We start from the raw sequence: 57,671 nt of genomic DNA on the forward strand, positions 1-57,671 counted from the left end.
AATTAAAAATATTAATTTTTTGAAAAAAGCTTACAGCGTTGCTATAACGGTAACTGTGAGTTTTTTGCTATATATCATTAATTATATAAATTAAAATTAATGGTTGAATATTAAAAAGTGTGGTGCTAGTATAAATGACATCAAAGATAAGGAGGTTACATCGTATGTTTAATAAAGCACAAGTAAATGCCAAACAAAATAAATCTAACAACTCTGTAACCTTCTTTCTAGCCTTGTTGCTCTAGCCAGGACTCTGACAATTTTATGTCGAGTCCTATTTTGCGTTAGACAATGGGGCTCGACGAAGAATGGATTTTTCGACACCTCATTGTAATCAACAATGAGGTGTTTTTTTATTGCCCTATCATTTGCGAAGCAAATAGTAGGGCAACATATTAAATCGGCCACGGCCGATTTAGTAACTGCTTTAAAAAAATAGAAAGAAGACAAATGGAGGATCCAATCATGAGTAAAAAAATTCAATTTTTCGACACAACCTTAAGAGATGGAGAACAAACAATTGGCGTTAACTTCAGCATTGAAGAAAAAGTTGCCATTGCTAAACAATTAGAGAATTGGGGCGTGGATGTAATCGAAGCCGGTTTCCCAGTCGCATCAAAAGGAGATTTCGAAGCAGTTTCAGCCGTCGCCAAAGCAGTTAAGAAAGCTCAAGTAACTGGTTTAGCTAGAGCCCGAAAAGGTGACATCGATGCCTGTGTTGAAGCCACTAAAGATGCAGCTAATAAACAAATTCATGTGTTTATCGCAACTAGTCCGATTCATCGTCACGACAAACTCAACATGAATAAAGAACAAGTGATCGACGCCATCACCGACAGCGTTAGCTACGCACATCAATTTTTTGACATCGTGGAATTTTCACCTGAGGATGCTACCAGAACTGAACCGGATTTCTTAGTTGAATCGATTCAAGCAGCTATTGACGCTGGTGCCACGGTCATCAACATTCCTGATACGGTCGGCTATACCAACCCTGAAGAATTTGCCAAATTATTCGATAACTTACGTGAAAATATTCCAATGTTTGATGAGATCACATTTTCCGTTCACTGCCACGACGACTTAGGTATGGCAGTTGCCAACAGCCTTCAGTCGATAAAGAGTGGTGCTACCAGAATCGAAGGTACCATCAACGGAATCGGAGAACGTGCTGGTAATGCAGCTCTTGAAGAAGTTGCAGCCGCAATGTACGTCAGAAAAGATTACTACGATGCTACTAACGATATCGACATGTCAGAAACTAAGAAAACTAGCGACATGATCAGCCACTTTTCAGAAATGCCGGTTCCTCATAACAAGGCAGTCGTTGGTGCGAACGCTTTTGCTCATGAATCAGGCATCCATCAAGACGGTATGTTAAAGAATCCCCAAACTTACGAAATTTTAACTCCAGAAGTAGTCGGTGCCAACAAGACGACCTTACCTCTAGGCAAGCTTTCAGGTTCACACGCCGTGATGCAAAAACTTAATCAGATGGGATACAAAGTTGATCGTGAAGATATGAAGAGAATCTTCCCAAGATTCAAGAATGTCGCTGACAACACGGCGATCGTATCCGAAGCTCAACTTAGAGAAATTATGAAAAAAGTTAACGAGGTGATTGCCTAATGAGTAGTCAAACTAAGAAAATTGCTGTTTTACAAGGCGATTATATCGGACCAGAAATTATGCATGCCGGACTAAAAGTTTTAGAAGCTGTTAGTCAAAAAAATGATTTTGAATACGAGATTGAATCTGTTCCATTTGGAGGCGAAGCGATCGACAAAACCGGCGATCCATTGCCAGCTGAGACGTTAAAAACTTGCCAACAAAGCGATGCGGTTTTGCTATCTGCTATCGGCGGACCAAAGTGGGACAACGCTAAGAAAAGGCCAGAGGCAGGGTTGCTCGAGATCCGCAAGGAATTGAATCTGTTCAGCAACATTCGCCCGACTGTGATCACAAAAGCAATGAAGCCTTATTCACCAATCAAAGTTAAAGATGACGTCGACTTCGTGATCGTTCGCGAATTGACTAGTGGAATCTATTTTGGAACGCCACGTAATAAGACAGCTGACGAAGCTTATGACACGATGCGTTACACAGCTGATGAAATAAGAAGAGTTGCTAAGGTTGCCTTCGATATGGCAATGAGACGTAAAAAGCACGTCACCATGGTCGACAAGGCCAACGTGTTAGCTACTAGCAAGTTTTGGCGAGAGATCGTGTCTGACGTTGCCAAGGATTATCCAGAGGTCACTTACGACAACAGTTACGTTGATGCCATGGCGATGAAGATCGTCTCCGAACCTGAAAAATTCGACGTCATCTTAACTGAAAATCTTTTTGGCGATATCTTAAGCGACGAATCAGCCGAGATTACTGGTTCATTGGGAACGATTCCTTCAATGAGCATGGGAAATTCTGGTCCAGCCTTATACGAACCGATCCATGGTTCAGCTCCTGACATTGCAGGACTCGGAATCGCAGATCCAATCTCCATGATCAAATCAGTCGCAATGATGCTGGAAAATTCCTTTGATCGTCCTGATATGGCTAAACAGATCAACGATGCAATCGACCAAACGATTGCTGACAAGGTCATGACTCCTGACTTGGGTGGTCACAACTCAACCGATGTCGTGACGGACGAAATTATTAAAACAATTACAGAAAGTAGTGAGACATATGTCACAAACAATGTTCGATAAAATTTGGAACCAACATGTTATTGCCGGAGAACCTGGCGAACCTCAACTAATGTACGTAGATCTACAGCTATTGCACGAAGTTACTTCACCACAGGCGTTTGAAGGCCTCAGAGAAAATAATCGTAAAGTTAGACGTCCTGACCGCAATTTTGCCACGATGGATCACAATGTACCGACAGTTGATATTTTTAACATCAAGGATGCAATTTCCAGAAAACAGATCGAGACATTGCAAGAAAACGCTGATGAATTTGGCGTTCGACTAGCTGGCATGGGTTCAGAAGACCAAGGTATTGTCCACGTTATCGGACCACAACTTGGATTGACTCAACCAGGGATGATCATCGTCTGTGGCGATTCGCACACTGCCACTCACGGAGCCTTTGGTTCGATTGCCTTTGGTATCGGTACTAGTGAAGTTGAACACGTTTTAGCCACTCAAACGATTTGGCAAACCAAACCTAAGACAATGGGAATTCATGTTCACGGAAAACTTCCTAAAGGAGTTTACGCAAAAGACATCATCATGGGTATTATCGCTCGCGAAGGCGTGGCCTTTGGAACAGGTTATTCAGTTGAGTTTTATGGCGACACGATCCGCAATATGAGCATGGAAGAACGGATGACTCTTTGCAACATGGCCATTGAAGGTGGTGCGAAGATGGGTAACGTCCAACCTGATCAGACTACTTTTGATTATGTACAGGGTCGCAAGTACGCTCCGAAAAAATTTGACGAAGCGGTTGAATATTGGAAACAATTTTACACTGACGACGAGTCTGCCTTTGATAAGGTAATTGAATTCGACGCTGCCGAGATGGCTCCATTCGTTTCTTGGGGGACTAATCCCGGAATGGCTGTACCAGTCGACAAGCCATTTCCAGAAATCAAAAATGATGATGATAAAAAAGCTTACGAGTACGTTGGGCTTGAACCTGGTGAAACTGCTCCAGAAATTCCAATCAGATTTGCCTTCTTTGGGTCTTGTACCAACGGCCGTCTATCCGACTTGAAGATTGCCGCAAATGCGATGAAGGGTCACCACATCGCTGATGGCGTCACCGCATTAGTTGTTCCTGGATCTCGACAGATCAAGGAAGCAGCTGAAAAGCTTGGGATAGATAAAATTTTTAAAGATGCGGGTTGTGAATGGCGTGAACCTGGATGCTCAGCTTGTTTGGGTATGAACCCTGATCGAGTTCCTGCTGGCGTTCACTGCGCATCGACTTCTAACCGTAATTTTGAAGGTCGCCAAGGCGCTGGTTCCAGAACTCATTTAGCAAGTCCAGCCATGGTGGCAGCCGCAGCAATCCACGGCCACTTTATCGATATTAGAAAGGAAGCAATTTAAGATGAAAGCAATCACAACGATCACGGACACGACTGTTCCAATTATGAAAGAAAACATTGATACCGACCAACTGATCCCAAAACAATTTTTGAAAAATATTTTAAAAACTGGTTACGGTCGCGACCTCTTTTTCGATTGGCGCTATTTACCAGGTGGCAAGCCCAATCCCGATTTTATTTTGAATGATGCCGATCGAAAGGGTGCCAGCATTTTGATCACTGGCGACAACTTTGGTTGTGGTTCATCTCGTGAACATGCTGTTTGGGCATTGAAAGATTATGGATTCAAGGTCGTCATTGCCGGTGGCTACAGCGATATTTTTTACATGAACAGTACTAAAAATGGCTTGCTCGCCATTATCTTGCCCGAAGATGAACGCAAGATTTTAGCCAACATTCCAGCTGACGAAAAGATCACTGTCGACCTGCCTAATCAACAAGTTAGATACAAAGATTACAGTTTTGACTTTGACATTGATCCACTTTGGAAACACAAATTTATCAACGGTTTGGATGACATTGCCATCACGATGGGATATGAAGACCAGATCAAAGCATTTGAAGAGAAGATGCCTAATTTTAATTAGGCTTTGGGGGTAGTAATCATGGAAGTTCAAGAAGGAAATCAGTTACAAATACGATTAGACAAGACGCACGAGTCGCCGCTTTTTTACAAGGTGTTTGCTCTGGTATCTGGCGGGATGATCTTGGATGCTGCTGACGTCTACATGGCCAGTGCTGTCGCAAGTTCGACTTTGAAAAGCGGTTGGTCGACGATCCAACAAAATTCATACTTTCTATCCAGTGGATTTTTAGGCTTATTCATCGGTTCATTGATTGCCGGATTTATCGGTGACCTAAAGGGTCGGCGTGTCGCTTATCAAATCAATCTACTATTATTTGGCTCTTTTACATTCCTCGGGGCATTCGCTCCCAACATGTACTTCTTGATCTTCTGTCGTTTAATGGCCAGTATCGGCTTAGGATCTGAGATCGTCACTGGATATTCGATGGTCAACGAGTTCGCTCCAGTGCACTCAAGAGGTAAGTGGTGCGCATCTGCATCATTGATCGCAAACTGTGGTGCGCCAATCACGATGCTACTTTGTACCGCTATTATTCCCAGATTCGGCTGGCGTCCGATGTTCTTTGGCATCGGAATTGTTGCTGCTATTCTGTGGTATTTACGACGCGATATCCCAGAATCGCCACGTTGGCTGATTGCTCATGGTCGAGAAAAAGAAGCTCAGACTATTATTGAGAAACTAGAAGTCAACGGCAGTTCAAATGCCAAAGAATTCAAAGCCAGCAACAAGCCACATGAAAAAGTCCATCATTCATTTGCCGTCAGTTTATTCGTTGCTACCGTAGCAGTTTCAGCAACTATAATTTGCCAATATACCTTTACTTCTTGGGTACCAACCTTATTAGTTCAACGCCATATCAACATCGGAAATTCGCTTGGACTATCGACTTTAATGATGTTAGGTGCTCCAGTCGGATGTGCAATTGGTGCTTATCTGATCGACAAGATCGGTCGCAAATTAACGATTGTCCCAGCATTCTTTTTAACGGCCGTTTTCGGAATGATGTATGCCCAACAGTCATCGATGCAAGGTGTAGTCATCATGGGATTCTTACTGACAACATGTTTTTATATCTTAATGGCTAGCGTGGTTGCTGTATACGTGGCAGAATTATTCCCAACCAAGTTCAGATTTAGAGGATCTGGTATTGCCAACGGAATCGCCAAATTATTCACCGTCGCAATGCCGATAGCTGTAGCTTGGCTTTTGTCAGTTACGAGTGCCAATGTGATCTTCTGGATCATCAGTGCAATTGCATTATTCGCCGGTGCAGTCGTTTGGTTCTTAGGAGATGAGACCAATCAGAAAGATATATCTTAAAAAGCAGCCATTAGGCTGCTTTTGTTTTTACGCGGTACAATTACAAATTTATTTTTTGAACAAATTCTTATTTATTTTTCTAAAAATGAGCTAGTATAAAGACAGATATCAAGAAAATTAATTTTTGGAGGTAGCCGTATGGATAATTTAATTAAAATAGGAAATACAGATGTTACTAGTAAAAAAATTGGTCTGGGAACTAACAAAGTTGGCGGACATAATATTTTTAAGAATCTCAAAGATGAAGATGGCTATGCTGTTGTAAAGGAAGCCATCGACAAGGGTATTACAACTTTGGATACTGCATACATGTACGGCGAAGGTCGTTCAGAAGAGATCATTGGCGATGTTATTCAAAACTACGATCGCAGCAAACTAGTCATTGCTACTAAAGCTGCTCAAAATCCTGAGAAGGATAATGCAATCGACAACAGTCCCGAATTTTTGAAGAAGGCTGTTGATGATGCTTTGAAGCGCCTAAAGACTGACTATATTGATATTTTTTATATTCATTTTCCTGACGAGAATACTCCAAAAGACGAAGCTGTCGCAGCTTTAAACGAGTTGAAAAAAGCCGGAAAGATCAAGGCGATTGGTTTATCGAACTTCTCATTAGATCAGATCAAGGAAGCTAACAAAGACGGCTTAGTTGATATTGTTGAAGACAATTACAGTTTGGTTCACCGTGAAGCTGAGACCAAGCTATTTCCTTACTTGAGAAAAAACAAGATCTCGTTTGTACCTTATTTCCCACTGGCATCAGGTTTGTTAACAGGTAAGTACAATTCTGGCGATGCTAAGAAATTCGATCAATTTAGTAAGGAACAATTTTCTGATATCATGGACGCCTTGGGTGTCGTTCATAAGGTTGCTCAAGCAACTAACTCAACTGATGCCCAAGTGGTTTTGGCATGGTATATGAAGAACCCTGATATTTCAATCGTTATTCCTGGAGCAAGAATTCCTGAACAAGTCGACCAAAATGCAAAAGCTTTGGATGTCGAGATTCGAAACAGTTCATACCATGCAATTGATGAAGCATTTTCTGAATTTGCTTAATCACGTGTTTGGAAAGGAAGAATAATATGGCTAAGAAATTTGTTATTTTTGGTGCCAACGGATTTGTTGGCGGTGAGTTTGCAAAACAATTGATTCAAAGAGGCGATTCAGTCGTCAGTATCTCAAGAACTGGTGAACCATTAGGTAATGACTCCTGGATGAATAAGGTCGACTGGAAAGTCGGTAATGCCTTATCAACTGGTTTTTGGACCAATTATTTGAAAGACGCCGATGTCGTTATTGATACGATTGGCGAGTACCAAGAGCAAAGTAACGAAAATCTAACATTTGAAAAAGTTAACTATCAAAGTGCCGTAAATATTGCCAAGGAAGTTGCAAAACAAAAGATTCCGGTCATGGTTTATATTTCAGCTGATGATATTCCTGGAGCTAATCCACGTTATATTCAAACAAAACGTGATGCTGAAGAAGATATCAAAGGACGTAAATTCAGAAGCGTTATCGTTAGACCAGCAACTATGACAACAGATGACGATGCGGTGGACAGTAACGAACCACATCGCAGCTTGCCAGTAAACATGGTCGTTAAATCAGCTTTGGATGCGGTTGATAACGCTAAAGAAAACGTCACATTGAAGATCGATGATATTGATAACGTAAAGTTGAATAATTAATATAATTTTAAAATTAAGAGTCTCGTACTGGTTAGGAAAATACTTAACGATATGAGGCTCTTTTTATTGGGATTCGCAGGGTTTAGTTTGCGGGATGTAAATATAGATTGAAAACATAAATTTGTATTTGACATTTTATTTTGATGGTAGCATAATAGTTTCTAGGCAAACTATTAATGTGCTATGTACGATTTTTGAATCTAATATTCCAATGTTAGTACTTGTTTAAACCGTTGATTCTTGAATCAATTCAAATTACATTTGACAAATTGATTTTTCTATTTCATAATAGTTCGTAGGCAAACTAATATGAAAAGGATAAACAAATGTATAAAGGTTTTAGCAAAAAAACTAAACGACTCGAACAACTGATCAATAAGAAGGTCAGTCAAGTGTTTGCACAAAGTGGCGTCGAAACGATTTCGTATTCGAGCTTCTCAGTATTAGAATATTTGGAAACTCATCAAGACAGCAATGTTTTTCAAAAGGACATTGAACGTGCTTTATCAGTTAATCGAGCAACAGCTTCTAAAATGATCAAGCTTTTAACCAAAAAAGGATATGTTTCTCAAAAGCCTTTTTCTGAAGATGCTCGTTATAAACTTTTGTTCTTAACTGATACGGGAAGAGCTTTATATCAAGCCGATGTAAAGGCAGCTTCAAACCTGGATCAATTTTTTAATGACGTGCTTTCAACTGAAGATTTTGAAGCATTTGATCGAATGTATGAAAAATTAGAAAAGGAACTGTCAAAATAGTTTTTACATATATAGTTTGCCGGCAAACAAAAAGGAGATAATCAATTATGAGTATTAATTTAAATGGATATAACGTTTTAATCACAGGTGGTTCAAGTGGTATGGGATATGAAATGACAAAGACTTTATTGTCTCATGGAGCAACCGTAGTTATTGCAGCCCGGAATAAAGAAAAGTTGGATAAGGCATATGAAACACTCAATTCCGAAGAAAATGATGTTTATGCAATTCAAATGGACGTGACTGATGAAGAATCAATTTCTAAGGCGTCTGATTGGTATCAAGAAAAATTCGATCATCTAGATTTATTGATTAATAACGCCGGCGTTGGTGGCAACATCAAAGGATTGGAGGAATACCGCAAATCTGGTCAATTCTTTGACATACCAACTAGTGCCTTTAACCTGATTTTTGATACTAACGTATTAGGATACTTCTTAGTTTCCAAGGCATTTGCACCGATGATGATCAAGCAAGGTAAGGGACAAATTATTTATACATCTACAAGTACTGAAACGATGACGCGTAAAGGTATGGTTCCTTATGGTCCATCAAAATCTGCTGGAGAAGCAATGAGTGACGTTTTATCTAAAGAATTACAAGATCAAGGCGTGATGGTTAATGTTATCTGTCCCGGTGGATTTACTAGAACACCATTGGCAACACCGGATATGATCGAGTTCTTTAAAAAGAACAACATGCCTATCTTAGAGCCAACAGTTTTGAATAGACCAATTTTATTCTTGGCTTCCAAAGATGCACAAAATATTACCGGCGAGAAAGTTATCGGAAGCAAGTTTGATGAATTTTTAAGTGACCATAATATCAAATTGGATTATTAGGAGGAACTTTTCATGAAATATAGCGAACAAAATAAATATTTTCCTATACCAGACAATGAGAAAAATTTAGATACGGTGACGGCAACAGAATTTGCAACTATTCCTAGCGAGTCAACCGGAATGAATTTTCTTGAAGGACTTTGGTTTAAGGATAAGGACAACTTATTTGTCTGCAACACCTTTCAATCAAAAATATATTTAGTCAATGTTCAAACAAAAGCTGTCAGTTTGTTTGCTACTCTACCTGATCATGCCTTTCCAACTGGCATCAATGTTCATTCAAATGGCAATATCTATGTGGCATGTTCTGGTTCTGATGAAGGTAGCATGGTACTTGTTTTATCAAATGAAGGAACCGTACTAAAGAAACTATTCGTTGGAACGACCAAAAGTATCGACGATCTTGTGTTTGATAAAAAAGGTGGCTTTTTCTTTACGGATCTAGCTGGCACTCACAACAAGAGAACAGCAGGAGTCTTTTATGTTGAACCTGATCTAGAAACAGTTCATTCAGTCGTAGATTCAGGCATGGTCGCCACTAACGGAGTTGCATTGTCTCCAGATGAAAAAATACTTTGGATAACCGATTTTGGCGATGGTAAATTATATCGTTTCAATTTGGCTGAAGATGGTCACAGCATTCAACCATATAATTCATTGACTCCATATACTTTTACCGGAGCAGATGGCCCCGATTCAGCAACTATTGATGCCGATGGAAATTTGTATGTAGCAATGTGTGGCCAAGCAAGATATCTGATTTTTAATCAAAACGGTTTCCCAATCGGACAAGTTCTGATTCCTGGACGTGAACAAGGGAAAATGGCTAAGTCAACGCATATGGCAATTAGACCATTTACTAATCAAGGTTTCTTCTGTGCCTCTGATCCTAATACTGGTGAGTGCAAGATATATGAAACTGATGTCTACGCCAAGGCAAATCTAGGTTTGCAGTTTAGTTAATATTTTTGATTTTCGAAGTATATCTCAGATGTTGAAAATATTGTATTTAAGAATGGAAGGTAAATTAATCGCATGAGCACATTAATGATTATCGCTTCAGGATCAAGCATTGAAGAAGTTCTAATTGAACAAATTTTAAAAAGAACGCAACTAAAATTGATTCTCTATTTAGGCAATAAAAAGATGGTCGAGAAATATCAAGATAATGAACGCATCACCGCGATTGATGGAAATGTATTAAAAACTCAGGCATTGACCAAAGCTATGAAATCAGCAGATATCATTTTCGCCGATATCCACGGTATTGATATGGGTGCGGAAACTAAAAGTATTATTGTGGCAATGGATCAATCCAGAAATAACCGTTTGATACTTCTTAATACTTCCAAAAAAACTGATAGCCTTAATGAATCAATTCATTTATTAAACAGGTTTGGCATCGACCATACTGAAATACAGCCACAACTAACCAGCAATCAAGCTGAAGGGTTAAAGGCAACTTCATCAGATGTGGTTGCTGATCAGGTTATTCAACTTATTTCAGAATAAATCTATTTTGTAAAATAGAATTTTTCTCATGTCTTTAAAATTGCCAATTTGAGTACAATATTTATTGCCGATGAGATGGAAAAGAGACAAAAACGTATGAATATAGTTTTAATGCTATTACCGGCTATTGCTTGGGGAGTATTGCCCCTGGCTGTTGCCCGAATTGACGGAAAACCAATCAATCAGATCTTTGGTACCGCCACTGGAACATTGATTGTCAGCATCATCGTATTTTTAATTATTAGACCCAATATCTCAATTATCAGTTTTATTTTGGCTGCCTTAGCAGGTGGCTTTTGGATCATTGGACAACTTGGACAATATAATGCTTATCAATCAATCGGAGTATCGCAAACAATGCCGATTTCAACTGGATTGCAACTAATTGGTACTGCTCTGATTGGAGTTTTGATTTTCGGAGAGTGGGGCACAGCAAATGCCAAAATTTTCGGTGTGATCGGAATCATTTTACTGATTATTGGAGTTTCACTCACTGCTAAGAAGGACAAAAAAGCATCAGGAAACAAACAAACTGGAACTTTGGTCATGTTGATCTTAACGACAATTGGATTTCTAGTTTATAATTCGATTCCACGAGCCATGACATCATCTGGATTAGCAATCTTTTTACCAGAGTCTATTGGAATGGTGATTGCAGTTTTGATCTACATTATCTTTACGAGACAGCCGAGAGTATTAAAGGAAAAAGCAAGTTGGCAAAGTTTAATAGCGGGATTTATTTTTTCAATTGCAGCCGTCGCATATATTTTGTCCGTTAAAGATAATGGCGTAAATTCAGCCTTTGTAGTTTCTCAATTGTCAGTTGTCATTTCCACAATTGGCGGAATGGTCTTCTTGCACGAATCAAAGAGTAGACATGAACTACGACTAACAATTATTGGATTAATTTTAATAGTTGCTGGAGCAGTAGTTACAACCATTTTTTAAAATAAAGTTTTTGGAGGAATACTAACATGTATGAAGATTTAAATAATAGAGTAGCAGTTATTACAGGTGGTTCAAAAGGAATTGGAACTGCAATTTCAGAGCGCTTTGGCAAAGAACATATGTCAGTCGTTATTAATTACAATAGTGATGACAAGGGTGCCCAAGCAGCTGCTGACAAAGTTAAAAAGAACGGTGGAAAAGCTGTTATCGTCCAGGCCAATGTATCAACAGAAGAAGGAAATTCTGCATTATTAAAGGCCGCCCTTGATAACTTCGGAGACTTAGATGTCTGGGTAAATAATGCTGGTATGGAAACAAAATCACCAACACATGAATTGTCGCTAGAGGATTGGAACAAAGTTATTTCAATTGATCAAACTGGGGTCTTCTTAGGATCTACAACAGCCTTGAAATATTTTAAGAGTCAGAATAAAAAGGGCAATATAATTAACATGTCATCAGTTCACGAGCAAATTCCTTGGCCAACATTCTCAAGTTACGCTGCTGCCAAGGGTGGAGTAAAGATGTTCACTAAGACGATCGCGATGGAATATGCTAAAGATGGCATTCGCGTAAATGCAATTGGACCAGGTGCTATTAACACGCCAATCAACGCCAAGAAATTTGCAGATAAGGAACAATATGATCAAACTGTTTCCGTGGTTCCAATGGATCGAATTGGTAAACCTGAAGAAGTCGCAGCTGGTGCAGCTTGGTTAGCCTCTGATGAATCAAGTTACGTAACTGGTATCACATTGTTCATCGATGGCGGTATGACATTATATCCAGCATTTAAAGACGGTCAAGGTTAAGAAATTTGTGGCATGTAGATTTACTACGCTATTAAAAAACTGAATAGACACTTTTAAAGACTTTATTTCAGACATAAGGCCTTTTTTTTGCTTTTCTGAGAATAATATCAGTTGTCAATGGTACTCGTTTACGTCATAATACATATTAAATATATCTGAATGAGCATTAATATTCGTGAATAAATAAAATGACACCAAAATTAATAATAAAAATAACGATATTATCAACATAATACGAATAATGGAGACCGGGATGACCACTGTTAAATTTTTAAATGGTTCGCATGAAATTCATGGAAATATTGCTTCGATTGAGTCGAAGACTTCGCGGGTGATCATTGATTTTGGCATGGTTGGTGGGTTCAAGTCGGATACTGCTAACAATTTGATCGACTCGCATCTATTGCCGAGATTGCCGGAATTATTTACCGCACAAAAGTCTGCATTTAAATACGAGGCAATAGTTTTAACGCAGGTAAACGTTGAGAATTTAACAGCGGCGGTTTATTTAAAGAATAATATCGAAATTTACGTTTCTGCAGAGGGATTCAAACTTTATCGCAGCTTGGTCCAAAATGGCTTATTTCAACCAATCGATTTAAATATCAAACTGATGCCAACAGATTTAAAAATTGGTGATCTCTTAATTCATGGATATCCGAGTGACTGTGGCGTTGTTGGCAGTCAAGTTTTGTTGATTTCGGACGGAAAACATAAATTCGGATTTGTCGGTGATGTCCGCTTGAATGGACCTCATAAAGAACGCGTCTACCACTGGATCAGAAGATTCCATCAAGCTCAGCTGGACCTCTTAGTATTTGATGCGACCGCGTATAGTTTTTCTGATGAATGTCGACTTTTTGAAACTAGCGAAAGTGGGTTGCAGGTCCAATTTTCTGATTTGTTGAAACAACGTCGAGATTTGGTCGTAGTAAATACTGATTGCTGCAACCCCGAACGTTTAGCGATGATCCACAAGACTGCGGATTCTTTAGGAAGAAAATTAGTCTGTGAACCATCCTACGCAGAAGTTGTTGATCAAATGTATCCAGAAATCAAATTGGCTGTGGTTGAATCAGACCACAAAAAAACAACCTCCAAAAAATTTGAGGTTGTTAAGGTTTCAGATTTGATCGACCATCCACGAAGATACGTACTCCAAAATAGTTATGATCAAATCAAGTTTTTACAAAATTTTAAAGCAGGTATTTATTTACACAGCAACGGCTTTCCAAAAATCAGCGAGAACCGCGACTTCGAATTTTTGCAAGATTCCTTGAAAAAATTAAACTTTTAGTATATTGATTTTTCGGCCTGCTCGCATGCTAATAAGTCAGACGTTTCATTTATTGTCGAAACTATTAAGGCTAAGACCAGCGTTCCTTGGCACTCGTATCATCCAGAACTTGCAGTCAAAAGTTTAAAGCAGATCGAGACGAAATTCTCGTTGCCAAAACGTGACCTGCCATTGGAGTTTGACTAGTGTTCGGCGATTGGTTCGTGGTGATTGATAATGATGCCGGAAACGACTAGCACGACTGATAGTATCGACATGATGATCATTGTGACTGACCAAGAATTGACCAATTCGTGTAAAAAGCCGAATAGGACAGGTCCAAAAGCTGCTAACAAGTAACCAGCGGACTGGGCCATTCCGGATACTTCGGCTGTTTGGTAAGGATTGGTGGTCTTGTTCGTGAAGTAATAGATAGCTTCATTAAAGGCGATACCTGAGCCGAATCCAGTCAAGAATGAAATGATGACGAGAATCCAAGTCGTCTTGATATCGAGTAGGAATAACATTGGTCCTAAGACATAACCGATGATCAAGAACGTGCTCAAGAATCTACGACCATTAACTTTTGAGGCAAACATTGGCACAATGAATGAGCAAGGCAATCCACTCAGTTGCAGCAACGTCAAAATATTACTGGAGACCACAGTTGAAACACCATGACTTTCGATCACTGAAGGTACCCATGTTAGCAGTGAATAATAGACTAGTGACTGAAGTCCAAAGTAAACTGTGATCAGCCAACCGACTGATTGGTTCCAAACTGTTCGATAATTTGGAACTGACTCCTCTTCATCAGAACTCACGGTATCTTTAGTATTAGAACGGAGATTAGGAATCCAAACGATCAAGGCAACGATACTCAATGCTGACAAAATAGCCAGGGTTGAACCAAGGCTGATCTTGGTAATGAAAATTCCTGAAAGGGCTGTTCCAATGGCACCAATGAGCAACATTGAAAGGGTGTATAACCCAGTGCCTAATGGAATCTTAGTTGGTAAGTGATCCTTGATCATAGCTGGAACTAAGACGTTTCCACTGTCGATACCAATGCCGACAAGAGTGGTACCGATGAATAATGCCCAAATACTTGGGATTATTCTCAAGTAACTACCGACAATCAAAATAATAAAGAATAAGAAGACAGTCAATTCGTTACCAAATTTTTTTGCGATCTTAACGATAATTGGTGAAAAAACTGCAAAAGCAATCAATGGAATCGAGGTGACTAGTCCCATTAAGGATCCAGGCACGCCCAGATTTTTTTCAATTGATTTCAATAATGGCGGAATGATAGTGATCGGCAAACGAAGGTTGGCCGCAATCAGCATCATACTGATAATAAACCAGCTTTGGTTTTTAGTTTTCAAATAATAATCCCCCTCTACAACAATAATTTCATTATATGACAAATGTCATGATAGAAAAACCATTGCTATTTTTGTTGAACTTGTGTTTTGGCTTATTTGGTCTAAACTATTATTAACGGATTTGTAGAGGTAAGCCAATGGATAACGTTAAAGACATAAATATTACGACAGCTGAATGGCGCATCATGCGAGTGATCTGGACTCTAGGCACCGCAACGTCGCGTGAATTGACCGACATTTTAGGCGAATCGATGGGTTGGAAGTCAGCCACCATCAAAACTTTGTTGCGTCGTTTGCTTGATAAGGATGCCATCAAATTTGAAAAAGAAGGCAATAAATTTATTTACTCTGCCAAACTTCAAGAAACCGATACGATCGAGTTAACTACTAAACAGTTTTTTGACCAGTTGTGTGCACGTAAAATCGGTACCGCGATAACTTCATTGATCGATGAGTCGGAATTGACCCAAGACGATATTGATAGTATTAAAGAGGCACTTGATAAAAAGTCGCCGGTCGCTGAAATTAAATGCAATTGTTTACCAGACGGCTGCGATTGCTAAAAAATCTCCCCTAATAAAATTAGAGGAGATTTTTTATATTACTAGTCTGACCACAGCCAACGAAATGATTCCGACGATGACGATCACTAATAAATTTTTACTGATAATGGCACTAACTACGGTAGGTAACGTTGCTAAAAAGTTTGGCATGTCAACGCTTGGTAATTGTCCTAAGTGTTGATGGAATAAGTTTTCGAACCAAAGTGCTGACATGATTACGATTGGTACAAAACTGAGGAATTCCACTACTCGCGGTGAAAGTTTAACTTTACGTAAGATCCAAAATGGCAAAATACGTGAAAGCCAAGTTACGATTCCTGATCCTAAAATAGTCAGGATGATAAAGTTAAAAGAAGGCATGTTTTAAGATCACTCCAATCGCACAAGCTATAATTGTTACTACTAAAATCAACATGTTGCTAGGAATAAAGATAAGTCCAAAATAAATCAATGCTAGGGTGATACCGATCATGATCAGCTGCAAGTTGAATTTGATCGATTTGTCGCTGATCAGTTGCAAGTAAAGCAATCCAATGAACATCGCAACTAAGGCAAAGTCGAGTCCAAATTTTTCCGGATCAGTAATCAGATTGCCCAGTAGTGCGCCAATAAATGACGACAGAGCCCAAGTGATGTAGGCAATCAGGTTAGACGTGTTGAACCATTCAAAATTTAGTTTGCCATTGGTATAATTAAGTTTACTCATACTCAAAGCAAAAGTTTCATCTGTCAACAGGCTTCCGACCAAGATATTTTTGAGTAATGAATCTTTTTTAAAATATCGTGCCACGGTCGTACTCATCAAAATCATTCTTGAATTGACTAAGAAGACTGAGAAGATGATCGTCAGCATCGGGCTGTGGGATGCCAACATTCCGACTAGCACGAATTGAGCTGAGCCGGCGTAGGTTATTAATGATGTTAAAATAACGATAAAGGTACTGAGGCCGGATGCTTTTCCGACCACGCCAAAGGCTATTCCGATTCCGATGTAGCCGAAGACAGTCGGAAGGGTATCTTTAACGGCGGTTCTGATATCTAGTTGGTCGTCCATGATTGTGGCACCTCCTTAAGGTTGTATCTGAGCTTTGTTCGATATATTATATAGTTGTTTAATATATTGAATATTTGTCCATAATACCGAGAACCAATCATAATGTCAAATAAATTATTAGGAGTTTTATAATTTGGATATTAATCAAGTTGTCGCAACTAATTTAAAAAGAATTCGCGACGAAAAACATGTTACTTTGGATCAATTGGCTAAGTCATCTGGCGTAAGCAAGGGGATGCTGTCACAGATCGAAAAAGGTACGACTAATCCTACTATTAATACGTTGTGGAAAATTTGTACTGGTTTGGATATTCCTTATACTTTGTTGATGGAGCAACCTGCTGCTCGGTTTACGATTGTTAAAAAGGACGAGGCGATTTATCAGTCGGCTAATGATGGTCATTATCGGTTGTACGATTATTTTCAAAGTATGCCGCATCGTAATTTTGAGATGTTTCAAGTGGAGCTGGATCATGGGGATAGCTATACTTCGATTGAGCATTCTCACGAGTCTGAAGAGTATTTGATGGTGCTTGAGGGGCAGTTGACTTTGAGGGTGCATGATGAGGATTTGGTTGTGGATGCGGATGATGCTATTTCGTTTGATCCGATGGGTAAGCATGTTTACACTAATTCGGGTGATGGTGTTTTGAAGGTTATGTTGATTAACTTTTATCCTACTAAGTAGGTTGGCGGGAGGTTCACTGCCGGTGGAGGGCGGAAAGCGATTGCCTTGTCGTCTGGAACGTAGTGAATCCACTTTGAGCTTTTTTCAAAGACCGAAAAAATCTCAAAGCTGAATTTGATTGTAAGCCGTCGTCATCGCCGGCAAACAATCACCCCACTACTGAGCCGGGCATCGCTTTCCGCCCTCCACCTAGTCTGGTTTAGTTCAAACTCCATAAATTTTTTTTGAAAAAGGGTATGCTATGGTTGTCCTGGTATGCCTTAGTTTAGTCTAAACTTGGTTTGTTCGCGTGTTTCTCAGTGGTTCTTCGCATCGCTTGCGTGCCATTTTTGATTAGTCTAAATTTGGTTTCTTTGCGTGTTTCTTAGTGATGCTTCGCATCGCTTGCGTGCCATTTTTGATTAGTCTAAACTTGCCTTGCTTCTTGGTTACTAAGTCATGCTTCGCATTACTTACGTGTTCATACTTCATTTAATTGTTTGGTTATTATTCATATTGAAAAAGACCGCAACTTCACTCTGATTTTTCGTGAGGTTGCGGTCTTATTTTGTCTGTTTTTTTATTTTTGGCCATTCTTATATAAATTTGATAGGTTATCTAAGAACTTATCATGTTCTTCTCTTGGTGTTAGATCTACTTTGCCGTAGTGGATCCAATTGCTTTTTTCTGGTGATATTCCTACGTCTGCTAGTGTGCGGTTGATGAAGGTGTTTTGGATTGGGTTGCCGCATTCTTCTTCTAGATATTGTTTGGTGATGGTGGATGTGGTGATTACTGTGCATTTATTGATGTAGGTCAGTAGTCCTTGCCAAGGGATTTCATCGTTTGATTCGTAGGCGAATCCGTGCAGCATTACTCTGTCGAAGAAGCCTTTTAGCATGGCTGGATAATTGTGCCACCAGATTGGGTAGACGAAGGTTAATTCGTCTGCTTGCTTTATTAGTTCTTGATAATGTTTTACTAGTGGGTCTGAGGTCTTGCCGCTGCTGTAGATTTTTAATTGCTCGGCGGTTAGTACTGGCTGAAAATTGTCTTTGTATAGGTCGATTACTTGGTAATCTTGGCCTTGCTCTGCGTAGATTTTTTCCATTTGTTCGAGGATGGCGTGATTGAAACTTTCTTGGTATGGATGTGTGTAGATTATGACTTTCATGGCTGCTCCTCCGTTGATTAGTTACTTTCAGTGTAACAAAAAATCCTGACTGATTGTTCAGCCAGGATGGGTTTAAAACTTCTTATAATTTACTTGTCTTAAATTACTGATTGATAGCATGGCTACCAAACTGATGACGTATAGTGCTGAGATGAAGATCATTACTGTCATTACGTTGTGATTGTCCAAGATCCAGCCGATTGCTAGACTTGAGAATCCTCCGATGCAGCGTCCGGTGTTCATGATGACGTTGTTGGCGGTTGCTCTGATCTCGGTGGGGTACAAGTGACTAACTACAGCTCCGTATCCGGCAAACATTCCGTTTGAGAAGTAACCAACGATGGCACCGGCGATGACTAGTGTCAACATGTTATTTGGCAATGTTAGTACGAAGACACCAATTGCTGAACAGACTAAAAAGATTCCAAAGGCTAAACGTGGTCCTAGGGTGTCTAAGATCCAACCAAAGGTGAACATTCCTGCACACATTCCTAAAATGGTCGCAATCATCCAAGTTGAACTGGCAACTTGCAAGTTCATTTGTTTTTGCATGATAGTTGGTAGCCAGTTCATTAAACCGAAGTATCCAGCGATTTGGACGATGGCCATGATCATTAGTGCAAAAGTTTGATATGCGATCTTTGGTGTTTCAAAAAGTTCTTTGACGCTGCCGTGCTTTTCTTTAGAGGCTTTAATGAAAGTGTCGCTTTCCTTTAAGTGGCGACGAATGAAGAAAATGATGAAGACTGGGATGATACCGAATAGGAACAGAGCGTGCCAGCCTAATCGAGGAATGATCAAGGTTGCTAAAACAGTGGCAACGATAGCACCGATCTGTCCAGCCATACCGACCCAAGAAGAGATACGTCCTAATTTGTTCTTAGAGAAACTTTCTGCAAGGACGGTCATTCCGATACCGTACTCGCCACCACCACCGATACCTGCTAAGAATCTGCAGATATAGATAGAAGTTAGGTCGTTGGCAAAGTACATTGCCCCAGTAGCGATTGCAAAAATAAAAATCGTGTAAGTAAAGGTTTTGATTCTACCGATTCGATCGGCTAAAATTCCAAAAAAAATACCACCTAGTAACATACCAATATTAGTGATCGTGGAAATTAATCCCGCTTGCGTTCCACTGATGTGAAGTTCAGCAATGATGGAAGATAGGGCAAAACTCAAGAACATGATGTCCATATTTTCCAATCCGAACCCAGCAGTTGTGGAAGCAACCACTTTTTTCTGGTAGCTATCTAGATGGTCTGATTGTGCAGTTGTAGCTATTTTCATTAAATTGTCCTCCAAAATGAACGCTCACAGGCGTTCTTTATTTTGATTCATATAATAACGTATCAGACAATTTTAGTTAGTGCAATGAAATGTGGCGATAATCTTCAAAAATCAGTCATGAATTTTGAAAAAGTTTTTCTATGTTTATTTTTTATAATCTTGTTCATAAATGTACTTGTGGAGCTTCAAATATTGGTCGCCTAGCTTTTTCTCATTGGCATTGTCTTTGGGATAATAATAGCGTTTGCCCTCTAATCCCTTCGGCATGTAATTTTGTTTAGCGATTTGTTTGGGTGACTGGAACGGCGAATCGATCAAGCCGCCACCGGTGATCTCTTCAGAGTGCTTGTAGTGCATGTCTCTTAATCCTCGAGGCATAGGATGTTCGTTAGGATGTTTCGTGTCTTCATCCAACAGTTCCCAAGCCTCATCAAATGAGCCTGATTTCGGAGAGATACACATCAACATTGTGGCAAACATCAGTGGGTATTTAGCCTTCGGCATGCCGACTTTTTCGGCTTGATTTGCGGCGACAACTATTTGGGTGACCTGTTGTGGATTAGCCAAGCCAATATAAGTGTAGGGGATCTCTCGCAATCTACGAACGACTGAAGGTAAGTCGTCGTTTTTCAACAGGATTGTCAGGTAATACAAAGCTGCATCAGTGTCTGATCCAGCCATAGAGTCAGAGTAGGCTGCCAAATAATCATAGTGTTTGGTGGCCTTTTTGTCGTAGTTAAAGTGTTGTTGCTGAGCAAATTTTTTAACATTGTCGACGGTTAATTTATTGGGTTCGATCGCATGCAGTGTTTCTAAGGTATTTAATCCAATTCTCAAGTCTCCATCTGCTGAAATTGCGATAAGTTTAAGTGCCTCTGGTTCGATTTGCTCTTTATCAAGTTGATAAACCTCATCAACAGCTCGTTGTAGCATGATGATGATATCTGATTCTGAGAGTGATTTGAATTCAAAAATCTGCGATCTGGAGCGAATAGCTGGAACAATCGACATGATTGGATTTTCGGTCGTCGAACCAATCAGCATGATGTGTCCATTTTCTAAGTATGGCAAAAGGAAATCCTGCAATGTCTTAGTCATCCGGTGGATCTCATCGATCAATAGGACGAACGAGTCATAGGGATGAAGGTTGATCTGCTCAGTTAATTTAGCCTTATTATCGGTTGAGGCGTTGAATGATTCAAAGGGATAGTTGTACTGTTTAGCAATGATTTTTGCCAAGGTGGTTTTGCCGGTGCCGGGTGGTCCCCATAGCAACAATGGGATGTTGACGTGTTGGTCAATTATTTGTCGAAGCGGTTGACCAGGCTTGAGCAACTCAGGTTGGCCAACGACCTGATCAAGTTCTTGCGGCCGAATCTTATCAGCCAAAGGTGTTTTGAATGCCAAGATAAATTCCTTTCATCGAAAAAATTTTAATCAATTACCTATAATTTACACCTGATTAATAAATTAGTTAGTTTTAACCACTTTTTCAATAAAAAAAGCACCCTCAGTTGAGGATGCTATTTCGGTAAGTCTAAACGACTATTTATCTGTTGCTGGTTCTTCTTTGTCGTCTTTTTTATCGGCAGCTTTGGCTGCGTTAGCTGCTTCTAGTTCACGGTCTTCTTTTCTATTTCTGAATAAGTAAACTAGGGCAGGTAAGACTGTCAAGGCACTGATTAGTGAGTAAGCAGTATCTAGAACAGTGATAAGTCCGAATGAACGAAGAACAGGGAAACTTGCGAACATGATAGCTGAGAATCCACCGATAACAGTTAGACCAGAAACTGTAATAGCTTGTCCAACCTTCGATACGGCATCAATGATAGCTTTTTCACGCGTAACATTGTTGAGTCGCTCTTCTCGGTACCTCTCAAGTATCAAGATCGTAAACTCAGTACCAATACCAAGAACTAATGAACTCAAGGCAATTGTAACTGGGTTATATGATGTGTGCATCAACCATAGAGTTAATGGTGATAGACCAAGAACAACTAGGATAGGAAGCACTGGGTAAATAGCTAGACGGAATTCACGGTATACAAGTAGCAAGACAATGAAGATAATTGCTAGACCGGCGAACATGATCAAGTTGTGGTTTGATGTAACATTATCGATACCGATAAGCATCATAACTTGTAGTCCGGCTGGTGCGATTTGTAAGCCGTTGTGATTTCCACCAATATCTTTATCGATCTTATCCATCAACTTTTGTTGATCCTTAGTTGATAGATGTTGGTCGATCTTGAATTGGATCGTAGCGTAATTATTGTTGTCACTGATAACAGTTTGCTTCAATGACTTAGGAATATTGCTAATTCCAGTATTGATTGTTGATTGACTAGCGTTGAAGTCTCCGCCTAATTGTTTATAAGTAGATGAAAGACTTGTAACGCCGGTAATATCTTTATACTTATCTTTTTCTTGGTTACCAAGTTTGTTGATCTTCTTGATCGTATCAGCTTTTCTAACGTCGTTACCCTTAACGAGGTAATCGATGTAGACAGTTGAACCAACTTGTTTTTGAAGATATTTAGTATTTTGTAATTCACTCATGTTTTGAGGAATCATCTTCATAATATCTGTTTCAGTGTTGATGTTATGTTCAACAGCGAAACCTAAACCACCAAGAACAACAGCGATGGCAAAGACCCATCCAGCATGTTTAGTAATGAAACGTGCATAGCTTCCAAGCCATTGTGATAGACGAGTTGTATCTTGTCCATTGTGTTTAGCTGTTCTAGCTTCATTTTTCTTAACAAACTTCTCATGAGCCTTGTCTGACTTGTCGATCAAAGTAAATGTTGAGAACATCATGAAGAACTCAACGATGTAAGCACAGAAGACACCAAGTGCTAGTGTGACACCGAATTGTTGCATCATAGGTGCTTTTGATAGGAACATTGTCAAGAAACTGAAGATCATAACGATCACAGCAATACCAACAGCTGGTCCCATCTTAGTAATTGACAACTTGATAGATCCTTCTGAATCTTCAGTTTGTCGGTACTCATCTTCGTAACGGTTCTGGAACTGAACACCGAAGTCGGTTCCCAGTCCGATAATAATAGGTAGTGTAGCCATAGTTGCCAGTGTGATAGGTAGGTTGAACCAACCCATAGCACCGAATGTCCAGATCATACCAATCAAAACAAAGAATAATGGTAAGATTCTTCTTCTAACTGGGAAGATCAAGGCTAAGATGATGATCATAATGATAACAGCGATTACGACCATGATAGCCATGTTTTGAATAACAACGTTCTTAACTTGTCCGATAACAACTGGGTTACCAGCAGTTCTTACTTTGACCTTGCTGCTGAATCCAGCTTCGTTAACAGCTTTATGAACATCATTCATTAATTTAACGTTGGTGTTCATATCTGTTGTACTCTTAGTATTTACCATCAAAATAGTATGTTTACCATTCTTAGGCAAAAGTTGTTGAATGGCTGATGGAACTTTGCCATTGTCGCTTAAGAGAATGTCACGCAATAATGCGTTTGACATGTTTTGAACCTTAGGAATCATAGGTAGAACTGCAGCAGTCAAAGCTTGTTTTTGTTGATCATTGATCAATGTCAACGTGTAAGCTTGAACTTGTTGCTTTTGGGCATCAGTCAACATACCCATCAAAGTACTTGATTGTTGGCTAGTCATCTCAGCAGCAGCAGCTTGTTGTTGTGCAGCAGGCAATTGGGCAATTTGAGCTTGTGCCTGTTGTTGAGCAGCAGCAACTTGTTGCTTTTGAGCATCAGTTAAAATACCAGTAACATAAGTTTGCACTTGTGCTTGTTGTTCGGTAGTTAAACCACTTTGAACTTGAGTCATCAATTTACTCTTATCAGAGTTGCTCAAGTTTGCCATTAAATCTTTTTCAGCCTTAGGTGTTAGGTTCAAATTCAAACCTGACATGTTTTGAGCTGCAGATGGATTCTTTTTAATTTGACCCATCTCATCGTTTAGTAAGTTAACGATATTTGTCGTTGAACGAACATTGTCCATCTTGCTGAGTTTCTTATCTAACTTAGCAAGTTTCTTCATATTCTGTTGCGACAAGACATCGTCTTGTTTGCCACTTACCATAACGTAAACTGCATCGCCACCAAAGTTCTTTTGGTAGGTCGATGTATCTTTGTAAGCCTTGGAATTAGGATTAACAAAGACATCATTACTGAACTTCATTTGGATCCTCGGTAAACCAAATGCAAGAACAATAGTAACTACTGCAATAAAAGTGATCCACAATTTGGCATGTTTGTGGACACTATTACTGAGCATAGTGAAAAATTTCTGCATAATAATCTCATTCCCTCCAATATCTCATGCTGAATAGTGTACCATTAATATACTTGTTTTTAAGGTACAAAAAGAGGCAGTCCTCTTAAAATAAGACAACTACCTCATTTTGTTTCATTTTTCGACCCATTTTCTGAAAAAGTCTTCGGTAAACGATGTAAATTCATCCTTTGGAATCTTAAAGTCATTGTCTTCGAGATACTCGACGACCCCAACCAGTGCACCGACGATGAGACTGATCATCAATTCCGGAGTGTCTGAATTCCGGATCATGATGATCAAAGGATCATCATCAGCACTTTCAGAGTTTTCGTACTTTCTAGTCACAATATCCTTTAAAATTAGACGGAATTCTGGATATAAATTTGCACGTGTCTGATACTGCGGCGAAACGTGTCGCATAAAATCGTTGTTCTTGCCGATAAAATCAGCAATTTGGGTAATGATCGATTCAGTCGAAAGACTCTCTTTTAATAGGTCATCCAATAGAAATTCGAAAACAGCATGCAATAAGGCAAACTTGTCGTTAAAGTATCGATAGAACGTACTGTGATTTATTTGTGATTCAGTACAAATATTCCCCACAGTGATTTTGTCAAAAGGTTTCTTTTCGAGTAATGATATCATTGCGGTGATAATAGTCTTTTGCGTTCTCTCAGTTACTTGCGACATAAGTTTCCTCCTCATTTGTTGAAATTATTCAACCTAAAACACTTTGATGTTTTCGTATCTAGTCATTAAAACGTTAAAATCATAATCCTTTAATTTGCTGATGCTTGATTCGCCATTGTAAAAAGCAGTCAAGCTGCCAGCTAACATTAGGTTTAGTGGTGGAGCCTCGTCAAAACGGACTCCGATAACAGGGACGTTGTTGGCAAATGCATATCCACATTCCCAAGCAGTTCCTGAATCGGGCTCGCTTAATTGTTCTTCAAGTTTGTAGTCAAGTTCTGCGACGACGACATCAGACATATTAATGTTGTTAATATCGTGTTTGAATACGGCTGTTTGCCATTCGAATGAGCCAAATTCGGCATCGGTGTATTCATCTTTACCAGGACGGAAAATGTCCCCGATCGTGTCGTTTTGCTTGAGAAGGGCTTGAATCTTATCTAAGCGCTCTTTTTGTTGGTCGCTAAAAAACGGACCAGCTAAATATACTCGGTTTAGTTTGCTCATTTTTATTCTCCTTTGTTTGGCACAATTATATTATACACAAAACACGTCATGTAGTGTAATATTAAGGGAATGTTACAGGGATATTTTTGTCTAATTAAATCGAGCAACTTTGGCTCACATTCACAATCTCTCGTGTTATAACTAAGTAGGTTAAAGCACGGAGGTAGTCATCATGATGAATAAAGGTAGCGTATGTCGTTTAAGTCGTAAAGACTTCAAGAAGAAAAGAAAAATTAACTACATTGCAGTATTAGGGATTTTTGTTGCAGTGCTATTGTTTATTTTGTAATTTAAAGGGGTGTAGCCATGCTGATACAATGTCAGTATGGCTATTTTTTTAGTTAGAGTAGCGCAAAGAGCGCATACTCTAACTTAACGCAACGCTCCGAAAGGACGTTGCGATTCCACGCTTTATGTTTTAGCAACAAGGTGCGTACTCTAACTTGACGGAACGCTCCGAAAGGACGTTGCGATCCCATGGTTTAGGTTTTGACACGCAAAGATCGTGTACTCTAACTTAACGCAACGCTCCGAAAGACGTTGCGATTCCACGCATTGAACCTTTTGCAAAAATATACGCACAGGGGACTACCAAGTATTAAGGAGTATTAAATTGACAATAAATATTAGAGAAGAGAAAACTGATGACTATCGATTAGTCGAAGAAATAACGCGTGACGCATTTTGGAATCTCTACGTTCCTGGATGTGGCGAACATTATATTGCCCACATGATTCGATCTCATGAAGATTTTATTCCTCAATTGGACCTGGTGATCGAATTGGACGGACAAGTCATTGGAAATATCATGTATACCAAGTCTAAATTGACTGATGATGATGGGAATGACAAAACTATTTTGACGTTTGGACCTGTCTGTATCGCACCTGAGTATCAACGAAAAGGCTATGGAAAAAGATTGATGGAACGCTCGTTTGAAATTGCACGCGAACTCGGCTACGATGCAATCGTGATTTTTGGAATGGCAGCTAATTATGTTGCACGCGGTTTTGTCAGCTGCAAACGCCATAACGTAAAAATTGCCAATGGCACTTCGCCAACAGCCATGTTGGTCAAGGAATTGGCAGATGGAGCCTTAGACGGTCATAATTGGATTTACCGAGAAAGTCCAGCATTTGAAGTGGACGAGACGCAGATCGACAAATTCGATGCTAATTTCAAACCAAAGGAAAAGCGTTGGCAACCTAGCCAAGAAGAATTTTACATCGTGAGTCATTCAAATCTAAATTAAGTAAAAGGGTTACTGAAATCAACGTCAGTAACCCTTTTTTGCTGTATATCGCATTCTTCTTATATGATATATTATTTAGAAAGTTGAGGGAGGAACTAGCCGTGGAACTGAATCGCAAAAATATTACCAAGTATGGCCTGTTAGTCGTACTGATATTAGTATTATTGATCTATCCAACATGGGTCTACCAAGTATTTCTGAATCTATTAGGCGTCATGATGCCATTAATTTTAGGTGCAATTTTAGCCTATGTACTAAATCTTATTTGTGTAAAACTGGAGAAACATTTTTTTCCAAACACCAAGTGGCATTGGCTGCAAAAAAGCCGTCGCGGAATAGTTATTCTGATAGCCTTGTTAATTGTTATTTTGGTAATCTCAGGAGTATTCCGGTTAGTTCTTCCGCAGTTTATTAGTGCGCTGACGAGCTTTTTCAAATCGATTCCGGCGTTTTTCAATGATGTAGCGAACTTCGCTCAAAAGATCAACAGCCACTCAATAATTCCAGAACAAGTGAAATCAATCGACGTTAATTGGAATTCGGTACAATCAAAAGTTATGAAATTTTTGACGTCAGGATTAGGTGGCGTCTTTGGTTCAACCATAAAAATTGTAACTGGAGTTGCTAAGGGCTTATTTAACTTCATTTTGGCGCTGACATTTGCCGTTTATATTTTGGCTACCAAAGAAAAATTGGGTTCGCAGATCGACCGTGCTAGCCGAGCATTCATCAAAGAGAAGCATCTGCAAAAAATTAAATACGTGTTGCACGTTACTAATCAAATGTTTAGCAGCTTTATTGTTGGTCAAGTTACTGAAGCTATCATCTTAGGAACCTTGTGTACATTAGGGATGTTCATTTTTAGATTCCCATATGCCTTATCAGTTGGTGCCTTTGTTGGTATCACATCATTAGTGCCAATTCTAGGAGCCTGGATGGGTGGAGCAGTCGGATTCCTATTGATTGCTGTCGACTCGCCATTGAATGCGGTACTGTTTATCGTATTTATCATTGTCTTGCAACAATTAGAAAGTAACCTCGTCTATCCAAGAGTGGTAGGTACATCGATCGGATTGCCAGGTATTTGGGTCTTGGCAGCTATCACGATAGGTGGTGGTCTGAGCGGTATTGTGGGAATGTTGCTCGGAGTTCCAGTCGTCGCTACGATTTATCAGTTGATGAAGAACAAAGTGAATCAACGACTTGATAGTCAGGTGACTGACGTTGAGTTGGAGAATTAAAAAAGGAACTAACAAAGGATTTTTATCTGATTGTTAGTTCCTATTTTTTTGAATTATTATCTTTAGGTCGCTTCTATCTTTGTAGTGGAAACGCGAAAGAAAGGTCCTGAGCGCGGACACACAAGTCAATCCAACACTGCGAGCGCGTGACGCCATCATCTGAGAACCTTTTAGCGGTAGTCTGCGAACGAAGTGCAAGGAGAGCGCCACTCCGTATTGGCTTGCCTTGTGCTCTGACCTCACCCGGACATTCTTACGCTCTACTCCTTTGGAGTTACTAGCGAGTTCCTATCTGTTCCGAACCACTTTTTCTCGATTTTTTGTAGCTCTCCATCGTTGGCTAATTTTTGGAAGGCTGCGTCTATTTTGCGTTTCATTGTTTTGTCGCCTTTACGCATTCCGACTGCGAAGTCCTCTCCGGTGAAGCCTCCTTCAATCGTCCGATATGATGCAGGGTCCTTTTCGTGTTGAATGTAGTAATTAGCATAAACACTATCGATCAATAGCCCTTGAATTCTTTTGGCATCGAGATCCATCAATGCATTATTGAACGAATCGTACATGACGGGGGTTTGATTCTTTATGTATTGTTTCAACATCTTCGGATGTTGGTCTAACAAACTGGCACCTGATGAACTAGTTTGAACACCGAGAACTTTTCCCTTCATATCTTTGAAACTAGTGATATTGTCAGCTTTTTTCGTAACTAAAACTTGGCGATTAGCTAAGTAGGGACGTGAAAAAGCTATCTGTTTGGAACGCTCAGGAGTGATCGTATAACCATTCCAGATCAAATCGATCGTACGATTGCGTAATTCGGTTTCCTTCATGTTCCAGTCGATTGGTTGAAAGTCAGCTTCGATGCCATATTGCTTGAAGACTGCTTTGGCTAAGTCGATATCAAAACCAACTAGCTTGCCATCTTTTTGACGAAATCCCATGGGAACGAAGGTATCGTCGAGACCAATGATGACACGGTGGCGTTTTTGAATCGTCGACCAAGTGTCAGTGGTATTAGCCTCTTGTGCAACAGATTTTTGGTCGCCACAGGCACTTAGTATCATAGCAAAACAGGCTAGGAGAGTAATGACTGCAAATAATTTTTTCTTCATATATACTCCCCCCTAATTTTGGCTGATTGGTTTAACTTCAAGAATTTGATCAGAAATATTTTTTGCAAAAGCTGGATCGTGGGTTACGACGATTTGTGTAATTCCAGTCTTTTTCAATTCCAAGATGACATTACCAACGGCATCACGAAGACTAGGGTCAAGCGCTGAGGTCGGTTCGTCGTAACAAAGAATCTTTGGTTTCATTGCTAGAGCACGAGCAATAGCGACACGTTGCTTTTGTCCACCTGATAATTCAAATGGATATTGGTCAGCGTGATCGGATAATGATAATTCATCCAGTAAACTTTTGGCATTGTCGATAGCTGATTTTTTATCTTCTTTTAACACCATTGTAGGTGCTAAAGTTACGTTTTCCATGACGGTCAAATGTGGGAACAAATTAAAGTCTTGAAAAACTACGCCAATGATTTGCTCAGTATCTGAGTCATCAGCTGGATCAAAACTTTTTCCGTCTAAAATGAACTTTCCAGAATCTGGTCGATCTAGCCCAGCAATACAACGTAACAAAGTCGTTTTACCTGCTCCAGAAGGTCCGACGATACTGAGAATTGAATTATCCTGAACTTCAACGTTCAAGTCATTTAAAATTGTTTTTCCATTAAAACTTTTGGTGATATTTTCCAATTTAAGCATGTTGTGTCCTCCTATTTTTAGCGGTAATAGCTGTAGTGATTTTCAACGACTTTGAGTAGCCAAGTGCAGACGAGAGTTAATAATAGATAAATTACTCCGACTAAGACTAGTGGCAATAAGGTTACATCACGTGAACTGGCAATGTTTCCGGCACGTAGCAAGTCGCCTAAACCAATTACGTAAACTAATGACGAGTCCTTAACTAAGTTGATGACTTCGTTACCGATCGAAGGGATAACGATTTTGACAACTTGTGGGACCACGATTTTTCTAATTGTTTGCCAGTAGCTGAGGCCAAGGACTTTGGCACCTTCATATTGTCCTTGATCGATGGCTCCAAAGCCACCACGGAAAATTTCTGCAAAATATGCAGTGTAATTTAAGATGAATGCGAATAATGCAGCATCGTATCTTTCGAAGACGATGTGGAAAAATGGCATATTAGGTAAGCCATAAAATACGAAGATCAATTGTAGCAAGAGTGGAGTTCCTCGCATGACCCAAATATAAAATGACAAGATCCAACTTAATGGTTTAAATTTCGAGCTTCTACCTAAAGAAACTAAGATCCCTAGTGGAAGGGATGCTACTAAAGTCCAGAAGAAGATCTTTAGTGTCATCAAAGTACCACTTAATAGAGAAGGTAAAATTTCAGTTATGTAATGTAGCATAATTATCCCCCTTGAACATAAGTACAAAAAAAGCCCTCCTAGTCAAATAAGACTAAGAGGGCGACAGACGCGGTTCCACCTCATGGTTGTCAAGACCTCACAGCCTTGACCTTAAGAAGTTAATGTATGAGTACGAAATATTCAATGAATCGCCGAATGTCACTATGTGCCATCGCCGTATACTCTCACTATGCAACGAAGTTGCAAATGCAAGGAATCGCCGTCGGCTCCGCATACGCTACACGCTCCACGGTTTACTCTCACTACGCGCTTTTTGCGGAAATGCAAGGAATCGCCGTCGGTTCCGCATGCGCTACACGCTCCGCCGTTTACTCTCACTACGCGCTTTTTGCGCTAGTGAGAGTAGAAAAAAAATCGCCCCTGATCCGGTAGGATCAAGAGGGCGACTTACGCGGTACCACCTCTGACTCCCTAATATCTCACGATACTAGGCTCATGAAGTTACATTAACTTCAGTGATAACGGAACTACCGAAAAATACTACTTGGAAAAATCCGTTCGTAAATTTAACTTACAGATGTGTTTCACTGAGGAATGCATTGACTTTTCACCACCGTCAACTCTCTGAACCAGACAACTCAGCTACCTTCTGTCATCGTTTTTATACTTGTTTAAATGTTGAAATAATCGTACGTCCTTTAGGACTTATTGTCAAGCATCTATTTATTTGTAGTTGACTTGAATTATTTTATACGTTATATTGTGGTTGTGATGATATTATACGTCGTATAGTATTAAGAAATGAGGTAATAATATGGCAATTCAAGCCTCAACTGAGATCCTAGAAGGTTCAGTTTTAGCGCTTTTGAGTCGAGAGGACTACTACGGTTATACGATCACTAAACGGATGCAACAAAGCTTTCCAATCTCTGAATCCACAATGTATCCGATCTTAAGACGTTTGAAAAAATCGGGCTGGTTGACGACTTATGATCAAGCGTATGAAGGGCGTAATCGACGTTACTACAAAATAACGGATGATGGCATTTCACGTTTAAATGAGATCAGACAAGATTGGCGAGAATTGAAGTCTGTTACCGATGAAATATTGGAGGAAAACGATGGGGAATAAAGCAATTGATGAATACATCAATGAATTTGCATCATTTTTGAAACAACTAGACGAATTAGAACGTTCAGACGTCAGTGAATTTTATCGTGAATATTTGATTGACGGCAATTTTACAACATCCGATGCAATTATTAATGAATTGGGGACGCCGAAGCACTTGGCTAGAAAAGTTTTAGCAGACTATTCGATCAAGATGTCCGAGGAAAATTATCAGCATGTAGATAGTGGCGATATCTCGGATAATCAGAAAATGAAACGAAACGCCAACATGATCATCATGATCATTGTCGCAATTTTTGCGACTCCGATATTAATTCCAGTCGGACTATTGTTACTTGGAGTGGCAGCAATATTTTTTATACTAGTTTTCTTTTTTGTATTGGTAGCTTTGATCTTAGCTGCAACGGCCATTATAGTACCGATAATTACTATTGTTGCTGGGCTAGCGGTCGTATTTCAATCGCCAATGACCACTGTCTTGTATGTCGGTTCTGCATTTGTAGTTTTAGGATTAGATCTAATTTTGATTCCACTTATAATTTCACTTTGCAAATGGCTATTCGACATGTTAGTAATTTTCTTCCGCTGGGTCGGGAAAAAATTATTGCATGGGCGTAAAACTCCGGTGAAGGAGGAACAAGATAATGCGTAGAACAGCAATGGTAACGGGTGTTTACTTACTAGTTATCGGCTTGATCTTAGCAACAATCGGCCTGATAACTAATGCACCGAAAAATGTTATTTGGAATCATGGGTTTCAAGTCTCCAAGACAATCGATCAGACTAAGCAAGTTAAACCATTTCACTCTATCAAGGTTAATGGAGGAGAAGGCGAAGTATTCGTAGGTCCTAGCGATGGGACCACTGGTAACCATTTTAGCGTTCAAGTTAAGGGCGACGACAAACGGATCCCTAAGTACGAGGTAAAGAATGATACGCTATACATTACGAGGAAATCCGCATCATCTGGATTTACTATTAGCGGCAGACAGGAAATATACGTTTCGATACCCAGAAACACCAAACTCAATGACATCACTGCAACGTTGAGTCTTGATAAGACTCAATTTTCAAATCTAACAACCAAAACTATCAACTTAAGACCCATGTCTGACAATGGGGATGGTCGTTTGTTCATAGAGGGTCTTCGCGTGCTTAAATCGGGAACAATCGATGCTTATAACGCTCGTACGGAGATACTTAATTCTAATTTGAATAATGTCAAAATAATTTCTTATGATTACATGGATGAAGAAGACTCTGATGATGCCGAAGATTATCAAGATATCAATGACAATGATTATTTGGACCTCAATGACGCTTCGCTTTACATCCATAAATCCAATTTAAAGAATAGCCAAATCAATTTAAATTCTGGTGGGTTAGTTATCGGAGAAAATTCGATCCTAGATAATGTTAAATTTACTAGTCAATTAGCCGCAGTTAAAGTTTCCGACAGCAAGCTTATAAACCAAAATGATTTTTACATTAAAAAAGGTAGTTTCAGGTCTAACAATTTAACCATGGACGGCGTCGACTTGAGCAATCAAAGTGGCTTGATCCAGTATCAAGGCGATTCAACCAATGATCACGTCTACCAAGCAAATCCTGGGGCGGAAAATATCTTAAGAGTTAATGGCGACAAACTAGCAATTCGTATCAAGTAAATTAGTTACTTAATAATAGGTTTGTTATAATTGCATTATCACGGAGGGTTTTATATGAATAATGCTAATCTTAAGAGAATCTCTGTTTCTGAAATTAACAGAGAAGCAAGGCAATTATTCCGCAAGAATTTTAAAGAGATAATTGTTTTAAATATCATTCCTATTTTGATGAGAATTGTCGGAATGTTTTTCCTAATGAGAGTTTATCAAGGCTGGCTATCAAGCTTGGGCGTCAGCTTGTCGAATCCGCAAGAGGCTAGTAAAAAGTTGACTGAGATCTCTCAGTCGATCGTCAATAATCCTAGCGAGGCTTCGAAGTATTCGTTATCGATCACGCCACAAGCTAGCATCATTGTTTTCGCATTAGGTTTGTTCTTCTTTATGATCTGTGTCGGGATTGGATATTCGATGCTCGACAAATATCGCAATCAAGATTATCAAATCAGAACGATTGCTGATCAGTTCCAAGTTTTCTCAGGTCGTTACTTCTTTGCTATCATTTTCCTAGCGATTTTGTTTAACTTGATCGTTGAAACTGGTGCAACCTTGTATTTGATCCCTGGTATTTGGTTCTTCTTGATGTTCAGTCAAAGTTTTTACATTTATAAAGACGATACTGCAACCCAAGAGCGTGTCGGAATTGGTCGGGTATTCTCGACTTTAGGCAGAAGTTCCAATTTGATGCGTGGCTACAAGTGGACTTTATTATGGCTCTGCATTCAATTATTCCTTTGGGAAATTTTGAACTTCATCACACGTGAAATTTTATCGATCGTATTGCATCCTTATGAACAAACAGTTCTTGCAGTATTCTATGACAAAGTTTCTGAAGCTAAAAAAGAAGCTGCCAACTCACAGGCTGCTTAATCAGACAAAATAAAAACTTGACCAGGATTATATCTCGGTCAAGTTTTTTTGTCTTGTCGTTAGGGGGTGTTTCGTAAGAAATTAAAGCAGATGAGCGTTCTTCAATAATTCCTCGATATACGTTCCTTGGATCTTTTCCATAGCTTTCTTTTCGACCATCTTTTGTCCAAATGACAACTTCAGATCAGAGATCTTCTTCTTATCGTTCAAGTAGTAAATGGCGTCCATGAGTACACGTGCATCGTAGACTGAACCAAATACTTCTGGAACGCCACGGTCAACATTTAGTAATGTATAAACAGCTTCCATACCAGTTCTGACTGAGTACTCGGTAGTGAAGACGGTGTCTCTTTCAGTCTCGGCAAAGTTACCAATGAAGGCTAAGTTCTTTGAGCCTTCTGGGACAACTAATGGACGGTCGCCAACTTGTCTAGGCATGAAGTAAGAAGTGATGTATGGCATATGTGCAGGGATAGTATTAGCACTTTCAGCGATGTCTTTAATCTGGTCTTCTGGAACTCCAATGTGATAGAGGAATTCCTCGCAAAGCTCGATACCAGTACATTCAGTGATCTTCTTCTTGATGTAGTTACCAGGTTGGTCTGAGAACAATCCATAGACCCAGACAATCAACTCATTTGGTTTTTGAGCCTTGAAGTGAGGTTGACGACTGATGGAATAGCCATATAGCCAGTTTGAATCCTTGATGCTGACAGGACCACTAGTTACGATTGAGCCACTGTGTGGATCTTTTTTACTAATAGCCTGAATATAAGGAACTACTCGGTCGTCTTTAAATGTGATCGTGCCAGAGATCGTCCAGTTAGCGTCAGGAATATTTTTACAGAACTTGTCAGGCTGGCCAAAGGCAGCGTCTTGTTTAGCCAAGTTTTCCCAAAGTTCCCAGCTGTTGCCAAGTGGGTGCTCAACTGGGGCAGGGGTATTGTTGTCGCCATAAGTGGTACTTTCAGTGATCGAACCATTTGTAACGAAGACTAGGTCATTTTCGGTCAAGTCAATTGTCTTGTCTTCACCGTCTTGAATCAGTTCGATTGTCTTAGCGACTTTTTGATTGTTAGAAGTGTCGACCTTGATATTCTTAACTTGAGTATTGTATTCAAAGTCAACGCCTTTGCTCTTCAAAAATTCGACGGTTGGTTTGATCAGCGATTCGTATTGATTGTATTTAGTGAAGCGTAGCGATGATAAGTTGGAAAGCGAGTCGATATGATGAACGAATCTCATGATGTAACGACGCATTTCCATCGCACTAGCCCAAGGCTCAAAGGCAAACATAGTTGACCAATAGAGCCAGAAGTTTGATTCAAAGAATTCTTTCGAGAAAACTTCATTGATCTTTTTGTCGCCTAAATCTTTTTCAGGCGTCAAGGCTAGGTTCAACAGTTCTTCGACAGATTTTTGCGATAGAGTTAATTGACCTTCGGTCGGCAATTCCTTCCCACGGTCTTGAATAACTCTGCCTTTAGAAAAACTAGGGTCTTTCTTGTTCAGATGATAAAATTCATCCAAAACAGACTCGTCAGGATGCTCTAATGATGGGATGGACCTAAACATGTCCCAAAGAGTTTCGAAATGTGGTTCCATTTCACGTCCACCACGGATGATATAGCCTTTTTGCTCATTGTAAATACCATCCATGCTGCCACCAGGAAGGGCTAACTCTTCCAAAAAGTGGATCTTGTCGCCCTTCATTTGGCCATCTCTAACTAAGAAAGTCGCAGCAGCAAGTCCAGCTAGACCAGAACCGACGATATAAGCTGATTTTTCGTCAACCCCCTCAGGTTTGACTGGTTTTGCAAATGCCTCGTAGTTACCATTACTTCTATACATAAAAATCACCTCTTAAATTTGTTGAAACCAATAATCACGATTTGATTATAATTGTTGGATATTTCGCTAATAAAAAGATAGTGAGTGATTACATCTAAAATATAGTTCCAATTGATAGCGTTTGCAATAGTTATATTAAAATAATGATAATCAAAAAATAGACTGCAATTTCTCAAATTATGAACTTGAGTAACTGCAGTCTATTATTTATTTTGCTTGAAATGATGATTGTGGGCGTTTTTCAACGAAGATATAATCGACGGCTTTAGCACCAATCGTAACTTCTGAACCGTCCTCTAATTCGACAATCAAGGAATTATCGAACTTTTTATGCTTAACAATCTTTAATAGGTCATCGATTTTTAATCCCAAACTATTGAAGTATTGTAGAAATTCGTAGTTATCCGACAAACGGACAATTTGAACTACTTCATCGTCATCAATCATACTGAGCAACTTGTCATCAGCATCTGTTTCGCCATGACCATTACCAGGGATGATACCACCGTGGGGACATCTTTGTGGATGATCGAGAAACTCGTTAAGATGATCCATCAAATCTTCATCAGAAAGATGTTCCATGATATCGGCATGATGGTGAACTGAATCAACTGGATATTTAAGACACTTATTGAGGAACACTTCCCATAGTCGATGAGTACGGACTAATTGTTCAGAAACGTCTTTTCCTTTTTGAGTCAGGACGATTTTATTATAAGGCGAATGCGTTAAATAGCCTTCAGATGAAAGAGAGTTTAGCATCTCGGTAACTGAAGGTGCGGACACATTCATGATCTCAGAAATGCGTTTATTAGTGACTTTAGTGAAGTCGTAGTTTAATTCGTAAATGGTTTTTAAATAATTTTCTTTGTTAGGTGACAAAATTTTTACCTTTCATGTACCCTAAAACTAATTTTAGTCTCTTTATTATAACTCATTTTTTGTAACAATAAATGGTAAAATAATAATGCAGAAGATAAATCAGAAAGGGGAGCTGATTCATGGAGTATTCAAAGCACAAATTTGACTGGTTTGGTTTCATTATAGGACTATTTTCGATCTATGTGGGATATCTAGTTATGACAAACCCACTAACAAGTATTAAGACAATTGCAGTCTTCTTAGGAATTTTTGCAATTTTACGAGGAGTATATCAACTTTGTTTCGGTTCACAACTCAATAAGTATTTAGGAACCGGAAGCGGATTTGCTATTTTTTCAGCTATTATCAATATCTTAGTCGGTATATTATTAATTGCAAATTTAAATGTTGGAGAATACGTGGTTATTTATATGTTCGCCATTTGGTTCTTAATTGATTCTATATTCCAGTTATTCACAGCTAGATTCTACAGTTTCTTTGGAAGAGGATATTACTGGTTGGTAGTGATCTTGGCTTGCTTTAGTTTATTGTTCGCCATCATCTTATTATTCAACCCAGTATTAGCAGGAGGATTCATAGTCTTCATGCTAGCATTTTTCTTCATTGCAACAGGTATTTCAGAAATATTTGAAGCATTTTAAGTTAATTCTTTTACACCTAGTATATATTTGCTAAAATACTAGATGTAATGCCATCTTAGCTCAGTTAGGTAGAGCATCACCATGGTAAGGTGGGGGTCGTCGGTTCAAGTCCGATAGATGGCTTTCTAGAGCGCCTTGTGTCTTCGACACTTAGGCGCTCTAAACGCGAAGACCCGAAGGGTATCCGCGATTCCACACATGCAGTCGGAGACTGCCCGGTTCTAACCAGATGTTTGAGTAGACCCAGAGTAAACATGCAATTTAGATGCGAAGACTCCGAAGGAGTATCCGCGATTCCACACATGCAGTCGGAGACTGCCCGAATTTGCTAGATGTTTGCGTAAGCATAGAGTGAATCGGAGACTGCCCGGTTTTGAAGCTTTGATTTAAGCCTTTGACCTAAAGATTCCAACAACTAAATAATTCCAAATAGATAGTCCAACTGGGCTGTCTATTTTTTTTACTAGATTTTAACTAAAAAAATAATGTACACTCAATCGTGAAAACGGATACAAAATAAATTATGATTTTAGATTATTTTTTTGGAGGAGAGTTATATGTCAATCATTGTTAATCAAGCAAAAGATGTCTTTCATTTACAGACGGATCACACGAGTTACATCTTTCGGGTCATGGAAAACGGTGAGCTAGGTCAAATTTATTACGGCAAAAAGATTCATCCAAAGGAACAATATAATAATTTGATCACACGTGAATTGCACGATGCAACGCCTGCTTGGACTGAGGAGACTCCAGATTTTCAACCAGAACTTCTCAAACAAGAATATGCCAGTTTAGGAAAGGGCGATTATCGCTATCCAGCCTTTCAACTTACGCAAGCAAGTGGTAGTCGAATTTCAGAATTTAAGTATCAAGACTACAACGTTGAAGATGGAAAAAAGCGTTTGAGCGATTTGCCATCAACTTTTGACGATACCAATGATGGTGCCCAAACATTGATTATTATTTTGGTAGATCAAATTACCGGAATCAAGTTAGAACTCAGTTATGCAATTTTCCCACATCAAGATGTGATCATCCGTAGTAGCAAATTCATCAACGAAACTGATGAAAATGCAGTGATCGATGCTGCCTACAGTGCACAACTTGACTTGCCAGACTCAAATTACGATTTGGTACAATTTTCGGGAACTTGGGCAAGAGAACGCCATCTGTTTAGAAATAAACTCCGTCCGGGAATTCAAAGCGTCAATAGTTTACGGACAGCTTCAAGTCATCAAGAAAATCCTTTTGTAATGCTGGCTCGTCCAGATACAGACAATGATCAAGGGGAAGTATTTGGTTTTAATTTGATTTATTCTGGTAATTTCAATGACTCAGTTGAAGTTGATCAATTTGACGTCAGTCGAGTCTTGATAGGAATCAACCCAGACGAGTTTGCTTGGAACTTAAAGAGTGGTGAAAGTTTCCAAACTCCTGAAGCAGTTTTGAGTTATTCTGATTCCGGCATGAATCAACTATCGCAACAATTGGGTGATTTTTACACAGATCATTTAGTAAACCCAACTTTTGCCAAAAAAGAACGACCAATCTTGATCAACAACTGGGAAGCAACGTACTTTGACTTTGATGAAGATAAGTTGATGACAATCGTTAAGCAAGCTCACGAGTTGGGTATTGAAATGTTTGTTCTCGATGATGGATGGTTTGGTAAACGTAATGACGATACGACCTCTCTAGGTGACTGGTTCGTCGATAACGACAAGTTTCCAAATGGTCTCAATCATTTCAGTCAACAAGTTCATGATATCGGGATGAAGTTTGGATTATGGTTTGAACCAGAAATGATCTCGATGACTAGCAAACTGTACGATGAACATCCTGATTGGATGATTGGCGATCCTAAGGCGCAGCTGATTCCTAGCCGCCATCAATTTGTTCTCGACATGGCCAAACCAGAAGTAGTGGATTATCTTTTTAAAAAAATCGATCAGGTGATCTCTGATACTGATCTCGATTATATTAAATGGGATATGAACCGTAATATCACGGATATGTTTAGCTTGCACTTAGATAGTGCTCATCAATTAGAACTAGGTCATCGTTACATCAAAGGCGTTTACCAACTATACGACCGTTTGATCAAAGCTCATCCAGACGTATTGTTTGAATCATGCGCATCAGGTGGTGGACGTTTTGATCTCGGATTAATGTATTACGCTCCACAGGCCTGGACTAGTGACGATACCGATGCCATCGAACGTCTCAAAATTCAATACGGTACATCTTATGGATATCCACTGTCTATGATGGGTGCTCACGTTTCTGCGGTTCCAAATGACCAAACTGGTCGGATCACGCCACTAGAAACTCGTGGTACGATTGCTTATTTTGGTGATCTTGGATACGAGCTAGATATTACCAAGATGACCAAAGAGGAATTAGTCCAAGTTCAAGGACAAGTCGACTTTTATCAACGCTATCGGAAATTGTTCCAATTTGGTAAATTTTACCGAATCGATGATCCGTTTGAAAAAGATGGCAATATAACTAGCTGGGAAGTAGTCTCACCTGACAAGAAACAAGCAATTGTCGGTAGATATCAAATCCTGAACCATCCAAATGCTCCATACCAACGTCAGTACTTCAAGGGTCTAGATCCTGACAAGCAATATACTGTCAACCACACTAGTGAGACGTTCTGGGGCGATGAATTAATGTCAGCCGGATACTTTGTTCCTAAGGTCAAAAAAAATAAGAATTATTCAAGTGATTACAGTTCAGCATTGTTTGTAGTCGAAGAAGTTTAAGTTTAATTAAAGGCGCTTTTGATACAGTATTATCGAAAGCGCTTTTTTGATGAAGTTAAGGTAAAATGTATTTGTTGTTTTACCAACGACCATTCAAGGATAAACGCCGTTCCAACACTTGTTATGTAGCTAATTATGTTGATAATATTTTACCAATGTATTAATTAATTACTAAAACAATAGAAAAATATTTACTAAAATATTATTGACTTTTTAACTGAAAACGATTACATTACAAGTAATGAATATTCAAAATAAAAAATCGAGGAGAACTACTATGGGGAATGAAAGTAAAGCTCGAAAGATAACTTCGAGAATTGCATATTCTTTTGGGGCCTTTGGGCATGATGCCTTTTATGCAACCCTTTCTACATATTTCATTATCTTTGTTACAGGACATTTGTTTGATAAGGACAGTGGCGGTCAAAGTGCATCAATGATCGCAGCTATCACTGGGATAATTTTTGCCCTAAGATTCATTGAACTTGCAATCGATCCATTGATCGGTAATGCAATCGATAATACGAACTCTCGTTGGGGACACTTTAAACCTTGGATCGTTATCGGTGGAATTATTGGTTCTGTCGTTTTAGCAATCTTATTCACAACTATGGGTGGATTAAACGTTTCTAATCCAACAATGTACTTGATCCTATTTGCCATTTTATATATTACGATGGATATCTTTTATTCATTCAAGGATGTTGGTTTCTGGTCAATGATTCCAGCTATCTCGTTTGATTCAAAAGAACGTGAAAAGACTGCAACATATGCTCGTGTCGGTTCAAATATCGGTGCCAACATTGTTGCTGTTATCGTTATGCCAATCGTTTTACTATTTTCTGCTAACTCAAACCACGGACAAGGTGACAATCGAGGTTGGTTCGCCTTTGGTTTGATCATTGCCATTACAGCCTTAGTTTCAGCATTGGTAGTTGCAATTGGAACACATGAAAATGATTCAGAGTTACGTAAAAATGTTGAGAAAACATCATTTAAAGATGTTTTCAAAGTTCTTGCTAAAAATGATCAGTTGATGTGGATGTCATTAACTTATGGACTTTACACAGCTGGTATTGCTATCACAAATGCTTTGGAATTGTATTACTTTACTTATATCTTAGGCGAAGCCGGTAAGTTCTCAATTTTAGGAACTTTAAACATGATCATCGGTGTAATCTCAGTTCTATTCTTCCCACCACTAGCACAAAAGTTCAGTCGTAGAAAAGTATTCTTCTGGTCAATTGGACTAATGTTAGTCGCTTTAGTAATGTTCACTTTCTCAGGTACATCACTAGTAATGACAATTATTTCAGCTGTTTTATTCTATATCCCACAACCACTAATTTTCTTAGTTGTATTGATGGTCTTGAGTGATTCAGTTGAATATGGTCAATTGAAATTTGGTCACCGTGATGAATCACTAACACTTTCAGTTCGTCCATTGTTGGATAAACTTGGTGGTGCTGTTTCAAATGGTATCGTTGGTTTAACTGCTGTTCTTGCTGGTATGACCGCTGGTGCAACAGCTAGTGATATCACAACACATGGTCAAGTAGTCTTCAAATTGATGATGTTTGGTGTTCCAGCACTATTGATTTTAGCCGGTACATTTGTCTTCTTTAAGAAAGTTAAATTGGACGAAAAAATGCACGCTGATATCGTTAATGAACTTGAAAAAACATGGCACAAACATTTGGATACTGATGAATCGATGGAAGAAATCGAAAAAGAAGTCGATGCAAATGCTACTGTTGAATATCAAGTTCCAGTCTCAGGTACTTTATTACCTCTAGCAGACGTTTCTGATAAAACATTTGCTTCAGGCAAAATGGGTGAAGGGTTTGCTATCAAACCTTCAGATGGTGGAGTTTATGCTCCGTTTGATGGTGTAGTAGAAGCAACCTTCCCAACACGTCATGCCATCGGTCTTAGATCAGATGCTGGCGTATTGACCTTGATCCATATTGGTGTCGGTACTGTCGACATGCGTGGAACCGGCTTTGTTCAATACGTTGAAAAAGGCGACCACGTAAAACAAGGTCAAGAATTGATCGAATTCTGGGCACCAGCAATTAAAAAGGCCGGTTTGGATGACACTGTAATGGTAGTGATCACAAACCACGACCGCATCGGAAATCTAGAATTTACAAAGACAACCGGTGAGGTAAAACACGGCGATAAGATAGCCGAAATGTCAGAAATCGATCCAACAAGATAAACAGAGCGTAAAAAGAAAAGATTTGAGGCAAGAACATAAGATCGACAGAGACGGAGTGGGCGCGTCACGCCCCGCAGTCTTTGGCGAGCTTATGTGTCCTGCCTCATTTTCTTTTTGCGCGTTTCCGCTACAATCAATAAAAGCGACATAGCCTAACAACCGATCGAGTTGTTAGGCTATTTATTTTGGTGTTATATTGGACTCATCAATTGAGGAAGAGGGTCAAGATATGAAAGCTGCAATTGTGAAGGGGATTGGCACTAAACCTGTTTATGGCGATTTTGATGAACCAGAAGCTTCAAACGGCAATCTTAAAATTAACGTCACCGCTGCTGCACTCAGCAATCTAGCCAAAATGAGAGCGATGGGTCAACATTATTCATCTGGCAAAATTTTTCCAAACATTGCTGGTACTGACGGCGTGGGAAAGATTAATGGTAAAAGCTATTATTTTGCCGGAGCTATTGCTCCTTATGGCTCTTTAGCACAACAAACGGTCGTCAACAAAAATACCATTGTTCAATTACCGGATGGTTTGGCAGATACAACGGCTGCTGCAATTGCTAATCCAGGGATGTCCTCTTGGGCAGCCTTAGTTAGTCGAGCTCATTTGGTTAAGGGAGAGACTGTTTTAATTAATGGAGCAACAGGCAATGCCGGCAAATTAGCTATCAGGATTGCCCGTCATTTAGGGGCAGGCAAAGTCATTGCGGTTGGTCGTAACGCTCAAAAATTGAAGCAATTAGATGCAGATGAGAGTATTGCCTTTGATTTATCATCAGATATGACCAGGGCAGTTTTCATCCAAAACCTCAAACCATTTTTTGAAAAAGGTGTTGATGTGGTCCTTGATTATTTATGGGGTGACAGTGCATTGACCATCATGCAGGCAATAGCAGAAGTTCCTGGAAATTATCGGACTCGTTTCGTCAGTATCGGTTCAGCAGCGGGTAAAAAGGAAATCCTACTACCTTCGCCAATTCTAAGATCATCTGGCTTGGAATTGCTTGGCAGTGGTCTCAAGAGCTGTACTATGGAAGAGTTGCTGTCAGCGATTCAAGGTGTCTTTGGACTCGCCGCTACCGGAGACTTGTCGATCGACACTAAAATATTTGATTTAGCAGATATTGAAAAAGCTTGGGAAGCACCATTAACTCCACGAGTCGTCGTGACGATGGAGTAGAAAAAGCCAACTAGCGATTTACTTAAACAGTAGATCGAACTAGTTGGCTTTTTGAGTCCAATTATTTATCTAAATCAATAGTAAAACTAAAGTCGTAATCATTTTTTGCAGGGAGATGATATTGTTCTTCAACGTCAGTTCCCCAACTGTCGATTCCACCGACTCCACGAACAGCACCGTAAATAGTTAAGACGGTCCGTCTCTTGAGTGGCAACTCTTCAATGTGAGTGGCACTCTCGAGTTCTTCTGGAGTATAAGGTAAACAGCTAAAGGCAAAATCTGAATCTGCTTTATTGAAATTGAGTTCAAATGGTTGAGTAATGTGGTCAGCATTATTCAAAGTTTTTTCACGAGTAACAGTTAGGGCACTAGTATTCATGTGCATTCCACATTCTTGTGGGACTAAATACTTGGTAACTGGTAAACCATCAACGTGGAAGGTTCCGACTGTTGCACCAGCCAAGCGGTCAGGATAAGTTTCACCAGATAATCCAGTGTAATCGAATCCGGTGGCTGCGGTTGGCATGATGAATCGAATTCCAAAAGCTGGAAGGTCCTGCAATTCAGCATTTCCGTCGAAGTGCACAGTCACTTTGATTTGACCAGAAGCTTTGACTGTATAGCGAATTTCAACTGGAGTTGACGGAACGGTATTAGTAGCGTAAGTATAGGCAATTTCGACTACGTCAGCATATTCTTCGTCGCTGAATTGATTGTTGAATGGCGCAACTGGCAATTGATCAAATGTTTTGTCATCAACAGTTACACTGATTTTTTCACAAGTACTGAACATGTCTGCAGCATACCATTGGGCTGACTTAGTTGAAAAACCACTACCGCGATCGTTATCTGTTGTCGCTCTCCAAAAAACTGGAGTAGGGGTACGATACAGCCATTCCTTTCCTTGAGTTACTAATGATTCTAGGCCACCTCGTTCATAGCTAAAGATGTAGTGAAAGTCATCGCCGCCAAGTCCTAGCGTGCCATCGCCATAAATGACGTGTAATTGATTATTTGCGTAAGCCATAGTAGTATTTCACCTCCTGCATTGCTGGTTTCTCAGTTCTGTCGGCAAACATTAAGCCATCTCCAGAAAATTCGTAATCAGAGTGTCTCTCATCAAAGTCCCCACCATAACGTAAAACGTCTTGATCAGAGATTGGGTCATGGACTAGTAGTGCTTGGTCGATAAAGTCCCAAATGAAACCACCTTGATACATTGGATATTTCTCAACTAGTTGATGATATGAATTCATGCCACCAAGCGAATTACCCATGTCGTGCATGTACTCGCAATCGATAAATGGTTTCTTTGGATCGTTCTGTAAGTATTCTTCGATGTTATCAGGCTTTTCGTACATACGACTTTCAACATCGGAAATTTGATCCTTTAATTCTGGTGTATGAACAACGCCTTCATAATGAGTTAAACGTGAATCGTCGTGTTCTTTGTAAAATTTATTCATTGCCGCAATGTCGCTTCCAGCAAATGATTCATTTCCCAGTGACCAGAAGATAACTGAAGGATGATTTTTGAACATTTCATAATTGGTTCTGGCACGGTCTAAGACAACTTCAAGCCAGTGCGGATTATCGCCAGGAACGTTAAATGATGGTTCGATTGCTCCTGATTTTTGCCAAGTACCATGTGATTCAAGATTATTTTCTGCCATTAGGTAGATTCCGTTTTGATCACAGAGATAGTACCAAGGGATTTGGTCAGGATAGTGACAAGTCCGGTCGGCGTTGATGTTATTGTCCAACATCGTCTTGATGTCTGACTTCATATCATCAACAGTGATTGCACGACCAGTTTTAGCATTCCATTCATGACGGTTGACGCCATTGATAACAAGACGTTGATTATTGACATAAATTACTTTGTCATCGCGGAGTTCAACTTTTCTAAAGCCAAATTGATATGGTACAACTTCTAGTAATTCCTTTGTTGGTCCGTAAACTTTGATCAACAAGTTGTATAGGTAAGGTGAGTCTGGCGACCACAAATTGATCGAAGAAAAATCCATTGGCTCAAATGATAATTCTTCAGCACTAGGTTGTTCTTGTTCAACTATGGTCTTGCCGTCAGAATCAGTCACTGATAATTTCAAAGTTGAATTTTTATCGTATTTTCCACTAGTTTTGGCAGAAACATTCAAAACTCCACTTTGAAAATCGTCAGATACGACTGGTCTGATGTCCAAATCTTCGATATGAGTGTCGGGTAATGCAATCAGATTTACACCACGGAAGATGCCTGAGAACCTGAACATGTCCTGATCTTCCAAATATGAAGCAGTACAACGTTTGTATACTCGTGCAGCTAAGATGTTTTCGCCATCTTGGATATATGGTGTCAAATCGAATTCAGAAGGAGTAAAACTATCTTCTGCGTATCCGATGAAATGTCCGTTCAGCCAAACATAAAGGGCTTCTTCAACTCCTTGGAACTGAACGATAATACGTTGATGCTTAAATGATTCTGGCAATGTGAATGTTTTGAGGTAGGAACCCACTGAATTATCTTCAGCTTCACTAAAAATTCCTGGGGTTAATTTATCTGAATTCAAAGTGTAAGGCGGACGACGATAAATTTTTCCTTCCCATGGATACCAGGTATTAATATATTGAATTTGGGCATAACCCGCTAACTCGATATGACTAGGGACCTTGATGGTATCAAAGTTCCTTGAATCAAAATCTGGTTGGAAAAAGTTGACTGGACGGTCCTGCGGTGTTTTAGAATATCCAAATTTCCAAGGACCGTTGAGGCTTTTAACAAAACTACTATCTTGATCAATTTCGTCAGTATTCTTATAAAAATAATGGTCACTATGTGCAGGTAGTTGATTGATCCTAAATGTTTCCGGATCATCAATCCACTTGATATCAGCTTGCATAAAATAGGTACTCCTTCCAAAAAATAAAATTATAAAACGCTTTCATATCGTTATGATAAGACATTAAATAAATTTTGTATAGGATTTTTAGTTAAATTTTAACTAAATAAAGTGGGAATGATGTACCAAGTATTGCCAATTGGATAATTAGCAATCGACTGATGGCAAAATTAGTAAAACGCTATCATTTTTGATTTAAAAGGTATTCAAGGTGTTTACAAATCTTAGTAAATGTTTTATATTAAAGTTAATAAAATTTTAGTAAAACAACTCGGAGGAATTCACTTATGAAAACCGCAGATTTAAAAGAAGAATTTTCGACTATCTTTGATAGCAAGCCTGAGAGAGTATTTTTCTCACCAGGTAGAATCAATTTGATCGGTGAACATACTGATTATAATGGTGGACACGTTTTCCCATGTGCCATCAGTTTAGGAACTTATGCAGTTTATTCAGCTCGAGAAGATACCACGGTTCAAATGTATTCAGCTAATATTCCTGATCAAGGAGTCGTAACTTTTGATATCAACGATTTGTCATATGATAAGTCTGCTGGTTGGGCTAACTATCCTAAAGGGATGATCAAGGAACTAGTTGAAGCAGGTTACAAATTCGACCATGGTTTTGACTTGTTCGTTCATGGAAACTTGCCAGATGGCGCTGGTCTTTCATCATCTGCTTCAATCGAATTATTAATGGGAGAGATCTTAAAGGATGTCTTCGATTTAGATGTTAGCCAATTGGACCTAGTTAAAGCCGGACAACGTGACGAAAACAACTACATCGGCGTCAACTCAGGAATCATGGATCAATTCGCCGTTGGAATGGGTAAAAAGGACCAAGCAATTTTGCTTGATACCAACACAATGGATTACTCATATGCACCTGTTGAATTAGGCGACCATGTGATCGTTATCATGAATACTAACAAACGTCGTGAATTAGCAGATTCGAAATACAATGAAAGACGTTCAGAATGTGAAGAAGCTTTGAAACGTCTGCAAACAAAACTAGACATCAAGTCATTAGGTGATTTGAATGAAAACCAATTCGACGAAGGTGCATACTTGATCAACGATGAAACATTGATCAAACGTGCACGTCACGCAGTTTTTGAAAATCAACGTGCAATTCGCGCAACCAAAGCTTTGGCTGACAACGACCTAGATACATTCGGTCACTTAGTTACTGCTTCTCACGTTTCACTTCACTTTGATTATGCGGTTACTGGTAAGGAACTTGATACCTTAGCAGAAAACTCATGGAAACAACCTGGCGTTTTAGGTGCTCGTATGACAGGTGCTGGATTCGGTGGCTGTGCAATTGCTATCGTTGAAAAGGATAAAGTAGACGCATTTAAAGAAAATGTCGGAAAAGCTTATCATGATGCTATCGGATATGACGCTGACTTTTACATTGCAGAAATTTCAGACGGACCTAGAGAATTAAACTAATCAAATTTTTTGGAGGAATGCATTATGGCTATTTTAGTTTTAGGTGGAGCAGGTTACATCGGTTCACATACTGTTGACCGTTTAGTAGAAAAAGGATACGACGTTGCCGTTGTCGATAATTTGGTAACTGGACACAAGGCAGCAATTAACGACAAAGCACGTTTTTACGAAGGTGACGTTCGTGATCTTGACTTCATGAACTCAGTTTTCGACAAAGAAGATATTGAAGGCGTGATTCACTTTGCAGCCTTTTCAATTGTTCCAGAATCAATGAAAGATCCACTCAAATACTTCGATAACAACACAGCTGGCATGGTCAAGCTACTCGAAGTAATGCACAAGCATGACGTTAAAAAGATCGTCTTTTCTTCAACTGCCGCTACTTATGGCGAGCCAAAACAAATTCCAATCAAAGAATCAGATCCACAAGTACCAACTAACCCATATGGCGAAAGTAAATTGGCTATGGAAAAAATCATGCACTGGACAGATGTTGCATATGGCATCAAATTCGTAGCTTTGCGTTACTTCAATGTTGCTGGTGCTAAACCAGATGGATCAATTGGTGAAGATCATCATCCAGAAACTCACTTAGTTCCAATTATTTTACAAGTAGCTGCTGGCGAACGTGATAAGTTACAAATATTTGGTGACGATTATCCAACCGAAGATGGTACTAACATTCGTGACTACGTTCATGTTGTGGATTTAGCAGACGCTCACATCTTGGCTCTTGAATACTTGAAAGAGGGCAAAGACAGCAATGCCTTTAACTTAGGATCATCAACTGGTTTCTCAAACAAACAAATGCTTGATGCCGCAAGAGAAGTAACTGGCAAGGATATTCCTGCTGAAATGGCACCACGTCGTGCCGGAGACCCTAGTACTTTAGTTGCTGCTAGTGATAAAGCACGTTCAGTTTTAGGTTGGGATCCACAATATGATGATGTTAAAGAGATCATAAAGACTGCTTGGACTTGGAAGCAAACACATCCATACGGTTACAACGACCGAGGGGGCAAGAACTAATGACAACTGTCGATAAATTTGTCGAACAAGTAATTTCAGCTCAAAATGACTTTACTTCGATGGATTCGATTTATCTTCACAACAAAGTATTTGGTTTGATCGGCGATGACGATCCAGTTGAAGCATCAGGCGAAGAATTAGTAGATTTAACTGATGCATTGGTTCAAACAGCTATTAATAATCAAAAGATCCAAGATACTCCTTCAGATAAAGATATTTTAGCTGACCAACTAATGGATTTGATCACACCACTGCCATCAGTCGTTAACCATACTTTTTGGGACCTATATCAAGACAGCCCTGAAAAAGCCACTAATTACTTTTACGATCTAAGTCGCAAAAATGACTACATCAAAACACGTGCCATTGCTAAAAATATTGCCTTTGATACTAAGACTGATTTTGGCGATCTTGAGATCACTATCAATCTCTCAAAGCCTGAAAAGGACCCAAAGGCAATCGCTGCTGCTAGAAATCAACCAGAAAATGGTTATCCACTTTGCCAATTATGTCTTCAAAATGAAGGTTATCTGGGACGTTTAGGCTATCCAGCACGGAGCAATCACCGTGTGATCAGAATGACCCTCGGCGGAGAAACTTGGGGCTTCCAATATTCTCCATACGCCTACTTTGGCGAACATTCGATTTTTCTCGATGAAGTTCATCGTCCAATGGTGATCAATCGTCAAACATTTACTAATTTATTAGAGATCGTCAAACAATTTCCACATTACTTCGTTGGTAGTAACGCTGATATTCCGATTGTTGGAGGTTCAATGCTTTCTCATGAACATTATCAAGGCGGACGTCACAACTTCCCAATGATGAAGGCACCAATTCAACGTTCAGTTGATCTAGGAATAGATGGTGTTGAAGCAGGAATCGTTAAGTGGCCAATGTCAACGATTCGTCTTCGTAGTAAAGATGTTTCTGAATTGATCGATGCCGCAACTAAGATCCACAATACTTGGAAAGAATATTCTGATGAAGCAGTCAATGTCCGTGCATACACTGATGGCACACGCCACCACACGACGACGCCAATTGCTTATAAAGATGGCGACGACTACGTATTGGATCTAGTTTTACGTGACAACCAAACTTCAGAACAATATCCAGACGGAATTTTCCATCCACACCAAGATGTTCAACATATCAAGAAGGAAAATATCGGTCTTATCGAAGTTATGGGACGTGCAATTTTGCCAGCTAGATTAAAGACTGAATTACAAGAGGTTGAAAAATACTTGTTGAATCGTCATAATCAAATAGCAGAGATGCATCAACCATGGGCAGACGAATTGAAACAACAGTATGATTTCACAGAAGATAATGTTGAAGAAATCGTCGATCGTGAAGTCGGCAAAGTGTTCGCAAGAGTACTTGCTGATGCTGGAGTCTTTAAATGGGACGATGCAGGTGAAAAAGCATTTGACCGGTTTGTTAACGCGGTCAGAAATTAATTTGATTTTTTCAAAATTATTATAGTAACAATAATTACGGGGGATTTTGCATGGCGACAACATTAAAAGATATAGCACAAGAGGTTGGTGTCTCGTTGGCAACGGTCTCCCGTGTTTTGAACTACGATCAAACACTTTCAGTTAGTGATGAAACGAGACAACGGATTTTTAAAGTAGCAGATGATCTGCAATATTCTAAGAATAAGCAGCATTCAAGCAACTCAGTTGCACGTAAAAAGTTGGCAATCGTTCAATGGTATTCTGAATCCAAAGAACAAGATGACCTTTATTACATGTCGATCAGAATGGGAATCGAGCGTCAAGGCCAAGCTAGACAGTTTGAAGTATCACGAATTTTTCAAAATGATACCGGCCAACTAGACGCTGACGTCGATGCTATCATTGCGATTGGTAAATTCAGTCCCGAACAAGTTGCAGGGATGAATGAATTAACTGATAAAATCGTCTTTGTCGACGATGACCAATTTCCAGCAGGATTCGACAGTGTTTTGACTGACTTTAAACTGGGAGTTGAACACGTGATCGATTATTTCTGGAATCGTGGCATTCACGATATTGGGATGATCCATGGTATGGAAAAAACTACTGATTTAGCGGTCGAAGTCAAAGATCAACGAATGTTTGCATATCGTGAGGCAATGGAAAAACGGAAAGCCTACAACTCTAAGTGGGTCTTTCAAGGCGATTACACTAGCCAATCAGGTTTCAAGATGATGAAAGAAGCCATTGAAAAGTTAGGTGACGACTTGCCACACGCCTTTTTCGTAGCAAACGACCCAATGGCTGCTGGAGCTTTAAAGGCTCTACAGGTAGCCAAAATCAAAGTTCCTGAACGAGTAAAAATATATAGTTTTAATAACACATCACTAGCTAGTTTCGTTTATCCAGAATTGAGTTCAGTTAACGTTGAAACTGAGCTAATGGGAGAGACTGCTGTGAACTTGATCGTGAGCCAATTGCAGACTGGTCGTAAGATTCCACAAAGAATCGAGATCGGTACTAGTTTGGTCGAACGAGACAGTACAAAATAGATTACGCAAAAAGACGCCGATTGGCGTCTTTTTTAGTAGGTAATTTTGATATGTAATAATTCTCTAGCCAAAACTGCTGCTTGCTGTTCGTTGAAGATCGCACCTGATAAAGTATTCGGAGCAGCATTGATGTAGTCAAATTCAGCTTCGCTGAAGTTTTGCTTCGATAAATTTGTGCCAGAGAAATCGATCTCAGTGATGTTTGCCTGTGACCAGTAGACGCTTTTTAGCTTATTTTCCATAAAATTGACGTCACTGAGATTACTTGAATCAAAACTGGCAATTTCAAAGCGGGAGTTATTCATGTTAGCCAGATTGAGGTTGCAATTTTTGAATTCGACATTTTTAAAATAGCTGTCGTCAAATGACGTTCCCAAAAATTTGCAGTTAACGAATTGGACATTATAGCAAGTTGGACTGTAGATTTCAGTATTTGAGAAATCACAATTTTCGACGATCACATCAGTCAATTCCAATTTAGAAATTTTGCAGTCGGTAACTGAACATTTTACTAGTCGACTTTTTTCAATGATGAAATGTTCAAAGATTTTCTGACTTAATTTTTCATCAGAAATTTTGATGCGTTCGACAAATTTGTCGTCGGCATTGGGTAATTCTGAAAAGCTTGAGGTCTGCAGGTCCTCATCGTCTATGATTGGTAGTTTAATTTTATTATTCATTAATCCATCATAACAAAAAACCACCCGCTCCGAATTCGGATTGGATGGTTGATAGATTAAATTCCTAAGATATCTTGAACGATCTTAGCATATTGTGGACTTGACTCTTGGTTACCGTGAGATGCATCTTCACCAGTAATGAATAGTTGTTGGAAAGAACCAACTTTATCTTCAAAAATTTTACGTCCTGATAAAGCACTGTCTCTTGAAACAACTCCGTCGGTGGTGTCGTCATCGCCATTTGCTCCAATAACGTTAGTTACTTGAAGGTCTTTTGGAAGTGAACCGCTACCTAAAATCAAACGATTTAGAAAAGCTGTGTTGTCAGCACCATTGCCAGCTTGGAAGTTGTAAGGTGTTCCAATAGTTAGCAAGTGGTCAAAGTGAATTGGAAATCCAGCTTTTGAAGTATTCTTTTCTAAATAAGTAGTTGAAATAGTTCCACCATTTGATTGGGCAACTATATCGGCGTTGGTAAATTTGTTCTTATAGTTGTAAAGATTAATAGCATCGCGTAATCCATCAGCGTCTTTGGCAATTACTTCTTCCTTGTAAGCATTGTTAGGGAAAAGTACGATCACGAAAGGTCTTTGGTCGCTATTTCCAGTCCGGACATCTTGACGTAAAACTTTGCCGTTAGAATCTGCATAGAATTTTGTCAGTGGATGCTCGTTATTTGGATCCAAGATGGTCACCATCTTCTCCCATGAATCAGCGTTGTCAAATGCGCCAGGAACAAAGAAGACAGGATCATTGCTGCTAGTATTAGTTGCTGCATTGGCAGTGGAAGTCTTAACTGAAAAAATCATTAAGACGGCTGCGACTGCAACAAGGAGTGAAATTAATTTTTTCTTCATGTTGTAATCCCCGTAATTTTATAAGTATTAACATTATTAAATTATCAGTATTTCAATTAACTGTAAATAATATCTAAGCTAATTTAATTTTATTGTAATGATAACCTTAGATGTAACATGACGTATATCCTATACACCTGTTTATCCATTATGCACATTTCTTTTTATTTTTTATTTTGTTACGAGAATTACGTTGATGTTACAATAACTTATCAAATCGTTTTTAATGATAAATGAATATTGTTTTATCAAAATTCAGTGCTATGATTATTTTTGTCGATCGATACAATAATTTTTGAGGGAGGATTATATCAATGACATTTTTATCAAACATTTTTAGTTCATTTAAGACTTTTAACGGTTCAATCGTTTCAGCATTTACTGGACTATTTTCATCACTATTCAGTGGTTTAAAACTATAATCACAAATTTTTAAATTAAGAGCAGCACTTAACTTGCGGGATGGGCAGGCTAAGTGCTGTTTTTGTTTCTAAAGCTTTTTACGGAAATGATACATTTGGTGGCAAGTTTTGGATAAAAATATTATTATAGGGATAACCAATAAAGGAGGAACTATACATGACAAGAGTTATCAAAAAACTCGGTCTTATTTTTGCGGCCCTATTACTAGTAGTAAGTTCATTGCCACTATTAAACGCTCAAAGCGTTAAGGCGGCAGATTCAACGGATCAGTCTGATGCAACAATTAAGATTGGTACTACACAATCACTTGCATCGCTTCCATTTTACGTTGCACAAGAAAAACAATTTTACCAAGAACACAACATCACAGTTGAATTGCAACAATTCAAATCAGCTGGTGCATTAAATGATGCAATCAAAGCTGGATCAGTGAATGCTGCGGTTACAGATTTGGTTAACTTTACAACAATTGCTAAGAACAACAAATCTTGGAAAGTAACTGGTACATTGACTGGTTATAACGGTCTAGTTGCCAACAAGAAAGACAAGAATATTAAGAGCTTAAAGGGTAAGACAATTGCTCTTGATAAAAAAGACGGTTCAAAATTATATTTGAAGAATCTTCTTAAGAAAAATAATATGAAGCTTTCAGATGTTAAGATCAAGAACATCGCTGAACAAGGCAAACGTACAAGCAGTTTGAAATCTAAGAAGGTTGATGCTGCAGTTGTAGCAGATCCATTTATTTCAAATGCCAAGAAGAGCGGTGCTAAAGTACTTAACAAGCAAAAAGCAAGCAATACTAATGGCGACGTTATCGCTATCAACAACGATTACGCAAGCAAGCATGTTACTGATGTAAATAACTTATTTAACTCATATCAAGATGCTACTAAGAACTTGAATAAGCAAGGACTTACACCATCAGATTCATTGCTAGTTCAATTAGGTGCAACTAGAAATGCTGCAGCTGACATGAACTCATTGGATATCACATTCAAGAAGGCAAGAAGAGTAACAGTTGCAAACTTTGATAAAGCAGTTAACTACTCAAAGGCTCAAAAGTTGATCAAATCAAGACAACAATTGAGTGAAGTACAACTCAAGGTTGATAAAGTTACAAAATAAATTTTTATTTCTATTTGGAAGCACTCAGACGGGTGCTTCTTTTTTGTTGTTCTCACTTTCAAAAAACATAGCGTAATTTCACAGGAAGCCTCGCCAGAACGTTGTGAATCCAAAGACTTCGAAATGTGATAACCTAATGTCATAACAGATTATTAATGGAGGTAGATTTTTATGACAAATGTGCCAGAAATCAACTTTAATAATGGCGAAAAAATTCCTCAAGAGGGTCTGGGAGTCTTTTTGATGAAAGACAAGGACCAATTCATGAAGGCTATCAAATGGGCTATAGATGCTGGATATCGTCATTTTGATACTGCAGCATTCTACGGCAATGAAGAGTGGCTTGGACAAGCTCTCAAAGAGTCAGGCTTAAAGCGTGAGGACTTTTTCATTACATCCAAGGTCTGGAATAGCGACCACGGTTACGACAAGACTAAAGCTGCTTTTGAAAAGAGTTTGAAAAAATTGGATATGGATTACTTAGATCTTTATCTAATTCACTGGCCAGCTGACCACTATATCGAATCATGGCAAGCCATGGAAGAACTTTACAAAGCGGGAAAAATCAAATCCATCGGCGTTTCCAATTTCAAAGAACATCACTTAGAAGACTTAATGGCACATACTGAAGTTAAACCGGTTATTGATCAAGTTGAAACGCATCCATATTTCCAACAAAAAGAATTAGTTAAATACTTGCACGACCATGAGATTGCTCATGAAGCCTGGAGTCCGATGGGTCGGGGTTCTGATGGTATCTTTGAAGATACAGTCTTGAAAAATATTGCTGCTAAGCATCATAAGACTATTGCTCAAGTGATTCTCAGATGGCATCTGCAACGTCAAACGGTTATCATTCCAAAGTCAGTCCACGAAGACCGAATTAAAGAAAATATTGATCTATATGATTTTGAGCTCACCAATGAGGAAATGGACAAAATTGCTACTTTAGACACAGGTAAAAGAATTTATCGAGACCCAGATGATACGCAATGGCTTCAAAAAACTGCAAATACACCACTACCAGAATAAAATCCTTTATAAAATCTTGCTTAATGCAAGATTTTTTTTTACGTCAATATTGACGTTGTGAAAAATTTGGTTAATAATCGATTTGTAACATTTGATAAGTAAAAAAATATCAAAATATAATAATTGATGTGTGAACTTTTAAAAAATAATTTGGTTGCAATTCCGTTTATCACTCGAAAAATAATCGCGTAGATCAAATTATAACTAAAATTCATACGATATTTTTATTACTAGGTGAGAATCAAATTACGTTTTTAACAAGGTTGAGGGGGATGTAGTATTGAATTCTAGATATGTAAAAGGTACCAAATGGGCACTTTCTAGTGTGGCAACTTGTGCAGCAGCATTATCATTTTTGATAGTTTCAAATTCGTCATTAGCTGACACGAATGATCAAACTAATCAAAATACGGTTCAGACAGCACAAGTACAAGCAACTACCAGTAATGAAGCAGCAACTGATGATGTTGTTGATACTGATACAACTAGTCAAACAGAACCAGCTACAGAAAATACCACGAACACAAACGCATTGGACAACGAAAATGACGGTCAAACTCAGACTTCTGAGCAACCGGTTGCAACCGCAGCTAACGCAGAAGTACCTAGTGGCGGGACAGTTTATGATGACTATCCAGATGTTTCAAACAATCCATTAGGAGTTGCCGCCTATTTCCATATTTTTGCCAATGACGCAACATTGAATGCACATACAAACGGTAACTTGGCTGTTCAAAATTTGGATGGAAAAGTTAACTTTGGTACTAACATTCACGAAGAATTGCTGGATCAAGAAATTTCATATATTCAAAATATTACCAATATCGCTAGCAGTTCATTTGTTTCATCCGGAGACACCAGAACTAATAAAGTTGTCTTTGGTGAAAATGTAAATATTGATGTCAGCAATCCAAACCGAGTAAATGTTGACGGAACTAATATCGATCATTTAACAGCCAGTGAGACCTATCAAGATAAAGATGGTCAAGTATACATTGACTTTGCCAAAGAATTCCAAAATTTGCGTGATAAATCAACCGAATTAGCAAATATGCCTACAAGCAATCCAACAATTACTAATTCTGATTTTGATGACATGAACAATCGTGTGATCGATGTGTCAGATTATGTAGTTAATGAAAAAAATCAAATTATTCTAAACCTTGATCCTGAAGTTCTTAATAGCAATACTCCACTAACTATCAAAGGATTATCAAGTTCAGAAAACGGTCCAACTATTATTATCAACGTTGATACTGCCGGTAATTCTAACTACGATGTCAACACGCCAATCAAAATCAAGTATGATGATGGATCAGATAGAAATAGTCAAGAAACAGAATACTTTGGCGATAACCATTTGCTCTGGAACTTCACTGATAGTACTGCATCAAATAAATTAAATAACGGTACTATCAATGTAAATGCACCATTCCAAGGTAGTGTGCTAGCACCAAATTCAACGATTAACGTTGGTCAAAATCTTGATGGTAATATTATTGCCGACAAGGTAAATGTTAACGCTGAGACGCACAGATGGGACCTTCAAGATGAGACACGTGACGAAGAAGAAAATACATTTGAAAAACCAGATGTAACTTTGCCAAATGTTGAACTACCTACGCCAGAAGAGCCAGAACCAGAAACACCAGGCACAACCGATCCTGAAGAGCCAGAACCAGAAACTCCAGGAACAACTGATCCTGAAGAGCCAGAACCTGAGACACCAGGAACGACTGATCCTGAAGAACCAGAACCTGAAAAGCCAGGCACAACTGACCCTGATAAACCAGGAATTACAGATCCAGAGTTGCCAGAAGTCCCTGGAACAACTGATCCTGAAGAACCAGAACCCGAAACGCCAGGAACTACAGATCCAGAATTGCCAGAAGTACCAGGCACAACTGATCCTGAAGAACCAGAACCTGAGACACCAGGAACAACTGACCCAGAAACTCCTAATGTGGTTGATCCTGACAAACCTATTGAGGGTGAAAATCCAGGTGGACCAATGATCCCTGCAGACCCAGATCCTGATGAAACTGAATCAGAAGAAGAGGATGCCAGCTTGATCACTGATCCAGATCCTGAGGATAATACTTCAACTAAAACTCCAGATA

Annotated in this window: 52 protein-coding genes and 1 tRNA gene (1 of these 53 only partly in view); 34 read left to right on the forward strand and 19 right to left on the reverse strand. The window is 39.1% G+C overall.

What is annotated here, in order from left to right; translation table 11 throughout:
* Window positions 1-465 precede the first annotated feature (465 nt).
* The 14 genes from LKF16_RS10990 (at window position 466) to LKF16_RS11055 (ending at window position 13,831) form a co-directional block, all read left to right on the forward strand.
* The gene (locus tag LKF16_RS10990; protein WP_291471500.1) at window positions 466-1,629 is read left to right on the forward strand and encodes a 2-isopropylmalate synthase; all 1,164 of its coding nucleotides are present in this window, start codon (window positions 466-468) and stop codon (window positions 1,627-1,629) included.
* Window positions 1,629-2,711 (forward strand): 3-isopropylmalate dehydrogenase, encoded by a 1,083-nt coding sequence (leuB, locus tag LKF16_RS10995; protein ID WP_291471498.1) that lies wholly within the window; start codon window positions 1,629-1,631, stop codon window positions 2,709-2,711. The genes LKF16_RS10990 and leuB overlap by 1 nt, the downstream gene beginning before the upstream one ends.
* Complete coding sequence (gene leuC, locus LKF16_RS11000; protein WP_291471496.1) at window positions 2,689-4,062, forward strand: 3-isopropylmalate dehydratase large subunit; 1,374 nt, start codon at window positions 2,689-2,691, stop codon at window positions 4,060-4,062. The genes leuB and leuC overlap by 23 nt, the downstream gene beginning before the upstream one ends.
* Before the next feature lies 1 nt (window position 4,063).
* A complete protein-coding gene (leuD, locus tag LKF16_RS11005) occupies window positions 4,064-4,648 on the forward strand; it encodes a 3-isopropylmalate dehydratase small subunit (protein WP_291471494.1) in 585 nt (194 codons plus the stop codon).
* A gap of 18 nt (window positions 4,649-4,666) precedes the next feature.
* The gene (locus tag LKF16_RS11010; RefSeq protein ID WP_291471492.1) at window positions 4,667-5,968 is read left to right on the forward strand and encodes an MFS transporter; all 1,302 of its coding nucleotides are present in this window, start codon (window positions 4,667-4,669) and stop codon (window positions 5,966-5,968) included.
* A gap of 138 nt (window positions 5,969-6,106) precedes the next feature.
* Window positions 6,107-7,027 (forward strand): aldo/keto reductase, encoded by a 921-nt coding sequence (locus LKF16_RS11015; RefSeq protein WP_291471490.1) that lies wholly within the window; start codon window positions 6,107-6,109, stop codon window positions 7,025-7,027.
* A gap of 26 nt (window positions 7,028-7,053) precedes the next feature.
* A complete protein-coding gene (locus LKF16_RS11020) occupies window positions 7,054-7,662 on the forward strand; it encodes an SDR family oxidoreductase (protein WP_291471489.1) in 609 nt (202 codons plus the stop codon).
* Window positions 7,663-7,988: 326 nt separating this feature from the next.
* Window positions 7,989-8,420 carry a MarR family winged helix-turn-helix transcriptional regulator gene (locus LKF16_RS11025; RefSeq protein ID WP_291471487.1) on the forward strand — a complete coding sequence of 144 codons (432 nt, stop codon included), beginning with the start codon at window positions 7,989-7,991 and terminating at the stop codon, window positions 8,418-8,420.
* 47 nt (window positions 8,421-8,467) lie between these two features.
* Window positions 8,468-9,262, forward strand: coding sequence for an SDR family NAD(P)-dependent oxidoreductase (locus LKF16_RS11030; RefSeq protein ID WP_291471485.1), 795 nt, complete (start codon window positions 8,468-8,470; stop codon window positions 9,260-9,262).
* A gap of 12 nt (window positions 9,263-9,274) precedes the next feature.
* Window positions 9,275-10,225 (forward strand): SMP-30/gluconolactonase/LRE family protein, encoded by a 951-nt coding sequence (locus LKF16_RS11035; protein WP_291471483.1) that lies wholly within the window; start codon window positions 9,275-9,277, stop codon window positions 10,223-10,225.
* 72 nt (window positions 10,226-10,297) lie between these two features.
* Window positions 10,298-10,774 (forward strand): NAD(P)H-binding protein, encoded by a 477-nt coding sequence (locus LKF16_RS11040; RefSeq protein ID WP_291471482.1) that lies wholly within the window; start codon window positions 10,298-10,300, stop codon window positions 10,772-10,774.
* A 96-nt stretch (window positions 10,775-10,870) separates the two neighbouring features.
* Entirely contained in the window at window positions 10,871-11,722 is an 852-nt protein-coding gene (locus tag LKF16_RS11045; RefSeq protein ID WP_291471480.1) for a GRP family sugar transporter, read from the forward strand.
* Between the two features lie 26 nt (window positions 11,723-11,748).
* Window positions 11,749-12,534, forward strand: a complete 786-nt coding sequence (locus LKF16_RS11050) for a glucose-1-dehydrogenase (RefSeq protein WP_291471478.1) — start codon at window positions 11,749-11,751, stop codon at window positions 12,532-12,534.
* Between the two features lie 253 nt (window positions 12,535-12,787).
* On the forward strand, window positions 12,788-13,831 hold the full coding sequence (locus LKF16_RS11055) for a hypothetical protein (RefSeq protein ID WP_291471477.1): 1,044 nt from the start codon (window positions 12,788-12,790) through the stop codon (window positions 13,829-13,831).
* A 182-nt stretch (window positions 13,832-14,013) separates the two neighbouring features.
* On the opposite strand, the gene LKF16_RS11060 is transcribed toward LKF16_RS11055, so the two are convergent.
* Window positions 14,014-15,198, reverse strand: a complete 1,185-nt coding sequence (locus LKF16_RS11060; RefSeq protein WP_291471475.1) for a CynX/NimT family MFS transporter — start codon at window positions 15,196-15,198, stop codon at window positions 14,014-14,016.
* Window positions 15,199-15,335: 137 nt separating this feature from the next.
* Here LKF16_RS11060 and LKF16_RS11065 point away from each other — a divergent pair, with 137 nt between their 5' ends.
* Window positions 15,336-15,761: a CopY/TcrY family copper transport repressor gene (locus tag LKF16_RS11065; protein WP_291471473.1), complete on the forward strand. Its 426-nt coding sequence runs from the start codon at window positions 15,336-15,338 to the stop codon at window positions 15,759-15,761.
* Between the two features lie 33 nt (window positions 15,762-15,794).
* Here the strand turns inward: LKF16_RS11065 and LKF16_RS11070 are convergent, their stop codons facing one another.
* A complete protein-coding gene (locus LKF16_RS11070; protein ID WP_291471471.1) occupies window positions 15,795-16,121 on the reverse strand; it encodes an AzlD domain-containing protein in 327 nt (108 codons plus the stop codon).
* Complete coding sequence (locus LKF16_RS11075) at window positions 16,108-16,815, reverse strand: AzlC family ABC transporter permease (protein WP_291471469.1); 708 nt, start codon at window positions 16,813-16,815, stop codon at window positions 16,108-16,110. Before LKF16_RS11075 ends, LKF16_RS11070 begins: the two co-directional genes overlap by 14 nt.
* 133 nt (window positions 16,816-16,948) lie before the next feature.
* Between LKF16_RS11075 and LKF16_RS11080 the strand changes: the two genes are divergently transcribed.
* Window positions 16,949-17,503, forward strand: a complete 555-nt coding sequence (locus tag LKF16_RS11080; RefSeq protein WP_291471467.1) for a helix-turn-helix domain-containing protein — start codon at window positions 16,949-16,951, stop codon at window positions 17,501-17,503.
* Between the two features lie 333 nt (window positions 17,504-17,836).
* On the opposite strand, the gene LKF16_RS11085 is transcribed toward LKF16_RS11080, so the two are convergent.
* From LKF16_RS11085 to LKF16_RS11115, 7 genes are all read right to left on the reverse strand, one after another.
* Window positions 17,837-17,974, reverse strand: coding sequence for a hypothetical protein (locus tag LKF16_RS11085; protein WP_291472726.1), 138 nt, complete (start codon window positions 17,972-17,974; stop codon window positions 17,837-17,839).
* An 88-nt stretch (window positions 17,975-18,062) separates the two neighbouring features.
* A complete protein-coding gene (locus LKF16_RS11090; RefSeq protein WP_291471465.1) occupies window positions 18,063-18,656 on the reverse strand; it encodes an NAD(P)H-dependent oxidoreductase in 594 nt (197 codons plus the stop codon).
* A 72-nt stretch (window positions 18,657-18,728) separates the two neighbouring features.
* Window positions 18,729-19,946 carry an MFS transporter gene (locus LKF16_RS11095; protein ID WP_291471463.1) on the reverse strand — a complete coding sequence of 406 codons (1,218 nt, stop codon included), beginning with the start codon at window positions 19,944-19,946 and terminating at the stop codon, window positions 18,729-18,731.
* Window positions 19,947-20,090: 144 nt separating this feature from the next.
* The gene (locus LKF16_RS11100; protein WP_291471461.1) at window positions 20,091-21,353 is read right to left on the reverse strand and encodes a replication-associated recombination protein A; all 1,263 of its coding nucleotides are present in this window, start codon (window positions 21,351-21,353) and stop codon (window positions 20,091-20,093) included.
* 138 nt (window positions 21,354-21,491) lie between these two features.
* The gene (locus tag LKF16_RS11105) at window positions 21,492-24,248 is read right to left on the reverse strand and encodes an efflux RND transporter permease subunit (protein WP_291471459.1); all 2,757 of its coding nucleotides are present in this window, start codon (window positions 24,246-24,248) and stop codon (window positions 21,492-21,494) included.
* A gap of 114 nt (window positions 24,249-24,362) precedes the next feature.
* On the reverse strand, window positions 24,363-24,920 hold the full coding sequence (locus LKF16_RS11110) for a TetR/AcrR family transcriptional regulator (RefSeq protein WP_291471457.1): 558 nt from the start codon (window positions 24,918-24,920) through the stop codon (window positions 24,363-24,365).
* Between the two features lie 33 nt (window positions 24,921-24,953).
* The gene (locus tag LKF16_RS11115; protein WP_291471455.1) at window positions 24,954-25,427 is read right to left on the reverse strand and encodes a nucleoside 2-deoxyribosyltransferase; all 474 of its coding nucleotides are present in this window, start codon (window positions 25,425-25,427) and stop codon (window positions 24,954-24,956) included.
* Between the two features lie 613 nt (window positions 25,428-26,040).
* On the opposite strand from LKF16_RS11115, the gene LKF16_RS11120 reads away from it, so the two are divergent.
* A complete protein-coding gene (locus tag LKF16_RS11120) occupies window positions 26,041-26,679 on the forward strand; it encodes a GNAT family N-acetyltransferase (protein ID WP_291471453.1) in 639 nt (212 codons plus the stop codon).
* Between the two features lie 101 nt (window positions 26,680-26,780).
* Complete coding sequence (locus tag LKF16_RS11125) at window positions 26,781-27,920, forward strand: AI-2E family transporter (RefSeq protein WP_291471451.1); 1,140 nt, start codon at window positions 26,781-26,783, stop codon at window positions 27,918-27,920.
* Between the two features lie 260 nt (window positions 27,921-28,180).
* Here LKF16_RS11125 and LKF16_RS11130 read toward each other — a convergent pair whose 3' ends face one another.
* From LKF16_RS11130 to LKF16_RS11140, 3 genes are read right to left on the reverse strand one after another with little or no spacing between them, the layout of a single operon-like run.
* Window positions 28,181-29,032, reverse strand: coding sequence for an amino acid ABC transporter substrate-binding protein (locus tag LKF16_RS11130; protein WP_291471450.1), 852 nt, complete (start codon window positions 29,030-29,032; stop codon window positions 28,181-28,183).
* Window positions 29,033-29,044: 12 nt separating this feature from the next.
* Complete coding sequence (locus LKF16_RS11135; RefSeq protein ID WP_291471449.1) at window positions 29,045-29,686, reverse strand: amino acid ABC transporter ATP-binding protein; 642 nt, start codon at window positions 29,684-29,686, stop codon at window positions 29,045-29,047.
* A gap of 17 nt (window positions 29,687-29,703) precedes the next feature.
* Window positions 29,704-30,357: an amino acid ABC transporter permease gene (locus LKF16_RS11140; protein ID WP_434735170.1), complete on the reverse strand. Its 654-nt coding sequence runs from the start codon at window positions 30,355-30,357 to the stop codon at window positions 29,704-29,706.
* A 775-nt stretch (window positions 30,358-31,132) separates the two neighbouring features.
* Between LKF16_RS11140 and LKF16_RS11145 the strand changes: the two genes are divergently transcribed.
* Genes LKF16_RS11145 through LKF16_RS11160 form a run of 4 tightly spaced genes read left to right on the forward strand, consistent with a single transcriptional unit; the run spans window position 31,133 to window position 33,984 of the window.
* Window positions 31,133-31,450 carry a PadR family transcriptional regulator gene (locus LKF16_RS11145; protein WP_291471447.1) on the forward strand — a complete coding sequence of 106 codons (318 nt, stop codon included), beginning with the start codon at window positions 31,133-31,135 and terminating at the stop codon, window positions 31,448-31,450.
* A complete protein-coding gene (locus LKF16_RS11150; protein ID WP_291471445.1) occupies window positions 31,440-32,102 on the forward strand; it encodes a DUF1700 domain-containing protein in 663 nt (220 codons plus the stop codon). Before LKF16_RS11145 ends, LKF16_RS11150 begins: the two co-directional genes overlap by 11 nt.
* Window positions 32,095-33,117: a hypothetical protein gene (locus tag LKF16_RS11155; RefSeq protein WP_291471444.1), complete on the forward strand. Its 1,023-nt coding sequence runs from the start codon at window positions 32,095-32,097 to the stop codon at window positions 33,115-33,117. Before LKF16_RS11150 ends, LKF16_RS11155 begins: the two co-directional genes overlap by 8 nt.
* A gap of 54 nt (window positions 33,118-33,171) precedes the next feature.
* Entirely contained in the window at window positions 33,172-33,984 is an 813-nt protein-coding gene (locus LKF16_RS11160) for a DUF975 family protein (protein WP_291471442.1), read from the forward strand.
* 81 nt (window positions 33,985-34,065) lie between these two features.
* Here the strand turns inward: LKF16_RS11160 and LKF16_RS11165 are convergent, their stop codons facing one another.
* Window positions 34,066-35,835, reverse strand: coding sequence for an oleate hydratase (locus LKF16_RS11165; protein WP_291471439.1), 1,770 nt, complete (start codon window positions 35,833-35,835; stop codon window positions 34,066-34,068).
* A 207-nt stretch (window positions 35,836-36,042) separates the two neighbouring features.
* Window positions 36,043-36,717 (reverse strand): metal-dependent transcriptional regulator, encoded by a 675-nt coding sequence (locus tag LKF16_RS11170; RefSeq protein ID WP_291471437.1) that lies wholly within the window; start codon window positions 36,715-36,717, stop codon window positions 36,043-36,045.
* A gap of 119 nt (window positions 36,718-36,836) precedes the next feature.
* On the opposite strand from LKF16_RS11170, the gene LKF16_RS11175 reads away from it, so the two are divergent.
* The 5 genes from LKF16_RS11175 to LKF16_RS11195 all read left to right on the forward strand — a co-directional run bounded on the left by LKF16_RS11175 (window position 36,837) and on the right by LKF16_RS11195 (window position 43,533).
* Window positions 36,837-37,358: an HdeD family acid-resistance protein gene (locus LKF16_RS11175; RefSeq protein ID WP_291471435.1), complete on the forward strand. Its 522-nt coding sequence runs from the start codon at window positions 36,837-36,839 to the stop codon at window positions 37,356-37,358.
* A gap of 49 nt (window positions 37,359-37,407) precedes the next feature.
* Window positions 37,408-37,481 (forward strand) — tRNA-Thr (locus tag LKF16_RS11180).
* A 434-nt stretch (window positions 37,482-37,915) separates the two neighbouring features.
* Window positions 37,916-40,129, forward strand: a complete 2,214-nt coding sequence (locus LKF16_RS11185; RefSeq protein WP_291471434.1) for an alpha-galactosidase — start codon at window positions 37,916-37,918, stop codon at window positions 40,127-40,129.
* Window positions 40,130-40,406: 277 nt separating this feature from the next.
* The gene (locus LKF16_RS11190) at window positions 40,407-42,350 is read left to right on the forward strand and encodes a glycoside-pentoside-hexuronide (GPH):cation symporter (RefSeq protein ID WP_291471433.1); all 1,944 of its coding nucleotides are present in this window, start codon (window positions 40,407-40,409) and stop codon (window positions 42,348-42,350) included.
* Window positions 42,351-42,579: 229 nt separating this feature from the next.
* Complete coding sequence (locus LKF16_RS11195; RefSeq protein ID WP_291471431.1) at window positions 42,580-43,533, forward strand: quinone oxidoreductase family protein; 954 nt, start codon at window positions 42,580-42,582, stop codon at window positions 43,531-43,533.
* Between the two features lie 61 nt (window positions 43,534-43,594).
* Here LKF16_RS11195 and LKF16_RS11200 read toward each other — a convergent pair whose 3' ends face one another.
* A complete protein-coding gene (locus tag LKF16_RS11200) occupies window positions 43,595-44,560 on the reverse strand; it encodes a beta-galactosidase small subunit (RefSeq protein ID WP_291471429.1) in 966 nt (321 codons plus the stop codon).
* On the reverse strand, window positions 44,544-46,433 hold the full coding sequence (locus LKF16_RS11205; RefSeq protein WP_291471428.1) for a glycoside hydrolase family 2 TIM barrel-domain containing protein: 1,890 nt from the start codon (window positions 46,431-46,433) through the stop codon (window positions 44,544-44,546). The genes LKF16_RS11200 and LKF16_RS11205 overlap by 17 nt, the downstream gene beginning before the upstream one ends.
* Before the next feature lie 287 nt (window positions 46,434-46,720).
* Between LKF16_RS11205 and LKF16_RS11210 the strand changes: the two genes are divergently transcribed.
* Genes LKF16_RS11210 through LKF16_RS11225 form a run of 4 tightly spaced genes read left to right on the forward strand, consistent with a single transcriptional unit; the run spans window position 46,721 to window position 51,431 of the window.
* Entirely contained in the window at window positions 46,721-47,887 is a 1,167-nt protein-coding gene (locus LKF16_RS11210; protein WP_291471426.1) for a galactokinase, read from the forward strand.
* Between the two features lie 24 nt (window positions 47,888-47,911).
* Window positions 47,912-48,916, forward strand: a complete 1,005-nt coding sequence (galE, locus tag LKF16_RS11215) for a UDP-glucose 4-epimerase GalE (RefSeq protein ID WP_291471425.1) — start codon at window positions 47,912-47,914, stop codon at window positions 48,914-48,916.
* Window positions 48,916-50,379, forward strand: coding sequence for a UDP-glucose--hexose-1-phosphate uridylyltransferase (locus tag LKF16_RS11220; RefSeq protein WP_291471423.1), 1,464 nt, complete (start codon window positions 48,916-48,918; stop codon window positions 50,377-50,379). Before galE ends, LKF16_RS11220 begins: the two co-directional genes overlap by 1 nt.
* 50 nt (window positions 50,380-50,429) lie before the next feature.
* Window positions 50,430-51,431: a LacI family DNA-binding transcriptional regulator gene (locus tag LKF16_RS11225; RefSeq protein WP_291471422.1), complete on the forward strand. Its 1,002-nt coding sequence runs from the start codon at window positions 50,430-50,432 to the stop codon at window positions 51,429-51,431.
* Between the two features lie 32 nt (window positions 51,432-51,463).
* Here LKF16_RS11225 and LKF16_RS11230 read toward each other — a convergent pair whose 3' ends face one another.
* Window positions 51,464-52,111 carry a pentapeptide repeat-containing protein gene (locus LKF16_RS11230; protein WP_291471421.1) on the reverse strand — a complete coding sequence of 216 codons (648 nt, stop codon included), beginning with the start codon at window positions 52,109-52,111 and terminating at the stop codon, window positions 51,464-51,466.
* A gap of 56 nt (window positions 52,112-52,167) precedes the next feature.
* The gene (locus LKF16_RS11235; protein WP_291471420.1) at window positions 52,168-52,968 is read right to left on the reverse strand and encodes an alpha/beta hydrolase; all 801 of its coding nucleotides are present in this window, start codon (window positions 52,966-52,968) and stop codon (window positions 52,168-52,170) included.
* A gap of 579 nt (window positions 52,969-53,547) precedes the next feature.
* Here LKF16_RS11235 and LKF16_RS11240 point away from each other — a divergent pair.
* From LKF16_RS11240 to LKF16_RS11250, 3 genes are all read left to right on the forward strand, one after another.
* Window positions 53,548-54,519 (forward strand): ABC transporter substrate-binding protein, encoded by a 972-nt coding sequence (locus tag LKF16_RS11240; RefSeq protein ID WP_291471418.1) that lies wholly within the window; start codon window positions 53,548-53,550, stop codon window positions 54,517-54,519.
* A gap of 171 nt (window positions 54,520-54,690) precedes the next feature.
* Window positions 54,691-55,551: an aldo/keto reductase gene (locus LKF16_RS11245; RefSeq protein ID WP_291471417.1), complete on the forward strand. Its 861-nt coding sequence runs from the start codon at window positions 54,691-54,693 to the stop codon at window positions 55,549-55,551.
* A gap of 280 nt (window positions 55,552-55,831) precedes the next feature.
* A protein-coding gene (locus tag LKF16_RS11250) for a collagen-binding domain-containing protein (RefSeq protein ID WP_291471415.1) crosses the window boundary here: on the forward strand, window positions 55,832-57,671 show its 5' portion. 161 nt of this gene lie beyond the right edge of the window; 1,840 of the gene's 2,001 nt are visible here — the first part of the coding sequence; it begins with the start codon at window positions 55,832-55,834; its stop codon lies off the right edge, out of view.

It is taken from the genome of Companilactobacillus sp. (assembly GCF_022484265.1).
In the GTDB taxonomy this organism is placed as follows: Bacteria; Bacillota; Bacilli; order Lactobacillales; family Lactobacillaceae; genus Companilactobacillus.

Excerpts from the sequence above, each read along its gene's own strand:
- LKF16_RS11230 (WP_291471421.1), bottom strand. The coding sequence starts at position 52,111 with ATGAATAATAAAATTAAACTACCAATCATAGACGATGAGGACCTGCAG.
- LKF16_RS11185 (WP_291471434.1), top strand. The coding sequence starts at position 37,916 with ATGTCAATCATTGTTAATCAAGCAAAAGATGTCTTTCATTTACAGACG.
- LKF16_RS11045 (WP_291471480.1), top strand. The coding sequence starts at position 10,871 with ATGAATATAGTTTTAATGCTATTACCGGCTATTGCTTGGGGAGTATTG.
- LKF16_RS11135 (WP_291471449.1), bottom strand. The coding sequence starts at position 29,686 with ATGCTTAAATTGGAAAATATCACCAAAAGTTTTAATGGAAAAACAATT.
- leuD (WP_291471494.1), top strand. The coding sequence starts at position 4,064 with ATGAAAGCAATCACAACGATCACGGACACGACTGTTCCAATTATGAAA.
- LKF16_RS10990 (WP_291471500.1), top strand. The coding sequence starts at position 466 with ATGAGTAAAAAAATTCAATTTTTCGACACAACCTTAAGAGATGGAGAA.
- LKF16_RS11150 (WP_291471445.1), top strand. The coding sequence starts at position 31,440 with ATGGGGAATAAAGCAATTGATGAATACATCAATGAATTTGCATCATTT.
- LKF16_RS11220 (WP_291471423.1), top strand. The coding sequence starts at position 48,916 with ATGACAACTGTCGATAAATTTGTCGAACAAGTAATTTCAGCTCAAAAT.
- LKF16_RS11190 (WP_291471433.1), top strand. The coding sequence starts at position 40,407 with ATGGGGAATGAAAGTAAAGCTCGAAAGATAACTTCGAGAATTGCATAT.
- galE (WP_291471425.1), top strand. The coding sequence starts at position 47,912 with ATGGCTATTTTAGTTTTAGGTGGAGCAGGTTACATCGGTTCACATACT.
- LKF16_RS11155 (WP_291471444.1), top strand. The coding sequence starts at position 32,095 with ATGCGTAGAACAGCAATGGTAACGGGTGTTTACTTACTAGTTATCGGC.
- LKF16_RS11085 (WP_291472726.1), bottom strand. The coding sequence starts at position 17,974 with ATGAAGTATGAACACGTAAGTAATGCGAAGCATGACTTAGTAACCAAG.
- LKF16_RS11145 (WP_291471447.1), top strand. The coding sequence starts at position 31,133 with ATGGCAATTCAAGCCTCAACTGAGATCCTAGAAGGTTCAGTTTTAGCG.
- leuC (WP_291471496.1), top strand. The coding sequence starts at position 2,689 with ATGTCACAAACAATGTTCGATAAAATTTGGAACCAACATGTTATTGCC.
- LKF16_RS11010 (WP_291471492.1), top strand. The coding sequence starts at position 4,667 with ATGGAAGTTCAAGAAGGAAATCAGTTACAAATACGATTAGACAAGACG.
- LKF16_RS11090 (WP_291471465.1), bottom strand. The coding sequence starts at position 18,656 with ATGAAAGTCATAATCTACACACATCCATACCAAGAAAGTTTCAATCAC.
- LKF16_RS11245 (WP_291471417.1), top strand. The coding sequence starts at position 54,691 with ATGACAAATGTGCCAGAAATCAACTTTAATAATGGCGAAAAAATTCCT.
- LKF16_RS11165 (WP_291471439.1), bottom strand. The coding sequence starts at position 35,835 with ATGTATAGAAGTAATGGTAACTACGAGGCATTTGCAAAACCAGTCAAA.
- LKF16_RS11225 (WP_291471422.1), top strand. The coding sequence starts at position 50,430 with ATGGCGACAACATTAAAAGATATAGCACAAGAGGTTGGTGTCTCGTTG.
- LKF16_RS11065 (WP_291471473.1), top strand. The coding sequence starts at position 15,336 with ATGGATAACGTTAAAGACATAAATATTACGACAGCTGAATGGCGCATC.
- LKF16_RS11110 (WP_291471457.1), bottom strand. The coding sequence starts at position 24,920 with ATGTCGCAAGTAACTGAGAGAACGCAAAAGACTATTATCACCGCAATG.
- LKF16_RS11200 (WP_291471429.1), bottom strand. The coding sequence starts at position 44,560 with ATGGCTTACGCAAATAATCAATTACACGTCATTTATGGCGATGGCACG.
- LKF16_RS11055 (WP_291471477.1), top strand. The coding sequence starts at position 12,788 with ATGACCACTGTTAAATTTTTAAATGGTTCGCATGAAATTCATGGAAAT.
- LKF16_RS11075 (WP_291471469.1), bottom strand. The coding sequence starts at position 16,815 with ATGGACGACCAACTAGATATCAGAACCGCCGTTAAAGATACCCTTCCG.
- LKF16_RS11095 (WP_291471463.1), bottom strand. The coding sequence starts at position 19,946 with ATGAAAATAGCTACAACTGCACAATCAGACCATCTAGATAGCTACCAG.
- LKF16_RS11205 (WP_291471428.1), bottom strand. The coding sequence starts at position 46,433 with ATGCAAGCTGATATCAAGTGGATTGATGATCCGGAAACATTTAGGATC.
- LKF16_RS11020 (WP_291471489.1), top strand. The coding sequence starts at position 7,054 with ATGGCTAAGAAATTTGTTATTTTTGGTGCCAACGGATTTGTTGGCGGT.
- LKF16_RS11130 (WP_291471450.1), bottom strand. The coding sequence starts at position 29,032 with ATGAAGAAAAAATTATTTGCAGTCATTACTCTCCTAGCCTGTTTTGCT.
- LKF16_RS11025 (WP_291471487.1), top strand. The coding sequence starts at position 7,989 with ATGTATAAAGGTTTTAGCAAAAAAACTAAACGACTCGAACAACTGATC.
- LKF16_RS11035 (WP_291471483.1), top strand. The coding sequence starts at position 9,275 with ATGAAATATAGCGAACAAAATAAATATTTTCCTATACCAGACAATGAG.
- LKF16_RS11160 (WP_291471442.1), top strand. The coding sequence starts at position 33,172 with ATGAATAATGCTAATCTTAAGAGAATCTCTGTTTCTGAAATTAACAGA.
- LKF16_RS11235 (WP_291471420.1), bottom strand. The coding sequence starts at position 52,968 with ATGAAGAAAAAATTAATTTCACTCCTTGTTGCAGTCGCAGCCGTCTTA.
- LKF16_RS11050 (WP_291471478.1), top strand. The coding sequence starts at position 11,749 with ATGTATGAAGATTTAAATAATAGAGTAGCAGTTATTACAGGTGGTTCA.
- LKF16_RS11030 (WP_291471485.1), top strand. The coding sequence starts at position 8,468 with ATGAGTATTAATTTAAATGGATATAACGTTTTAATCACAGGTGGTTCA.
- LKF16_RS11115 (WP_291471455.1), bottom strand. The coding sequence starts at position 25,427 with ATGAGCAAACTAAACCGAGTATATTTAGCTGGTCCGTTTTTTAGCGAC.
- LKF16_RS11175 (WP_291471435.1), top strand. The coding sequence starts at position 36,837 with ATGGAGTATTCAAAGCACAAATTTGACTGGTTTGGTTTCATTATAGGA.
- LKF16_RS11195 (WP_291471431.1), top strand. The coding sequence starts at position 42,580 with ATGAAAGCTGCAATTGTGAAGGGGATTGGCACTAAACCTGTTTATGGC.
- LKF16_RS11015 (WP_291471490.1), top strand. The coding sequence starts at position 6,107 with ATGGATAATTTAATTAAAATAGGAAATACAGATGTTACTAGTAAAAAA.
- LKF16_RS11105 (WP_291471459.1), bottom strand. The coding sequence starts at position 24,248 with ATGCAGAAATTTTTCACTATGCTCAGTAATAGTGTCCACAAACATGCC.
- LKF16_RS11140 (WP_434735170.1), bottom strand. The coding sequence starts at position 30,357 with ATGCTACATTACATAACTGAAATTTTACCTTCTCTATTAAGTGGTACT.
- LKF16_RS11070 (WP_291471471.1), bottom strand. The coding sequence starts at position 16,121 with ATGCCTTCTTTTAACTTTATCATCCTGACTATTTTAGGATCAGGAATC.
- LKF16_RS11240 (WP_291471418.1), top strand. The coding sequence starts at position 53,548 with ATGACAAGAGTTATCAAAAAACTCGGTCTTATTTTTGCGGCCCTATTA.
- leuB (WP_291471498.1), top strand. The coding sequence starts at position 1,629 with ATGAGTAGTCAAACTAAGAAAATTGCTGTTTTACAAGGCGATTATATC.
- LKF16_RS11210 (WP_291471426.1), top strand. The coding sequence starts at position 46,721 with ATGAAAACCGCAGATTTAAAAGAAGAATTTTCGACTATCTTTGATAGC.
- LKF16_RS11040 (WP_291471482.1), top strand. The coding sequence starts at position 10,298 with ATGAGCACATTAATGATTATCGCTTCAGGATCAAGCATTGAAGAAGTT.